Raw genomic sequence first — 51,277 nt, forward strand, 5'->3', positions numbered from 1 at the left:
GCTTGGGGGGGGGGGGGGGAGGGTTCCTCTTTTTGGGGGGAGCCGGAACCCACCGGGCGGGGGGGGTCGGTCCCGGGGGAAAAACAACACCCCCCCCCACCCTCGGCAGCACCTGATCCAGAAGCGGGGGCCGATGACACATTCACAGGCGAGCGGACAGCCCCACGTCGTGGTGATCCCACTCTTCGACGGGGTCCGGAGCCCGGCCTTCTCAGGCCCCGCGGACGTCCTCGCCGGCGCGAGCAGGGAGGACTTCCGATACGACGTCCTGACGGCTTCGCACGGTGGCGTACCCGTCCGGTCCTCCAACGGGCTCGTGTTTCTGCCGGATACCTCTCTCGCGGACGTGGCCGACGTCGGCACGGTGATCCTGCCGGGGGTGGACGGCATCCCGCCGGCCGGCCCGGAGACCGCCGACGCGATCAACGGCCTGGTGGTCCGGGCGCGGCGCTTGGTTTCGGTGTGCACGGGTGCCTTCCTCCTCGCCGGGACCGGGCTCCTCGACGGGCGTACGGCGGCCACGCACTGGCGGTACGCCGACGAACTGGCCCGCCGGCACCCGGAGGTAAAGGCCGACGCACGCGACTCCGTCGCGTCCCGGCTGCTGACCGAGACGGCCGACAGCCAGGAGGCGATAGCGCGGCAGGCCGGCTTCGGTACGCAGGCCACACTGCACCACGCCTTCCTGCGGGCGCTGCGTGTCTCGCCGCGCGAGTACCGCGAGCGGTTCACCTGAGTCCGATCTCCAACTGGCCGGGAACTCAGGGCGCGTTCGTCCCGACTACTGGACCGGGTGACGAAGGTTCGCCCGCGTGCCGAGTGGATCCGGGAGTTGTTCGATGCGTTCTCGTGTGTGGGGCGGTACGGCGGCCGTCGTGCTGGGCGGCCTGCTGGCAGCCGGCTGCGGCGGCGGGGAGAAGGACACGGCGGACGAGAGTGCCGGGAAGGCCGTCTCCGGCGACTACCCCGTTTCCGTCACCGACTGCATGGGCGCCAGAACCACCTTCTCCAGCGCCCCGAAAAAGATCGTCACCAGCAATGCATCCAGCCTGGAGCTGCTGCTCCGTCTCGGCGCCGGTGACGAGGTGATCGGCACCGGCTTCCCGCCGGGCAAGGGGACCCTGCCCGACGACCTGGACGCGCAGGCGCAGAAGGTGAAGGTGCTCAGCGACACCGTCATCCCGAAGGAGAAGCTGCTCGGCTCCGGCGCCGACCTCTACATCGACACCTTCGCCAACATGAACATGGGCGGCGGGATGGGGGACGCGCCGACGGAGGAGGAGTTCAAGGCCGCCGGGATCAGGCACATCTACCTCAAGTCCACCGCCTGCGCCGCGACGAGCAAGAGCGCCGTGAGAGACCTGTCGGCGGTCGAGGCCGACATCACCTCCCTCGGCGCGGTCACCGGCACCAGCGCCAAGGCCAAGGAACTCGTCGCAGGGATGAAGGAGAAGACGGACGCCGTCCGGCAGGCGGTCGGCGGTACGGCGCAGAGCGCGCGGCCCACGTACTTCTTCTTCGACTACGACACCGGCACCAAGCAGCCCACCGCCGTCTGCAACCGCCAGGTCGCCAACGCGGTCATCACCCTGGCCGGCGCCCGCAACGTCTTCGCCGACTGCGACGGCGACTACAAGCAGGTCGGCTGGGAGGACGTCATCGCCAAGAACCCGGACTGGATCCAGCTCGGGGTCCGCAACCGGGGCAGCGAGGCGGCAAACGGCAAGGCGTTCGACGAGGCCGAGAAGTGGCTGAAGTCCAACGCGGCCACCAAGGGGCTGAAGGCGGTCAAGGAGGGCCATTTCCTGCGCATCGGCTCCGAGCAGACCACCATCGCGGGCGTCGAGAACGCCGACACCGTGGAGACGATCGCCAAGACGCTCTACCCGGGCAAGGTCGGCTGACCGTGGCCTTCACGCTGGTGCGCCGGAAGGCCACCACGGTAGAGGCGCGTGCCGGTCTGCCCGCCGGACCGCTGGCGGCCGTCCTGGGTGTGGCACTCCTGGCCGCGCTGACGGCTGCGGTGGCCTGGGGCTCGACGTCCATCCCGCCCGGTGAGGTGTGGAGCGTGGTGTGGCGCCGGCTGTCCGGAGAGACACCGCGCCCCGGCACGAACGACCTCATCGTGTGGCAACTCCGCGTGCCTCGTGCCCTGTTGGCCGCGCTCGTCGGTGCCGGACTCGGTCTGGTCGGTACGGCGGTGCAGGCGCTGGTGCGCAACCCGCTGGCCGACCCCTACCTGCTGGGTATCTCCAACGGCGCCTCCCTCGGGGCGGTCGCCGCCATCGTGCTCGGCCTCGGGGCGGGCGGGGCGCTGGGGCTGGGCCTGTCCGGTGCCGCCTTTGCGGGCGCACTGGCCACCTTCGCGCTGGTGTGGGCGGTCGCCCGCCGCGGCGGGGGCTTCGCCCCGCTCCGGCTGGTCCTGGCCGGGGTGGCGATCGGGCAGTTCTTGTCCGGCTTCACCAGCTACTTGGTGCTCCGGGCCGGGGACGAGCAGCAGACCCACAGCGTGCTGTTCTGGCTCATGGGCAGCCTCAGCGGGGCGAACTGGGAGCTGCTCGCGGTGCCCGCGGTCGCGGTTGTGGCCGCCGGGTTCTGGCTCCAGGCCCGCGCCCGCGGCCTGAACGCCCTGCTGATGGGCGACGAGACGGCGGCCGGCGTCGGGATCGATGTGACGCGGTTGCGCCGCGAACTGTTCACGGTGACCAGCGTGCTGACCGGTGTCCTGGTCGCGGTCTCGGGCGCGATCGCCTTCGTCGCGCTGATGGTGCCGCATGTCTGCCGCCTGGTCATCGGCGGCGACCACCGCCGCCTGCTGCCCATCTCGGCACTGTTCGGTGCCCTGCTGCTGGTCGTGGTCGACATCGTCTGCCGTACGGCAATGGACACGCAGGAGCTGCCGGTCGGCGTGGTCACCTCGCTCATCGGGGCTCCGGCCCTGCTGTATCTGCTGGACCGGCGTCTGGGGAGCGGAAGTTGAGGATCGACATCGAGGACCTGCACGTCGCCTACGCCGGTCGCACGGTCGTGTCCGGCGCCCACCTGATCGCGGCCGAGGGCGAGATCGCGGGCCTGGTCGGGCCCAACGGCAGCGGCAAGTCCACGCTCCTGCGCACGGTCTACCGGCATCTGAAGCCGGCGGCCGGGCGGGTGCTGCTGGACGGGACCGACATCCGGGAGATGACCCCGGCCCGGTCGGCCCGCCATGTGGCCGCTCTCCCGCAGGAGCGGGACAGTGATTTCGAACTGACCGTGCGCGAGGTCGTCGCCATGGGCCGTACGCCCTACAAGCGGGTCTTCGCCGGGGAGGACGCAACCGACCGTGACGTTGTCGCCCGCGCCCTCACCGACGTCGGCATGGACGGGTACGCCGGACGCCGCTTCACGGCCCTGTCCGGTGGCGAGCGCCAACGCGTGTTGCTGGCACGGGCGTTCGCGCAGGACCCCGACGTCCTGGTCCTGGACGAACCGACCAACCACCTCGACGTCCGCCACCAGATCGAGTTGCTCGCCCTGCTGCGCACCCAGCGCCGTACGACACTCGTGTCGCTGCACGACCTCAACGCCGCCGCCTCCGTGTGCGATCGGCTGCACGTGCTGCACGCCGGAGCCGTGGTGGCTTCCGGTCCGCCCCGCGAAGTCCTCGCGCCCGCTCTGATGGCAGAGGTGTTCGGGGTGCGGGCGGCGGTGGTCGACCACCCCCTGACCGGGGATCCGCTGATCGCCTTCGACCACCGGACACCGGCCCCGGCGGGGCCGCCCGTGGCCGCGGAGACTCACGCGGGCGGATGACGAAGAGGCTGGGCGGGATGGCTACGTGTCCTGCCCGGCCTCTTCGCGTACTCGGGCGGCGAGCGTGTCGGCGACGCCGAACCCGGCCTCGACGATCGTGGTGCGCAGGCGCCCGTCGTCGAGGTGCGTACCGTGCACGGTGACGGATTCGGCCGCGACGCGACCACCCTCCCGCTCACTCCCGGCACCTCGGAGACCTCTTCCGTGACCGGCACGCTGATCGGATGTGCCGCTGGAGCGGTGACGAGCGTCCTGCTGTACTGGGCGGTGGAAAAGGCCACGAGCGGCGTTCCACTCCGCCGCCGACGCAGGTAACTTCCCTCACCCGCCGCGTTTTCAGTCAGGATCGGGAACTCATCCCGGCATCCCTCCGACTTGTGGGACGAGGCTGCCGACCGGCAGCCCACCCGCGACGGTGAGGGGTGGATGGATGGCGCATCATGATTCCGGCTCGGAACAGCCCGGTCACATATCTCTCGGTGAGGATCGCTGGCTGCTGGTGGCCGTGGCGGGCCTGCTGTCGTTCGTGGCGATGCTCGACATGAACATCGTCAATGTGGCCCTGGCCGACATCGCCGACGGGCTGCACGTGTCCGCCGCGACCGCCCAGTGGGCCGTGTTGGGTTACCAACTCCCCGTTGTCGCGCTGCTGTTGCCCGTCGGCCGATGGCTGGACGGTGTCGGGATGCGTTCCGCCGTGCTTGTCTCCATCGTCGGCTTCGGTCTGTCCAGCGCACTGGCTGCCGCCGCGCCCTGGGCGGCCTGGCTGATCGCCGCCCGGCTCGCGCAGGGTGTGTTCGGGGCAGCCCTCTTCGTTCTGATGCCCGTACTGGCCATGCGCTCGGTGCGACCCCAGCTACGGGGGCGGGCGATGAGCGTGCCGGCGACCCTGGGCCCACTGGGTGCGGTGACCGGACCGGCCGTCGGCGGCCTGCTCCTCGACCACTTCGGCTGGCATGCCGTCTTCCTCGTCAAGCTCCCCTTCTGCCTGCTCGCCCTGCTCGTGGCATGGGGGGCGATGCCGCGCGACGCTCGTCCGCGGCGGCCGGATCACCGTTCGCTGGCGGATGCCCTGCTGGTGGCCACCGGTGTGGCGGTGCTCCTGCTCACGCTCACCCTGGCCTCGGACAATCCATGGTGGCTGCTGCTCGTGTCCGCCGCGATCCCGCCGCTGTGGTGGTGGCTGCGCGGCCCAGGCGGGCGTCCGGTGACGGGCGTGCTGGGTGCCTCGGGGCTGTTTCGGGCGCACGGGGCGGTGCTGGCGCTGGCGGCCGGCTTTGCCGCGATGCATTACGTGGTCGCTCTGCACCTCCAGCGCGACGACGGAGTCAGTGCCACCACGACCGGTCTGATCGTCCTCGCCTTCCCACTCGGCATGGGGCTGGCCGGACCGCTCGGCGGGCGTCTGGCCGACCGGTACGGTGCGCGACCGGTCGCGGTGACCGGCGCCGCGCTCACCGCCGCCGGGTTGCTCCTGCTCGTCCCGCTGGGCGCCGGCTGGTCACCGTGGCAGGTGGCCTGGCGGCTGGCGCTGGCCGGCGTCGGCATGGGCCTGAACGGGGGCCCCACCCAAGCCCTGGTCATGAGTACGGCCCCGCCGGACCGTATCGCCACCGTCGGCTCCACGGTTCAACTCGCTCGCAGCCTCGGCTTCACCCTCGGCCCCGCCCTGGCCACAGCCGTCTGGGGCCTCACCGGTCCCGCCAACGGCGTGCACGCCGGCCTCGCCCTGGCCGCCGCCGCCGCCGCTCTCGCCGTACCTCTCATCGCACTGCCCGGCCGGCCACCCGCCCCCGTGCCCGAGCAGACCACCGACGTCGCCCACACCTGACCCAGGAGACCCCCCCCATGTGCGGAATCACCGGCTGGGCGTCCTACCACCACGACGCCCGAACCCAGGCCCCAGTCATCGAGGCCATGACCGCCACCCTCACCCCACGAGGCCCGGACGCCGGAGGCGTCTGGCTGGGTGAGCGGGCCGCGATCGGCCATCGCCGCCTCGCCGTCATCGACCTCGAAGGCGGCAGGCAGCCGATGGCCGACCGGTCCGACGAGCCCACGGCTGTGCTCAGCTACAGCGGCGAGGTCTACAACCACCATGCGCTGAGGGCCGAACTCCGCTCCCGCGGACACCACTTCCACACCCGCAGCGACACCGAGGTCGTGCTGCGCGCATACGCCGAATGGGGCGAGAACGTCGCCGACCACCTGGAAGGCATGTTCGCCTTCGCCGTCTGGGACGAGCGCGCCCAGCGGCTGGTGCTGGTGCGCGACCGGCTCGGTGTGAAACCGCTGTTCTGGGCGGCCGTCGACGGAGGTCTCGCCTTCGCCTCCGAACCGAAGGCATTGTTCGCCCACCCCGAGATACGGCCCCGGGTGGACGCCGATGGGCTGCGAGAGGCGTACAGCCTGCTGTTCAACACCGGGCCGACGGTGTGGTCCGGCGTGCGGGAGGTAGAGCCCGGCGGGATGCTCGTCCTGGACCGGGACGGCATCCGCGAACGCCGTTACTGGCAGCTGGAGGCCGGCGACCACGACGACGACCAGGACGCGACCGTCGAGCGCATCCGTCAGCTGGTCGGTACGGCGGCGCGCAGCCAACTGGAAGCCGATGTCCCGCTGTGCAGCCTGCTCTCCGGCGGCCTCGACTCCACCGTCCTGACTGCCCTGCTCGCCGATGAACTCCGGCTGCGCGAGGGCCCGGACGCCCGCATCCGCTCCTACGCCGTCGACTACAGCGACCAAGCCGAACAGTTCACCGGCGACGTCCTGCGCACCGGCCACGACACCCCGTTCGCCGCCGAGGCCGGCGCCTTCATCGGCACCGACCACAGCACCGTCGTACTCGACCCGCGCGCCCTGCTCGACCTCGAGCACCGCAAGGCGGTCGTCGTGGCCCGCGACTCGCCGATCGGCGTCGGCGACATGGACACCTCGCTGTACCTGCTGTTCGGGGAGATACGGCGGCACTCGACCGTCGCCCTGTCCGGCGAGGCGGCGGACGAGGTGTTCGGCGGCTACCCCTGGTTCCACAACCCCAGGGCTCTCGCCGCGCAGACCTTCCCGTGGCTGCTGGTCACCGGCGACGAGGCCGCCATGCCGCTCAGCCCGGAACTCGACCTGCGTATCGGCGAGTTCCGCGACGACACCTACCGCAGCGCCCTGGCCGCCGTACCGCACCTGGACGGTGAGACCGCGACCGAGCACCGGCAGCGCGAGATGCAGCACCTGTCCCTGACCCGATGGCTGCGCCAACTCCTGCACCGCAAGGACCGGTTGAGCATGGCCCAGGGCCTGGAGGTCCGCGTCCCGTACTGCGACCACCGCCTCGTCGAGTACGCCTTCACCACGCCCTGGGCGCTGAAGAGCTTCGACGGCCGGGAGAAGAGCCTGCTGCGCGCCACGGGCGCCGGGCTGGCGCCCGAATCGGTGCTGTACCGCCCCAAGAACCACTATCCGGCCACCCACCACCCCGACTACAACCGCGGCCTGCAGGGCATGGCCCGCGACGCTCTTGCCACCGGCCAGGTCCGCGCCCTGGCCGACGAGACCCTCATCAAGCCCTGCCTGGACAGCCCGCCCGACCAGTTGGAGTGGGGCCACCGGCTGCGCCTCGAACGTGTCGTCGACCTCGCCCTGTGGCTCGACCACTACCAGCCCGAACTCGCCTTCTGAGGAGCCTCGTTCATGACCATCCAGGAACCCGAGACGGCCACCGAGGCACTGGGCGAGCCCGTGCCGCTGATGGGCTGCCCCTACAAGGCCGACCCCTACCCCCTGTACGAGCGGATGCGCGAGGCCGGCCCGGTCCACCGCGTCCTCTTCCCCAGCGGTGTACAGGCCTGGCTCGTCACCGGCTACGACGCCGCCCACGCCGCACTCAACGACGACCGCCTCGGCAAGAACCACGACCGCGGGAACGATCGCTGGCGCGCCCGCGCCTCGATCATGCCCGAACCCCAGCACTCCCAGCTCCAGGTCCACCTCCTCCACCAGGACCCGCCGAAGCACACCCGGATGCGGAGCTTCGTCACCGACGCTTTCACGCCACGTCGGATCGAGAGCCTGCGGCCCCGCTTCCAGGAACTGGCGGATGCGCTGATCGACGCTCTGCCCGAGACCGGACCCGCGGACCTCGTCACCGGCTTCGCCGCTCACTTCCCCTTCCAGGTCCTGGCCGAGGTCATCGGCCTCCCGCAGGAGCTGGCGGCTCGCTTCGACCGGGACTGGGGCAAGGTCGTCCAGCCGGTCGGCCCCGCTGATCCCGGACGGCCGCTGTACGAGGCCCGGCTGCACGGTCTGCAGAGCTACATAGCCGACGTCGTCGCTCACAAGCGCGAGCACTGGGAAGACGACCTGCTCAGCCGCCTCGTCGTGGCTCGTGACCGGCACGAACTGTCCCAGGAGGAGCTGGACTCGGTGATCTTCCAGCTCCTGGTAGCCGGCCAGGAGCCGGTCACCAACCAGATCACCACGGCCCTGATCGCCCTCTTCCGCAACCCGGCCGAACTGGCCCGCCTGTGCGACGATCCGGACCTCCTGCCGCGCGCGGTCGAGGAACTCCTCCGCTACGACAGCGCCTTCGAGCTGACCACCTGGCGTTTCTTCGGCAAGGACAGCGATCTGCACGGCACCGAGGTCCCGGCCGGCGACTCGGTGATCGTCTCCCTGTGCGCCGCCAACCGCGACCCGCGCCGCTTCCCCGACCCCGACACCCTCGACCTCGACCGCAGCCCCAACCCCCACCTCGCCTTCGGTCACGGCATCCACTTCTGCCCCGGTGCCGCCCTCGCCCGCGCCGAACTCCAGATCGCCCTGAGCGCCCTGCTCATCCGGCTCCCCGGTCTCCACCTCGCCATCCGGGACGAGGACATCGAGTGGATCCCGGCCGTCCTCGGCCGCGGCACCAACCACCTGCCCGTCGGCTACGACCGACGCCGCTGACACCAGTTCCCGGGTGACCGGGTCCCTGCTCCCCGCCCGACCCGGCCTCGGCTGACCAACCCCACCCGCCCGGCAGCGCCTTGCCTGCCCGCCAAGGCGCCATGCCGTCATGCCCTTTTGGAGGAACCCCCATGCCGCCGACGACCACGCCAGAAACCCTCCCCACGAGCATCAGCGCCGCGATCCTGCACCTGCTTCTGCCGTACCACCGCAGGGTCGACCACGCCTCTGCCGCCCCCGCTGAGGCGTTCCCCCACCAGTTGCGCAACATCTCGGAATTCGTGCGCGTCGGCGCCCCGGTCGTATTTACTCTGCCCGGCTTCCCCTGTAAGTCACCCAACCCGGCCAAGGTCCTCGGCCACCTACCCGACCAGGGAGAACGTCTCTCCCTCACCTTCCTGAACACTCTCTGCACGGAGATCGAGCGGATCTACCCACCCGGCGCCCGTGTGATCGTCTGCTCCGACGGCCACGTCTTCGGCGACCTCATCCACGTCCCGGACGAGCACATCGACTCCTACGCTGACGAACTACGCGTACTCATAGGCCAACTGGGCCTGCGCAGATTGTCCGTCTTCGATCTGCGTGACGTACTCGGCGATCTTCCGCACGACACGAAACGTGCCCTTGTCCACGAGCACTACGCACCCACCCTGGACGCCCTGCGTGCCGAAATCCGTGCAGAGGACCAGACCATCGCCCTCTACCGAGGTATCACCCGCTTCCTCGTCGAGGACACCGCCGACCACTCCGGCACCCGCTCCGCCCTGCAACGCGAGTGCCGAAAGCGTGCCTACGGTGTCATCCAGCGCAGCCGCGCCTGGGGCGACCTGATCGCCGAGCACCACCCCCATGCCGTACGCCTCTCCATCCATCCCCAGCCCATCGGCGCCCCCAAGTTCGGCATCCAACTCCTCGACGCCCCCGACGCCTGGACCACCCCCTGGCACTCGGCCGCTCTGCGCCGTACCGATGGCACATGGACCCTCATGCCCCGAGCCAAAGCCGCTCAACTGGGTCGCCTGATGAGCTGTGACGACAGGCCCAGCCACTTCGAGCAGACCTGATCAGACCATCTCTTTGATCGCGCGGACAGCGGCGCGGGAACGGGGCCGGCCAGATCGGCGGATGCCGGGTGAGGAGACGATCAGTCTTCAGGGACTCTCCGGCTTCCGGCCAGCGGCGTGGGCGGGACCCGAAAGCCCCGCCCACGCAACAAGAAACCCCAGGTCACGGCCAGACCAGGCAGTACGCCTGATGCCCCGCGTCATGCAGGCGATGGCTGAAATCCTGCCACTCGTGCAGCAGTTGGTAGACGTTGAACGCGTCGCGCGGGCCGCCGCGGTCCGGGACCGTGGACCAGATGAAGGCTGCGGCACCCACTGTCTCCTCGCCGACGCCGCGCAGCGGGTCGACGACCGTCATCGGGAGCTTGACCACCGCGTAGTCGGGGTGCAGTACGACCAGTTCCAGCGGTGGGACCTTGTGCAGGGGTATGCCCTGGATGCCGGTGAGGACCATCGCCGCCACCGTCTCCGGCTTGATCTTGGTGAACATGCCGCCCGTGCCCAGTTCGTCGCCGCCGAGCTCCTCGGGGCGCATCGAAATGGGCACGCGTGCCGCGGTCGCCCCGTCGGGGGCACCGAAATACTTGTAGGTCACCCCCACCCGGCCACCACTCCTGCTTCCGGCTCCGGCATCCTGCGCACCACCGGCCTGTCTGCCCTGCTTGCGTTCCGCCCCACGCCGGTGCCGACCCCGCCGGGCAGGCTCGGGCCCCAGGTCGTCGGTCCCTTCGCCCACTCCGCCACCGCGATGCATATCTCATCCACCCGACTACTACTTGGGCGACACAGCCCCCGCCGCGCAACCCGATCATCGTGTCAGTGACCTCCCCCACGGGCGTGCGGTGAAACACCTGTCCGCAAGACCGTCCGTGGCTCTGACACCATGGCTTGTGTGAGCTTTCCCTATGACGCCCCAGTTTCGCAGACGCTTTTCGACCGCGCGTCCCTCGTGACGCCCGGCGGCGTGAACTCTCCCGTCCGTGCCTTCCGGGCCGTGGGCGGTACACCCCGCTTCATGGTGTCCGGTACCGGTCCGTACCTCACCGATGCCGACGGCCGTGAGTATGTCGACCTCGTGTGCTCGTGGGGGCCGATGATCCTCGGCCACTCCCACCCCGAGGTCATCGCCGCAGTCCAGGAGGCTGTCGCCCGCGGCACCTCGTTCGGTACGCCCGGTGAGGGCGAGGTCGCGCTCGCCGAGGAGATCGTGGCCCGGGTCGAGCCCGTGGAGCAGGTGCGGCTGGTGTCGTCCGGCACCGAGGCGACCATGTCCGCGATCCGTCTCGCCCGCGGGTTCACCGGCCGGGCCAAGGTGGTGAAGTTCGCCGGCTGCTACCACGGCCACGTCGACGCACTGCTCGCCGCCGCCGGGTCCGGGGTCGCGACCTTCGGCCTTCCGGACACCCCGGGGGTCACCGGTGCGCAGGCCGGCGACACGATCGTGCTGCCGTACAACGACCTGGACGCCGTGCGGGAGGCGTTCGCCGCGCAGCCCGGCGAGATCGCCTGTGTGATCACCGAGGCGTCGCCGGGCAACATGGGCGTCGTACCGCCGCTGGACGGTTTCAACGCCGGGCTCAAGGAGATCTGCGCCACCAACGGTGCGCTCTACATCTCCGACGAGGTCATGACCGGTTTCCGTACCTCGAAGGCCGGCTGGTTCGGCATCGACGGGGTGCGGCCCGACCTGATGACCTTCGGCAAGGTCATGGGCGGCGGCTTCCCGGCAGCGGCCTTCGGCGGCCGTGCGGACGTGATGGCGCACCTCGCCCCGGCCGGTCCCGTCTACCAGGCGGGCACCCTCTCCGGTAACCCGGTCGCCACCGCCGCCGGTCTCGCCCAGCTGCGGCTGCTCGACGACGCCGCGTACGCGAAGGTGGACGCGGTCTCCGCGGAGATCCGCGGCCTGGTCAGCGAGGCGCTCGCCAAGGAAGGCGTGGCACACACCGTGCAGGCGGCGAGCAACATGTTCTCCGTCTTCTTCACCGACCGGCCGGTGCGGAACTACGAGGACGCGAAGCAGCAGGAAGCTTTCCGCTTCACCGCCTTCTTCCACTCGTTGCTGTCGCAGGGCGTCTACCTGCCGCCGTCCGCCTTCGAGTCCTGGTTCGTCTCCACCGCCCACGACACGCAGGCTGTCGAGCGCATCGCCGCCGCCCTGCCCGCCGCTGCCCGCGCCGCATCGGAGGCCACCGCATGAGCGAGAACGGAAGCCGCAAGGACATCACCGTCGTCCATCTGATGCGGCACGGCGAGGTGCACAACCCGGAGGGCGTGCTCTACGGGCGCCGCCCCGGCTACCACCTCTCCGAGCTCGGCCGGCAGATGGCCGACCGGGTCGCCGAGCACCTGGAAGGGCGCGACATCACCCATGTCGTCGCCTCCCCGCTGGAGCGCGCCCAGGAGACGGCCACACCGATCGCCAAGACGCACGGCCTCGACCTGGCCACCGACGAGCGGCTCATCGAGGCCGCCAACGTCTTCGAGGGCAAGACCTTCGGGGTCGGCGACGGGGCGCTGCGCAAGCCGGACAACTGGAAGCACCTGACGAATCCGTTCCGGCCGTCGTGGGGCGAGCCGTACATCGAGCAGGTCGTACGGATGATGGGCGCCCTGGACGCCGCGCGTGACGCGGCGCGCGGGCACGAGGCGGTGTGCGTCAGCCATCAGCTGCCGATCTGGATCGTGCGCAGCTTCGTGGAGCGGCGGCGGCTGTGGCACGACCCGCGCAAGCGGCAGTGCACGCTCGCGTCGCTGACCAGCTTCACGTACCAGGGCGACAAGATCGTGTCGGTCGGGTACACGGAGCCGGCGCGGGATCTGGTGCCGGCGCATCTGCGAGCCGGCGCGAAGCCGGTGAAGGGGAAGTCGAAGGCGTTCGGCGCGTAGCCGGCCCGGGGCCGGCAGTGGGGGTGCGCCGGGCCCCGGCCTGCCGGTCTTCCCGGTCGTCCGGTTGCCGTTCTGTCCTCAATCGCCGGACGGGCTTGATTTTCCGCCCGTCCGGCGATTTTTTCCGCCGTCCCAAGACCGGCGACTCCGCTGCCGCCTCAGGACCGGGGACTGAGTCCTTCAGCGATTGATCAGCCCGTCGGCGGTTGAGCCCTGCTCCCGCCGCGGTCGGCTCGCTCAGCCATACGTTCGGTCAAGGCCGGGGTCTGGTCGCGCAAAGAAAAATATGCTAATCGGCGGAACCTCTGTGGTGCTTCCCTCATCTAAGCCTTTGCCAGTTTGTATGGACTTGAGGCAAAACGACCGCAGATGGGGAACTCATGCGCGACATCAGCCGAAGGGGTCTGCTCGGAACCGGGCTTGGGGCCGCGGCCGCCATCGGTCTGACGGGGTGCGGTTCCTCCGATACGGGCCTGCCGGGCGCCGCTACGGGGGAGAAGGGTGCCGACGGGCACACCCGGGGGACTGGACCTGCGAAGAAGGACGTTCGCGAGATAGGTGACGGTTCCACCGCGGACACCGGGAAGCAGCCGCACCAGCCTTCCGCGCCGGTCCCGCTCGAACCCGGGCAGACGCCGCCGCAGTTCGTGATCTTTTCCTGGGACGGGGCGGGCGAGGTCGGCAACGGGCTCTTCCCGCGCTTTCTGGAACTCGCCAAGGATCACGAAGCGTCCATGACCTTCTTCCTCTCCGGCCTCTATCTGCTGCCCGAGTCGAAGAAGTCCAAGTACCGGCCGCCCAACAACCCGATCGGTGCTTCCGACATCGGTTATCTCACCGATGACCACATCAAGGAGACGCTGAAGTGCGTCCGTCAGGCCTGGCTCGACGGGCATGAGATAGGCACCCACTTCAACGGGCATTTCTGCGGCGGTTCCGGATCGGGCGCGAACTGGTCGGCCTCCCAGTGGCAGAGCGAAATCGATCAGGCGGTCTCCTTCGTCACCGAATGGCGCACCAACACCGGCTGGAGCGACCTCGATCCGCTGCCTTTCGACTACCGCAAGGAACTGGTCGGCGGACGCACTCCCTGTCTGCTCGGCCAGGACAATCTGCTGCCCACGGCGCGCAAGCTCGGCTGGCGCTACGACGCCAGCTCGCCCGGCGGCACCCAGGTGTGGCCCCGCAAGCGCCAGGGCGTCTGGGATCTGCCGTTGCAGGGCATGCCGTTCCCGGGGCACTCCTTCGAAGTCCTTTCGATGGACTACAACATCCTCGCCAACCAGTCGGTGAATTCGACCAAGGGCATGCCTTCGCGTTATCCGGGCTGGCGCAAGCAGGCCGCCCAGTCGTATCTCGCCGGTTTCAACCGTGCGTACACGACGAATCGCGCGCCCTTCTACATCGGAAACCACTTCGAGGAGTGGAACGGCGGCATCTATATGGACGCGGTCGAGGAAGCGCTCAAGAAAATCGCGGGGAAGCCGGATGTGCGGCTCGTCTCCTTCAAGCAGTTCGTCGACTGGCTCGACGTCCAGACCCCGGCCGTGCTCGACAAGCTCCGTACGCTGGGAGTCGGACAGTCTCCCGAAGGCGGCTGGAACGCCTTCTTTAAACAGACCTGACAACGGGCTTTACGGGCAGCGAGGGGGGTGCCCGAGATCGCCGGAACCGCCATGCGAAACTTTTCACATGAGCTATGGCCGCGCACCCCGACGCCGCTTCACCCTGCTCGCCGCCCCCGCGGCGGTCGTCGCGCTCGCACTCACGCTGACGGCGTGCGGCGGGGACGACAACAAGGCGGGGGGCGGTGGCAACACGAACTTCGTCACGGGCAGTGGCGGAATCTCCACCGTGGCCAAGGGTGACCGCAAGGCAGCCCCGAAGCTCGACGGTGAGACCCTCGAAGGCAAGCAGCTCGACGTCGCCGACTACAAGGGCAAGGTCGTCGTTCTGAACATGTGGGGTTCGTGGTGCGGACCCTGCCGTCTGGAGGCCCAGTACTTCGCGAGGGTGGCGAAGGAGACGAAGGACAAGGGCGTCCAGTTCGTCGGGATCAACACGCGCGACGCCCAGAAGGGCCCCGCGCTGAGCTTCGAGAAGGACTACGGGGTCCCCTACCCGAGCCTCTTCGACCCGACCGGCAAGCTCATGCTCCGCTTCCCCAAGGGCACGCTGCGTCCGCAGGCCATTCCGTCGACCGTGGTGCTCGACCGGGACGGGAAGATCGCCGCCCGTTCCCTGACCGCGCTCGACGCCACCAAGCTGCACAAGATGATCGACCCGTTGATCGCGGAGAAGTGATTCCGTGCTCACCCTTGCCGCGCTCCAGGGCGAGAACCAGACCGTCCTGCACGGAGCGCTGATCGTCGCCCTGCCCGTCGCCGTACTCGCCGGGCTCGTCTCGTTCTTCTCGCCGTGCGTCCTGCCGCTCGTCCCCGGTTACCTCAGTTACGTCACCGGGGTCAGCGGCACCGACCTGGCGCAGGCCCGGCGGGGGCGGATGGTCGCGGGCGCCTCGCTCTTCGTGCTCGGCTTCACCGCCGTGTTCGTCTCCGGCGGTGCGCTCTTCGGCTTCTTCGGTCAGACCCTCCAGGAGCACAGCGAGACGCTCACCAAGATCCTCGGTGTGCTGATGATCCTGATGGGGATCTTCTTCATGGGCCTGATGCCGTGGATGACGCAGCGTGAGTTCCGTATCCACAAGAGACCGGTGACCGGGCTGGCGGGCGCACCACTGCTGGGCGCCCTCTTCGGGATCGGCTGGACCCCGTGTCTCGGCCCGACGCTCAGCTCGGTGAGCATCCTCGCCGTGGAGCAGGGCACCGCCGGACGCGGGGCGATACTGACCGTTGCGTACTGCTTCGGGCTCGGCCTGCCCTTCGTGCTCGCGGCGGTCGCCTTCCGCAAGGCGCTCGGCGCGTTCGGCTGGGTCAAGCGCCACTACGCATGGGTCATGAGGATCGGCGGCGTCATGATGATCGCGACCGGGCTGCTCCTGCTGACCGGCGTCTGGGACACCATGATGCAGGCATTGCAGGGCTGGTCCAACGGCTTCACTGTGGGGATCTGAGTTCCATGAGCGACACCAAGTCCAACCCGGCCCCGGAGCGCGAGCACCGGGACGAGCGGGAGATCCGGGACGAGCAGGACCGGGAGAACGCCCGCGAACTGGGTGCGGCCGGCTCCCAGCTCTCCACCGCCCCGCGCGAGGAGAGCGCGGCCAATCTGCCGGCCATGGGCGTCATCGGCTGGGTCCGCTGGTTCTGGCGGCAGCTCACCTCGATGCGGGTCGCGCTGATCCTGCTCTTCCTGCTGTCGCTCGGCGCCATTCCCGGCTCGCTGATCCCGCAGAACAGCGTGGACGAACTGAAGGTGCAGACCTTCAAGGAAGCCCACACCACCGTCACGCCGATCTACGAGAAACTCCAGTTCTTCGACGTCTACAGCTCGGTGTGGTTCTCCGCGATCTACATCCTGCTGTTCATCTCGCTCATCGGCTGCATCGTGCCGCGCACCGGCCAGTTCGTAGGCCAGCTGCGCAGCCGCCCGCCGGGTGCCCCGAGGCGCCTGACCCGGCTGCCCGCGTACACCACCTGGCGCACCGAGGCCGAGCCCGAGCAGGTCCGCGAGGCCGCGCTCGCGATGATGCGCAAGCGCCACTACCGCGCGCACACCGCGGGGGACGCGGTCGCCGCCGAGAAGGGCTATCTGCGCGAGGCCGGGAACCTGATCTTCCACATCGCGCTGATCGTGATGCTGGTGGCGTTCGCCTTCGGACAGCTCTTCAAGTCCGAGGGCGCCAAGCTGATCGTCGAGGGCGACGGCTTCTCCAACACACTCACCCAGTACGACGACTTCAAGTCGGGTTCGCTGTTCGACACCGACTCGCTCGCCCCGTTCAGCTTCAAGCTCGACAAGTTCATCGGCACGTACGAGCGCAGCGGCCCCCAGATCGGTACGCCCCGGACCTACGAGGCCCATGTGACGTACGAGAAGGGCGCCTACGGCAAGCCGCAGAAGACCGTCATCAGGGTCAACGAGCCCCTCGTCGTCGACGGCACCAAGGTCTATCTGAACGCGCACGGCTACGCGCCCGTCGTCTCCGTCAAGGACGGCAGGGGCAAGGAGGTCTACAAGGCCGCCGTGCCGCTGCTGCCCATCGACAACAACGTCACCTCGACCGGTGCGATCAAGGTGTTCGACGGCTACCGCGACAAGAACGGCAAGAAGACCCAGCTGGGCTTCCAGGCCTTCTTCGTGCCGACCTTCGCGGGCGACAACCAGGGCACGATGTTCTCCCAGTTCCCCGCCGCCGACAATCCGCGGCTCGCCCTCAACGGCTACCACGGCTACCTCGGGCCCGACTCCGGACTGGCGCAGAACGTGTACCAGCTGGACAAGACCAAGATGACGGAGTTCAAGGACAGCAAGGGCAACCTGCTCAAGCAGCGCCTGGCGGTCGGCGACACGATGAAGCTGCCCGACGGCGCCGGTTCGGTCACCTTCGAGGGCGTCGAGGAGTGGGCCAGCTTCCAGATCTCCGAGCAGCCCGCCAGCGGCTGGGCGCTCACCGGCGCCATCGCCGCGATCGCCGGACTCGCGGGCTCGCTGTTCATCCAGCGGCGTCGCATCTGGGTGCGGGCCGTGCGCGGTGCGGACGGCGTCACCGTCGTCGAAATGGCGGGTCTCGGCCGCAGCGAGTCCGCGAAGCTTCCCGAGGAGCTGGCCGATCTCGCGGTCACGCTCAACGCCGTGGCGCCCACCGCGCCCGGCCCTGACACCGACCCCGGATCCGACTCCGTCGAAGAATCCTCCGAAGAACCTGCCGAAGGGGCTGAGAAGTGAATCTCGCCGCCGCAACCAACGAGAACCTGGCGCACACCAGCAATGTGCTGATCTATTCGTCGATGGCCGTCTACACCCTGGCCTTCTTCGCGCACATCGCGGAATGGGTGTTCGGCAGCCGCAGCAAGGTCGGCCGCACCGCCGCCGCGCTGACCGGTGCCGAGGGCGCGGCCGCCGCCACGGTGAAGGTGCAGGTCGCACAGAAGGGCGGCGGCACCGCCGTACTCGACCGCCCGAAGATCATCACGCGCTCCGCGGCCGGTACCCGCGACGTCCCGGACGGGCCCGGCGCGGCCGGTGGCACATTCAAGGGCGACCTGTACGGACGCATGGCGGTCTCCATGACCGTGCTCGCCTTCCTCGTCCAGGCCGGCGGTGTCCTCGCCCGCGCGCTGTCCGTGCAGCGTGCCCCGTGGGGCAACATGTACGAGTTCTCCATCACCTTCTCCACGGTGGCGGTCGCCGCGTACCTGATCCTCCTCGCGCTGAAGAAGAACGTCCGCTGGATGGGGCTGCTCCTGGTCACCACCGTCCTGCTGGACCTCGGCATCGCGACCACGGTGCTCTACACCTCCAGCGACCAGCTGGTGCCCGCACTGCACTCGTACTGGCTGTGGATCCACGTCTCCACCGCCATCATCTGCGGCGCCGTCTTCTACATCGGTGCGGTCGCCACGCTGCTCTACCTCTTCCGCGACAGCTACGAGAGCAAGCTCGCGAACGGTGGGGCGCCCGGTTCGTTCGCCCAGTCCGTGCTCTCCCGGCTGCCCGCCGCCTCGACGCTCGACAAGTTCTCGTACCGCATCAACGCCGCGGTCTTTCCGCTGTGGACGTTCACGATCATCGCGGGCGCCATCTGGGCGGGCGACGCATGGGGCCGCTACTGGGGCTGGGACCCCAAGGAGGTCTGGTCCTTCATCACCTGGGTCGCGTACGCCTGCTACCTGCACGCCCGCGCCACCGCAGGCTGGAAGGGCCGCAAGGCCGCCTACCTGGCACTGATCGCCTTCGGCTGCTGGCTCTTCAACTACTACGGCGTGAACATCTTCGTCACCGGCAAGCACTCCTACGCAGGCGTCTGACCGGCCCCCATCCCGTACGGGTGCGGATCCCGCACCACCGGGCCACGCTGGAACCATGACCGATGCGACCCCCGTCATCGAGCGTGGCACCAGCGAAACCCATGGTGACCAGCACATCCTGCGGTTCACGCTACGGCTGCCCCATCCCGTTCCACGGGTGTGGGCAGCCGTTGCCAGTTCCGAGGGGCTGCCCGGCTGGCTCGCCGCCGCCGACCCGTTCGAACCGCGCATCGGCGGGGCCGTCACGCTGCGCTGGCTGAACACCGACCGGGACGGGCATGCCACGGTCGCCTCCGGCATCGTCACCGCCTGGGACATCGAGCGGGTCGCCGAATACACCCTCGAAGGACTCCACGGCCGCATCCGCTTCCACCTGGAGCCACCGCGCGGCGACCATGTGCTGCTGCGCTTCACCAACGAGTTCCGGGGCGACGACGAGCTGCGCCTGGACTGCCTCGCCGGCTGGCACGACCACTTCGGCTACCTCGTCGACGCGCTCGACGGATACCCCGCCGACTGGTCGAAGTGGACCCCGGTCCGGTGGGCGGGGCTGCGCGAGGAGTACGCGGCGGCCGAGCGGTGACGCGGCGTCACGGTGCCGAGGACGGTGGCAGGCACTTCGGGTCCGGCGGCGTGCGCTCAGGCCAGGCGATCGCCACGAACCGCTGACGGGCGTCCTCGGGCGCCAGCTCCACCACCGGCACCGCCTTGTTGTACGGGTTCCCGTGGTTGTCCAGGCAGATCCAGCCACTGGCCCCCGACACCCGCAGCGAACCCTTCACCCGCGGCCACTGCTCACCCACGTCCGCCGGCTGCGGAAGCTGCTCGTCCTCCCCAGTCGCCTGCCGGATGCCGTGCACCGCCAGCGACATCGCGTCGTGCGCGATGATGACCTGGCCGTCGGTCAGCTCCTGGTGACCGGTCGGACCGATCGGTCCCACGGGCTTCTTCGCCACCGTGGCCAGCAGGTCCAGGAAGCTCCGGTAGTCCGCCGGGGAACCGCCCGTCGCCGCCCCGCCCTTCTCCTTCGCCACCGCCCAGGCGTCCGGGTGCGCCAGCGAGGCGTAGCGGACCGTCACCTTGCGGCGCAGCGCACCCCGGTCGAGCTTCTTGTCGCTGCCGAGGTACGAGCCCTCGTCGCCCGTCAGGATCGTGAACGGGCGGCTCTGGCAGCCGCGGGCCCCGAGTGCGTTGATGAACTGCCGCAGCTGGGTGTGGCGTCCGGCGAAGAACACCGTATCCGCATCCGTGTCGCAGATCAGGTGCGTGATCTGCTGAAAGGTGTTGGCCGTGGTGCCCTCGTCGTTGGGGTCCTTACGCGAGGTGAACAGCTGCGGCTCGTACTGCGTGCCCTTCACCAGCGAGGTGAACGCCGCGCGCAGCGTGTCCGTGTAGTGGTCCCCGGTGCGGGTGTCCTGCACCAGCAGCGCCTTGTCCGCCTTCACCTTCCCGAAGTGCGCCAGCGCCCGCGCCTCGTCCCGGTTCGTCGGCGACACCCGCGCCAGACCGGGGAACGGGTCGCCGCCCGGGCCGTTGGCGATGTCGTCGGCGGTGATCGTGGTACCGACGACCGCGATGTGCGCAGCGGTCAGCTCTTTGACCGCCGACCTGACCTGCGTACTGCTGGTGGCGACCCCCGACACGGCCCGCAGATGGTCCGGGGCCCCGGTCATCTTCTTCAGCCGGTCCACCGTCGGCTGCCACAGCAGGTTGTTCTTCCCCGTGTTGGCGAGAACCAGCCGGATCTTCGGCACCTGCTCGTTCGACAGATGGTTGGCCCGGTACTGCTCGGCGAACGCGCCCTGCAGCTCGCGCTGCATCTTCGTCTGCATGGCTTCGTCCGTCGACGTCAGCGGCAGCAGCAGCGCGACCGTCGCGTACCGGCCGGGCTTGAGGGTGTTGTTCTCCCGGGCGATGGCCGCGGCGACCTCGGTCAGTTTCGGCCGCCCGAAGTCGTAACCGTCGCCGGAGACACCTATGCACTCGTCGCTGCCCTGCGGACGCTCTACACCCTTCGCGCACGAGCGGTCCTCGGGGGCGGTGAGCCGGCCGATGCCGTACCAGCCGGACGTGACGACCAGGGCGCCGACCACCACCGTGGTGACCACCTTCTGCCTTGCCGTGTACCAGACGCGATAACGCAGTGGATTACGCATCCGAGCCACCGTTCCCCCGCCTCTGCCCGCTTCCGCCCGTGCCCGGTCCACCCGTGTCCGGCGATCCCGGCGGCATGGACAGCGGCCGCCAGGCCCTGATGTCCCGCGGCCAGTGCGTCGCCGCGTCCCACAGCACGCTGTTGCCCGTCGGATGCCCGCCGGACAGTTGTCGCAGTTCGTGCGCCATCTTGTCGATCACCTCTTCGTCCGGCAGAGCCAGTGGATCGGACAGCAGCCATACGGCGTGCAGCAGCCGGCGCAGCTGCAACTGGAGCTCCACGGCCCGCTCGCCGAGCCCCGCGAGCCCCGTCTCCCCGTCCGGCAGCGAACCGGCCGCCTCGCGGCCGAGCGCGACCGCCCGCCGCGGATCGGGGCCGGCGTAACCGGGCGGACGCGGATACGGGGCCGAGGCGATGAACCGCAACGAGCCGAGCCAGGCGGTGACATCCCCGTCGGTGAACCGCTCCCGCAGATGCGTCACGCAGTCCCTCGTCCTGCCCAGCACCAGCTCCTGGTGCAGCCGGTGCGGGACGCTCGGGCAGCGGCCCCCGGGCGCGTACGCCGTGCGCAGCGTCTCGTGCACCGCACGCCATACCGCGTAGTACGGATGGTCGTCGTCCTGGAACCGCAGCCGGTGCAGCAGCAGCGCACGCAGCAGCGGATCGGCGACGAAGTACTCGGGACCGACCGGCCAGTCCTGGGCCCGCAGCATGTCCCGTACCTGCAGTGCCACATCGCCGTCCAGCGAGCGGCCGCGCAGCCGGGCCGTGGCCAGCAGCCGCGCCGAGTCCTCTCCGTGCGCGGCGGCCAGCACACTCAGCACGTCGAGCTGCTGCCCCGGCAGCAGCTGAGCCAACAGCTCGTCCGCGACCCGCACCGGCGCCCGGTCCTCACGCAGCTCCACCGTGCGGTCCAGCAGCGCCCCCGGCACCAGCGAGCCCGGCCGCGGCGTCCCCGGCACCAGCGCCTCGCCCGCAGCCTGCGCCAACAGCGCCACACCCAGCGGGCGCCCACCCGTCAGCCGGTGCACCCCACGTGCCAGCCCGGCCGGGGTACGGCCCACCGGATCGTGCCGGTCGAACGCCGCCTGTACGTGCGCCGGGCCCAGCGGGGTGAGCTCCACGGCCAGGATCCCGGACGTCACCTCCGAACCGCGAGCCCAGTGCGAGCCGTGCGCCACCTCGGGCAGCCGCCGGCGCACCGCATGGCTCAGCCCCTCGTGGCCGCGGGTGCGCGAGGAGGCGAACACGGCGATCTGATCCCGCGCCCCACCGGTCCGCTGCCGCAGTACCGGCTCGACCAGCTGCCGCCCCAGCCTCGTGTGCGCGTTGTCCAGCAGCAGCACCGGACGGCCCCGACGGGCGCCCCGCGCCAGACCCCCGTACGCCCGCACCAGATCCGCGACCAGCGCGAGCACCAGATGATCCTCGGCCCGGCGGCGCAGATCACCGCCGCGCTCGAAATCGACCGCCAGCTGCCGCAGCCCGATCCTGCCGTTGCCACCCGCGTGCGGATAACTCCCGTACCAGTCCGCCGAACGCCGCTGGAACCGGCTGAACGTCTCCTCCAGCACCGTCTCGATCGTCGCCTCGGCGACCATCCCGGCCAGCGGGACCACCGAGTCGAAGGCACTCGCGGCCAGCTTCGTCAGCACCTTGGTGACCCAGCCCGTCGCCGCGTCCCCACGGGTGTCGACGGTCGCCAGCACCGGGCCGAGCGACTGCAGATCCCGCTGCGCCCGCGTCTCGTCCTCCCGCGTCCAGGAGATCGAGGCGACCGCCACGAGCCCGAGGCTCAGCCGGGGAAACTGCACCGGCCGCGCGGCATGCACCTTCGCCGTCAGCTGGGTGGCGAGCTCCGGCAGCGCCCCGGTGACCGGAGTCCAGCCGGGGCCCGGGTCCGCGGGCGGCACGACGGCCTCGCAGTCGACCAGGGCCACCGGGGTGATCTCCCGGTACAGATGGCGCAGCTGCTTGAGCGCGGCCGTCTTTCCCATGCCGCGGCCGCCGGTCAGCACGGCGACCGGCGGATCGTCACGATGCTCGTACGCGACCCGGGCGGAGCCGTACGGAGTGAGACCTGTCAGACGCGCCGCAAGTCCGTCGTTGCCGAAGATCGCCTCGCGCCCGTACAGCTCTCTCTCCACAGCACCCCCAGCGCCGACGCCCCACCCGATCTGTCACACCGTCAACACAAGGATATCGGCAGGGTGTTGGAGAAAGATGAAGATTTTCGAACGATCGGGGACTCGGGGCGATAAATCAGTCAACGCCGATGTCCTCGTTCCGCACGTCGGGATGGTCCCGTACGAAGTCCCGCATGATCGCGACGCATTCGGCATCGTCGAGCAGCACGATCTCCACTCCGTGCCGGGCCAGCCAGTCGTGCCCGCCGGGATAGGTCTCCGCCTCGCCGATCACCACCCGCGAGATCCCGAACTGCCGCACGAGGCCGGAGCAGTACCAGCACGGGGAGAGCGTCGTCACCATCGTCGTGCCCCGGTACGAGCGCTGCCGTCCGGCCGCTCGGAACGCCGCCGTCTCCGCGTGCATGGACGGATCGCCGTCCTGGACGCGGCGGTTGTGGCCGCGGCCGAGGAGGCTGCCGTCCGGCCCGTAGAGCGCGGCACCGATGGGAATGCCGCCCTCGGCGAGCCCGGCACGGGCCTCGGCGAGGGCGGTGGCGAGCATGGCGCGGTAGTCGTTCACGCGCCCACTCTCCACCGTGCGGACAGCCGATTCCCGGCACCCATGACGGCCGCAGCGTGTCCAACGACATGCACGGGCCGCCGACAAGGACCGGCCGGCCCTTCGCGACGCCGCCCCCCATTTGCCGGTCGGTCTAAGAAGCGGGTGGCGCCGACTCCTCCGGCCCCGTCCCGCTCTCGCGACGCTTGAGCTCCTCCTCACGGCGGCGCAGATCCGCCTCCCAGTCCTTGAGGAGCGACTCGTCCTTCTTGTTCTCGTCCTTCAGCGCCTTCAGGAACTCCGGATTGTCGTCCGGCGCCACCCACTGCGATCGGTGATTGCGGTGCCATTCGGACGGCGTACGGCCCCCGGCGGGCACCTGGCGCATCTTGCCCGCGGCCAGCCAGACGATCGGGCCGACGATCCAGAACAGCAGGATGATGAAGACCCAGGCGATCTTCGGCAGGTGCTTGGCCTCGTCCTCGGGGGTGTTCAGGCAGTCGATGAACGCGTAGATCGTCAGCGCCAGAGGCAGGAGATAGATCAGGGCCCGGAACATGGTGGAAAGGTCCCCCTGCGGAGAGATGGCGGGGCTTGTCCCGCCCCGGTGACGGGCCCAGAGTAGCCGGTGTCAATTACGGCCCACGGCGAGCAGGTGGGAACTGGCGGCGAGCAGGTCGGGGTACGGCTCCGCCATGCGGGCCGCGGCCAGCGCGGAGGTGAACATCCGTGATCCGGTGAGTGACTCACCGGTATGCTGCTCGGTCGCTTTCAGCAGCGCCCAGGCGGGGCCCTCGACGCCGAGCAACTCGATTCCATCAGCGCCCGGTTACTTCCATGGGCCAGGCCGGATGGCGGGCCGTGCTATCTGCGTACGGACGGCCATGGATATGTTTCGCGCGTCGCGGACCAGATGGAGGTCGTGCAACTTGGCATGGCGGCCGAGGTCCTCGACTGCGCCAGGCCGATCATTGCCGCCGCAGGCGCGACAGTGACGGAACTCCGCTTCGCTGCCGCCCGGTTGGCCGAGTGCCTGACCGATGCGCTGCGGATCGCCGAGAGCCGGGGCGGACGGCTCCAGCAGGGCAGGTCGGCGGGGCGGGGCACGGAGCCCGAAGATGTTCACAGGCCGTAAGTGCCTTGAATACCGCGCGGAGCCTTCCGGTGTTGATGGCCACTGGGTGACCAGGCGGCCGCGATTGAACCACAGGGGAGCCTCAGGTTCGGGCGTATCGGCTCGACCGTCACTCATATGGGCGGCGGTCGAGCTGTGCTCGTTTCCGGCTCTGTCGGCGTGATCATGATGGTTCCGCGAGGGGCTGCGGCCGGGATGGCCGAGGAAGCCGTGCTGCGCCGATGGCGTGGGCGTGAAGTCGTGGAGACTCCGCCCGCACTGCCGATGGTGCGTGGCCGGGCCCCAGCGCAAGCGCCCGGGGCAGAAGCCCTGGGCAGGGCGAACGCAGGGGGAATGGCTGTGCACCTGACTCCACATGAACAAGAGCGCCTGATGATTCATTTGGCGGCGGACGTCGCCCAGAAGCGTCGGGCTCGGGGGGTTCGGCTCAACTACCCCGAGACGGTGGCGCTGTTGACCGTGCATGTCCTCGAGGGGGCCCGGGACGGCCGCACCGTAGCGGAACTCATGTCTTCCGGACGGAAGTTATTGTCCCGTGAGGAGGTCATGGAGGGCATCCCCGAGATGATCAAAAACGTGCAGGTGGAGGCCACGTTCCCCGACGGTACGAAACTGGTCACCATCCACGACCCCTTCCCGGAGGCGGGCGAGGAGGAAGAGGGGCTGGTCCACCCAGGGAGAATCGATTACTCCGCGAAGCCGGAAGACGAATTGGTGCGCTTCAACGAGGGGCGTGAGATCACGTCCCTGACCGTCAAGAACCCGTGCGACCGTCCCGTTCAGATCGGTTCCCACTACCACTTCGCCGAGGCCAACTCCGGGCTGGAGTTCGACCGCAAGGCCGCTTGGGGCAAGCGTCTGCACGTCCCGGCCGGCAGCTCCGTACGCTTCGAGCCCAGCATCACCGAAGAAGTCGAACTCGTACCCATCGAGGGCAAGCGACTGGTCCACGGACTGCGCGAAAGGACCGACGGTCTGCCCGGAAAGATCGACGGCTCACTCGACAACACGGAGGGTCCGTTCGGTGAGGGTGGGGGCGAGTCCGATGACTGACTTCGCCGAGTGTCCTTGCTGCCCGGAGCTCCCCGAACGCTCCGACCCTCTGACCCGCGCCGCGTACGCGGACCGGTTCGGCCCGACGGTCCGCGACCGCATCCGCCTCGCCGACACGGAGCTGCGGATCGAGATCGAGGACGACTGGTCGGGCGGTCCCGGGCGCAGCGGGAACGAGATGGTCTTCGGCGGCGGCAAGGTGATCCGTGAGTCGATGGGGCAGTCCACCGCGCCGCGCGACCCGGCCGACGCCGACGGGAAGGGCGGCCCCGGTGAGTCCGATGGCGGCGATGCCGTCATGCCCCCCGACACGGTGATCACCGGTGCGGTCGTCCTGGACCACTGGGGCATCGTCAAGGCCGATGTCGCCATCCGCGACGGCCGTATCACCGCGCTCGGCAAGGCGTACAACGACGAGACCATGGACCCCCTCCACGGGGGGGCCGACAACCACAACGACGTCGGCCCGATTCCCACGGACTTCGTCATCGGCCCCGATACGGAGGTCATCGCGGGCAACGGGAAGATCCTCACTGCGGGCGGGGTCGACACGCACGTCCACTTCATCTGCCCCGAGCAGGTCGGTGAGGCGCTGTCCGCGGGCGTGACCACGCTCATCGGGGGCGGTACGGGGCCGGCGGAGGGCAGCACCGCCACCACCGTCACACCCGGTTCCTGGCATCTCGCCCGGACATTCGAGGCGCTGGACTCCTTCCCGGTCAACATCGGGCTGCTCGGCAAGGGCGCCACCATGTCGGAGAAGTCGATGTACGACCAGGTGGACGCGGGCGTCATCGGTTTCAAGATCCACGAGGACTGGGGCGCCACACCGGCGGTCATCAAGAAGTGCCTGAAGGTCTGCGAGGAGACTGGCGTCCAACTCGCGCTCCATGCCGACTCGTTGAACGAGGCGGGCTTTGTCGACGACACCATTCGGGCCATCGATGGCCGTTCCATCCATGTTTTCCATATCGAGGGCGCGGGAGGCGGCCATGCCCCCGACATGATCAAGATGGTGCATGAGGGCAATGTGCTGCCCGCCTCCACCAACCCCACCCGGCCACTGACCATCAACACGGTCAAGGAGCACTTCGACATGGTGATGGTCTGCCATCACCTCAATCCGAAGATCAAGGAGGACCTGGCCTTCGCGGACTCCCGCATCCGGCCCTCCACGATGGCCGCCGAGGACATTCTGCACGACCTCGGTGCCATCTCGATCATGTCGTCGGACGCTCAGGCCATGGGGCGCATCGGCGAGATGATCATGCGTACCTGGCAGACCGCGCACGTCATGAAGACGCGGCGGGGCCTCCTGGAGGGTGACAAGCGGCCGGAGGGTGAAGAGCCGGAGGGCGGGCGGCTGGTGGGAGCCGACAACAGGCGCGCCCGGCGGTACGTCGCGAAGTACACCATCAACCCGGCGATCGCCCAGGGAATCGACGCAGTGGTCGGGTCCGTGGAGCCCGGCAAGCTGGCCGACCTGGTGCTGTGGGAGCCGAAGTTCTTCGGGGTCAAGCCGCACCAGGTGATCAAGGGCGGGCAGATCGCGTACGCGCAGGTGGGCGACGCCAACGCGTCCATCCCGACCCCGCAGCCGGTCCTGCCCCGCGCCATGTGGGGCGCCACGGGCCTGGCGCCCCGCTCCACCTCGTTCAACTTCGTCACCCAACGGGCCATCGACAACGGGTTGCCCGAACGTCTCCCGCTGGGCAAGCAGTTCAAGGCCATCAGCAGCACACGTGACATCGGCAAGGCGGACATGAAGGAGAACAGCGCCACCCCCGATGTCCGGATCGACCCCGACACCTTCGAGGTGATCGTCGGGGGCGCAAAGGTGGAGGACGTGACGACCCGCATCGACGGCCAGATCGTCGAGCGGAACTATCCCCGTGAACTCCCCATGGCGCAGCGGTACTTCCTCTTCTGAGATCCCGAGCGGCGAGCTGTGAAGCGTGAGCTTCGACGATGAGTGACGAAAGGTGACCTGGGAAAATGAGCCGCGCCGCGCTGTTCGTCCTGGCCGACGGCCGCTTCCCCGCCGGAGGGCACGCGCACTCCGGCGGAGCCGAGCCGGCCGTGGCCGCGGGCCGTATCAAGGATGCGGACTCGCTGGAGGAATTCTGCCGGGGGCGGCTGCACACCGCGGGCCTGGTCGCGGCGGCACTGGCCGCCGCGGCCGCCGCGGGCCACGATCCGCTGGCGCTGGACGAGGCCGCCGACGCCCGTACTCCGGTGCAGGCGCTGCGGACCACTGCCCGCAAGCTGGGGCGGCAGATGATGCGGGCCGCCCGCGCGACCTGGCCGTCGGCCGAGCTGGACGCACTGGCCGCGGCCCGGCCGCGCGGCGCGCACCAGCCGGTGGTGCTGGGTCTGGCCGCGCGGTCGGCCGGGCTGGCACCGCTGGATGCCGCGTATGCGGTGGCGTACGAAACCGTCAGCGGCCCGGCCACTGCGGCGGTCCGGCTGCTGAGCCTGGACCCGTTCGACGCCACCGCCGTCCTCGCACGCCTCGCCCCCGACCTCGACCGGACCGCCGCCGGGGCGGCCGCGGCCGCCGGGCGTATCCCCGAGGAGGGGCTCGACGCCCTGCCCGCCGCCTCCGCGCCGCTGCTGGACATCACCGCGCAGCAGCACGCCGCCTGGCCGGTACGCCTCTTCGCCTCCTGACACCCACGACCACGGAACACCACGCACGACTGGAGCCCGTATGCACCTCGACCACGCAGAGACGTTCCCCGAACGCCACACCTACAGCGCTGAACCCCGGCGCCCCGACGGCACCCGGCGTGCCCTGCGGATCGGCCTGGGCGGGCCGGTCGGCTCGGGCAAGACCGCCACCGTCGCAGCCCTGTGCCGGGCGTTGCGCGACGAGCTGTCCATCGCCGTGGTCACCAACGACATCTACACGCGCGAAGACGCCGAATTCCTGCTCCGCGAGGCGGTACTGCCCGCCGAGCGGATCACCGCGGTGGAGACCGGAGCCTGCCCGCACACCGCGATCCGCGACGACATCTCCGCAAACCTCGAAGCCGTCGAGGACCTGGAGAACGCCATCGGCCCCCTCGACCTGGTTCTGGTGGAATCGGGCGGCGACAACCTCACCGCCACCTTCTCCAAGGGCCTGGTCGACGCCCAGATCTTCGTCATCGATGTGGCGGGCGGCGACGACATCCCGCGCAAGGGCGGCCCCGGCGTCACCAATTCGGACCTCCTCGTCATCAACAAGACCGACCTCGCCCCCTACGTCGGCTCCGACCTGGAGGGCATGGCGCGCGACGCCGAGGTCCAGCGCGGCCACCTCCCTGTCGCCTTCACCTCCCTCAAGACCGAGGGCGGTGCGAAGCCGGTTGCCGACTGGGTCCGCGGGCGACTCACCGACTGGACCGCAGGCCCAGCATGACCCTCGTATCCCCGTCGGCCGCGGCGGCTCCTGGGCGGACTGCAGTGGGCGTACGTGCCACCGCCCGCATCATGGCAGCCGCCGCCGACGGCACCACCACGCTGCCCGTCCTCGACGGTGACGGGCCCTTCGAACTGCGCCGTCTGCGCTCACACGGGAGCGAGGCGCGGGTGTGCGTCGTCGGCGCGATGAGTGCCCCTCTCGGCGGTGACCGGCTGCGCATCGAAGCGACCGCCCAGCAGGGCGCGGCGCTGCACATCACCTCCGCCGCCGCGACCCTCGCCCTGCGGGGCCCGACCTCCGAGCACGCCACGTACGACGTGCATCTGACGGCAGGGGAGCACGCACAGCTCCACTGGCTCCCCAAGCCGTTGATCTGCGCGGGTGGCAGCGATCTGCGCCAGACCTGGACCGTCGACCTCGCCCCCACCGCACGGCTCGTACTGCGTGAGGAACAGATCCTTGGACGCACGGGCGAATCTCCCGGCCATGTGGCGACCCGTCTCACCGTCCGACGCGGTGGGCGGACTCTGCTGGACCAACAGGCCGAGTACGGACCGGGTGCACCCGGCTGGGACGGCCCCGCCGTCCTCGCCGGCCACCGTGCGGCCGGGCAGCTCCTGATCGTCGACCCGGTCTTCGAGAAGACGCCCCTTGAAGTCCAACTGCTCGGCGGCTCCCCGGAAGACGGCCAGGCCGTGCTGACACCGCTCGCCGGTCCCGCCGCGCTGGTCACCGCCGTCGCCCCGGACGGTCTCAGCCTGCGCCACCTCCTCGACACGGCACAGGCCGCCTTCCGCCGTACCGTCCCGGGCGGACACGGGCGCGTCCGCGTTCCGTGAGGGGCGCTGAGGTGGGGCACCCCAGGTGATCGCCAGGGGTGATGACAAACTGGACGGCATGGCTTACGACGATCTTCGTTCCCTCCTCCGGGCCCTGGAGCGCGAGGGCGAGCTCAAGCGCATCAAGGCCGAGGTCGACCCGTATCTGGAGGTCGGCGAGATCGTCGACCGGGTGAACAAGGCGGGCGGGCCCGCGTTGCTCTTCGAGAACGTCAAGGGGTCCTCGATGCCCCTGGCCATGAATGTCTTCGGGACCGACAAGCGGCTGCTCAAGGCGCTCGGGCTGAAGTCGTACGCCGATATCAGCGACAAGATCGGCGGGCTGCTCAAGCCGGAGCTGCCGCACGGCTTCGTCGGGGTGCGGGAGGCATTCGGGAAGCTCGGCTCGATGGTGCATGTGCCGCCGAAGAAGGTGAAGTCCGAGAGCGCGCCCGTGCAGGAGGTCGTGTTCACCGGCGACGACGTGGATCTGGATCAGCTGCCCGCGCTCTTCACCTGGCCCGAGGACGGCGGATCCTTCTTCAACCTGGGGCTCACTCATACGAAGCACCCGGAGACGGGTGTGCGGAACCTGGGTCTGTACCGCCTCCAGCGCCACGACCGGCGGACCATCGGGATGCACTGGCAGATCCACAAGGACAGCCGCAACCACTACCAGGTCGCCGCCAAGCGCGGGGAACGGCTGCCGGTCGCGATCGCGTTCGGGGCGCCGCCCGCGGTGACGTACGCCTCCACCGCGCCGCTGCCGGGGGACATCGACGAGTACCTCTTCGCCGGGTTCATCCAGGGCAAGCGGATCGAGATGGTCGACTGCAAGACCGTGCCGTTGCAGGTCCCGGCGCAGGCGGAGGTCGTCATCGAGGGGTGGCTGGAGCCCGGGAAGATGCTTCCCGAGGGGCCGTTCGGCGACCACACCGGCTTCTACACGCCGCAGGAACCGTTTCCCGCACTGACCATCGACTGCGTGACCATGCGGAAGCGTCCGCTGCTGCAGTCGATCGTGGTGGGCCGGCCGCCGACCGAGGACGGGCCGCTGGGGCGGGCCACGGAGCGGTTCTTCCTGCCGCTCCTCAAGATCATCGTGCCGGACATCGTGGACTACCACCTGCCGGAGGCGGGCGGTTTCCACAACTGTGCGATCGTCTCGATCGACAAGAAGTACCCGAAGCACGCCCAGAAGGTGATGAGTGCCATCTGGGGTGCGCACATGATGTCGCTGACCAAGCTGATCGTCGTCGTGGACTCCGACTGCGACGTCCACGATCTGCACGAGGTGGCGTGGCGGGCGCTCGGCAATACGGACTACGCGCGTGACCTCACCGTCACCGAGGGGCCCGTCGATCATCTCGACCATGCTTCCTACCAGCAGTTCTGGGGTGGCAAGGCGGGCATCGACGCGACGAAGAAGTGGCCCGAGGAGGGTTACACCCGGGACGGGGGCTGGCCGAACATGGTCGAGTCCGACCCTCAGACGGCGGCGAAGGTCGACCGCCGGTGGAAGGAATACGGACTGTGAGTGCCGCCGAAGCAGCACTGGGCTCAGGGCCCGTACAACCGAACAGCAAGGTCAAGGCGTTTCTGCGGCTCGTGATGATCGAGCACTCGGTCTTCGCGCTGCCCTTCGCCTACATCGCCGCCCTGACCGCGATGTTCCAGGCGGACAAGTCCATCCACTGGGTCAGGCTGCTGCTCGTCACCATCGCCATGGTGGGGCTGCGGACGTTCGCGATGGCCTGCAACCGGATCATCGACCGGGAGATCGACGCCCGTAACCCGCGCACCGCGAGCCGGGAACTGGTCACCGGGGCGGTGTCCGTGAAGTCGGCGTGGACGGGGGCGCTCGTCGCTGTTGTCGTCTTCCTCGGGGCGGCGGCTCTGCTGAACCCGCTCTGTCTGGCGCTCGCGCCGGTCGCCGTCGTACCGATGGTGGTCTATCCGTACGGGAAGCGGTTCACCCACTACCCGCACGCCATCCTCGGTATCGCGCAGGCGATAGGGCCGATCGGTGCCTGGCTGGCGGTGACCGGCAGTTGGTCGTGGGACGCGGTGATCCTCGGTCTCGCCGTCGGGATCTGGATCGGTGGCTTCGACCTGATCTTCGGCTGCCAGGACGTCCAGGCGGACCGGGCGCACGGGGTGCTGTCGGTGCCGGCCCGGTTCGGGATTCCGGCCGCGCTCTGGGGTGCGCGGGTCAGCCACGTGGTGACGACCGGGCTGCTCGTCTGGTTCGGGCTGGCCACGGAGGCGGGGCTCTTCTACTGGATCGGCATGGTGATCGTCGCCGTCGCCTTCGTGTACGAGCACCGGGTGGTGCGCCCGCACGATCTGTCCCGGCTGAACCGGGCGTTCTTCTCGGTCAACGGGTTCATCGGAATAGCGCTGTTCGCGTGCGCGCTGCTGGATCTGCTGGTGCGGGGTCTGACGGTCTGAGCCGGACGGGCCCTACGGCATGAGCGATGGGGCGGGTGCCGTCGTGCTCCGGCGGCGGAAGACGAACGCCGCCGCCACGCCCGCCGCCAGTCCGAACAGGTGGCCCTGCCAGCTGACCGAGGTGTTGGCGGGGGAGATCCCCAGCAGGATCGACGACCCCCATATCGCGCCGATCACCAGCCCGGCGCCGATGTCCAGCACTCTGCGGTCCACGAAGCCGCGGACCAGCAGATAGCCGAAGAGGCCGAAGACCAGTCCGGACGCGCCCGCCGTGTTGGAGCCGGCCGGCGAGACCAGCCAGACCCCGAGACCGTCGACCACGATGATCAGCGCGGCCACGGCCGCGAACCGGCGTATGCCGCCCAGCGCGGCCAGGAAGCCGAAGATCAGCAGCGGCACGCTGTTGGAGGCGACATGGCCGAAGCCGAAGTGGATGAAGGAAGCGGGCACGACGTCCAGCAGTTCGCCGGGCCGGCGCGGCTCGATCCCGTACGTGTCCAGTGAGTGGCCACTCGACACGTCGACGACTTCGAGCATCCAGAGGAACGCCACCCAGCCCAGCATCAGCTTGGCCGCGGCCTTCGCGCGGTCGCCCGCGCTCCACGCCGGTGCAATTCGATGTGACGATGCGGCCATCGCGGCCCCCCTGCCGGTCTCCTGTGTCGCCCCTGTCTCCACCCCTCAAAACGGCTGAGGCAGCTCACTCGGTTCCGGGTTCGGGCAGCCGGATAGGCTCGGCTGTGTGGATTCCGGGACTTCAGTGAGTCAGCACCAGCGGCAGCCTTGGATTGTCGGGGTTTCAGGCGCTTCGGGCACCCCATTCGCCGCCGCCGTGCTGCGCGGTCTGCTGGCCGCGGGGGAGAGCGTCGATCTGGTGGTGAGCCGGGCGTCGCGGCTGACGCTGCTGGACGAGACCGGGATCGCGTTCCGCGACGCGCACTGGCAGGAGGATCTGCGCAGCTGGCTCGCGCGAGGGGCGGACGGGAAGCCGCACACCTTCGATGTGGACATCGAGGGTGTACGGCACTGGGCGGCCGGTGATCTCGCCGCCGGGCCGTCCTCGGGGTCGTACCCGGCGAAGGGGATGCTGATCGTCCCGGCTTCGACGGCATGTGTGGCCGGGGTGGCGCTCGGACTCTCGAAGGATCTGCTCCAGCGGGCCGCGAGTGTGACGCTCAAGGAGCGGCGGAAGCTGGTCGTCGCGGTGCGCGAGACACCGCTGAGCGGCCAGACGCTGAAGCATCTGGTGAGCCTGGACGAGGCGGGCGCCGTCGTGCTGCCCGCCTCTCCGGCGTTCTATGCGGGGGCGACGCACATCCAGGATCTGGTGGACTTCGTCGCGGGGCGGGTGCTGGACGCGGCGGGGGTGCCGCACGACCTGTACCGCCGATGGGAGGGAGAGCTCGGTGGCGGCTCTCGCGGCTCCGGAGGCTGAACCTGCGGTCAGCGCTTCTTCTTGGCGCGCGAGGTGCGGGTCTTGTCGACCCGGTGCGCGGCGGCGGGCTGGTGGGCACGCGAGCGGTTGGCCAGGTCCTGCAGCTCGCGCATTCGGGCGTAGGCCATCTCGATCGTGTACACGGTGTTCTCACTCCTGAAGATTCGAAAGCATTTTTTGGATGTTCGGAAAGATTTGCAGGCGCTGAAGCCTGCATGCCTTAGATTCTACACGTAAACTCGCGATACTGCTGAACAATGGAAGGTTTCAGTCACATGGACGCGGTGGACAGGCAGCTCATTCAGGCCCTCAGGGAGAACGGCAGGGCCTCGTACGCCGAGCTGGGGCGGCTCGTAGGGCTCTCCGGGCCCAGCGTCACCGACCGCATCAACCGGCTGGAAACCGCCGGTGTCATCACCGGCTACCGCGCCACCGTCGACGCCGCGTCCCTGGGGCTCGGGGTCACGGCCCTGATCGGTATCTCGCTCTCCGACGCCGCCGATCACGAGGACGTGGCGCGCCGGCTGAAGGACCTCGCGGAGATCGAGGACGCCTGGTTCATCGCGGGCGACGACTCGTACATGCTCAAGGTGCGGGTCGGTGACGTGGACGGCCTGGAGAAGACCATCCGCCGGCTCAGCGGTACGAAGGGTGTCTCGCGCACGCGCACCACCATCGTGCTCTCCACCAAGTGGGAGAACCGGGTCGGGGGACTTCCCGAGGAGGCGTAGGCGTAACGTGGTGGAGCCCCCGGGTGACCGGGGGTTTCGCCCGGTATCACCGGGAAAGGCACAGCGCGTCGACAACTGGGAGGCAGCCGCATGGACGTTGGGCTCAAGCGCGAGCTGGAGGAGAAGGTCCGCGCAGGGGAGCGGCTGACCCGCGAGGACGGCATCGCCCTCTACGAGTCGGACGACCTGGCCTGGCTCGGTGGCCTCGCGCACGAGGTGCGTACGCGCAAGAACGGCGACGTCGTGCACTTCAACGTCAACCGGCACCTCAACATGACCAATGTGTGCACCGCGTCGTGCGCTTACTGCTCGTTCCAGCGCAAGCCGGGCGAGAAGGACGCGTACACCATGCGCATCGAGGAAGCCGTCCGGCTGGCGAAGGCGATGGAGGGCGAGAACCTCACCGAGCTGCACATCGTCAACGGGCTGCACCCCACCCTGCCGTGGCGTTACTACCCGCGCTCGCTCAGTGCGCTGAAGGAGGCCCTGCCGCAGGTCTCCCTCAAGGCGTTCACCGCCACCGAGATCCACCACTTCGAGACCATCTCCGGGCTCTCCGCCTCCGAAATCCTCGACGAGCTGATCGAGGCCGGTCTGGAGTCGCTGACCGGTGGCGGCGCGGAGATCTTCGACTGGGAGGTCCGCCAGCACATCGTGGACCACAACACCCACTGGGAAGACTGGTCGCGCATCCACCGTCTCGCCCACGAGAAGGGCCTGAAGACCCCGGCGACGATGCTGTACGGGCACATCGAGGAGCCACGTCACCGCGTCGACCATGTGCTGCGGCTGCGCGAGCTGCAGGACGAGACCGGCGGCTTCCAGGTCTTCATCCCGCTGCGCTACCAGCACGACTTCGTGGACATGAAGGACGGCAAGGTCCGCAACAAGCTCCAGGCGCGGACGACGATGGCGACCGGCGCCGAGGCGCTGAAGACCTTCGCGGTCTCGCGGCTCCTCTTCGACAACGTCCCGCACGTCAAGGTCTTCTGGGTGATGCACGGTGTGCAGACCGCCCAGCTCGCGCTGCAGCACGGCGCGGACGACATGGACGGCTCGGTCGTCGAGTACAAGATCACGCACGATGCGGACAACTACGGCACGCCGAACAAGCTCGGCCGCGAGGACCTGCTGGACCTGATCCGTGACGCGGGCTTCCGGCCCGTCGAGCGCAACACGCGGTACGAGATCATCCGCGAGTACCCGGGCCCGGACGCCGGGCGGCGCGAGTCGCCGCAGCCGATGCGCGTCTGACCCGTTCGACCTGCCGCGTCGTCAGTAGTTCGGATGTTATGAGAGCCCCGGCCGCCGGCCGGGGCTTTCTCGCGTACCGGACAAGGCTTGAGGTGATGGATCGGTAATAGTTAATCTGCGCCTATGGCGCTTACTTTTGAGCTGGATCCCAAGTTCGACCGCACCCTGCGGGACGGCATCGCCGAGCTGTGGACCGATGTCTCCAACGCGGGCGGTGCGGTCGGCTTCGTACCGCCCGTCACGGCCGACGACGTCCGGCCCGAACTGGTCAAGCACCTGGTCGCCATGGCCGAGGGGCGGACCCGGCTGCTGGTCGGTTACGACGAGGAGGGCGCCGTCGCGGCCACGGCCTTCCTGGCGTTCAACACGCACCGGCTGATGACCCACTGGCTCTGGCTCTACACGGTGATGGTCCACCCGCGCCACCAGGGCAAGGGTTACGGGCGCGACCTGATGGACGCCGCGGCACAGGCCGCGCGCGGGATGGAGGGGATGGAGGCGATCCGGCTCACCTGCCGCGGCGGCACCGGTGTGGACCGGTTCTACGCCTCGTGCGGGTACAAGGAGGTCGGGCGGGTGCCCGACGCGATACGGGTGGCTGACGGCGACGACCGCGACGACATCATCATGCTGCTGCCGCTCGGCTGAGGGCCTCGGCCCCGATCCGCCGACAGGCACGCGGCCCCGTCGGACCCCTTTTGGTGCAACCCTCCGAAGTGATCGATTCCGGGGCATGCTTCACTGGACGGGCAGGATCGCAGGACTGTCGTACGTAGAGAGAGGGGCCAACTGTGTCCGCTGCCAAGCCGAGCGCGACGATTCGGTACACCGCGATGCGCCTCAGCATCTTCGTCGGCTGCTTCGCCGTCGCAGCCGCGGCCGTCCACTTCGGTCTGCTTCCCTCGGGGGCGGGTGGCTCCAATTTCATCTGGGTGATCCTGCTCGCTCTGGTCCTGTCCGCGCCGCTCAGCTACGTGCTGCTGCGCAAGCAGCGTGACGAGATGTCCGCGCAGATCGTGTCCACGGTCGACCGCACGAAGGCGCGGCTCGAAGCGAACCGGACCCGCGAGGACCACGTCACCCAGTGACGACCCGGTGAGGATGACGTAAGGGCTACGTAAGGTTCCTCACACCCCGCACAGTTTCCGTATGAAACCCCGGTGCCGGAGCGAGCGCTCCTGTACTGGGGTTTCGTCGTTCCCGCGCGTGTGCCGGACGCTCCGGGCCGTGTTCTCACCCAAAGAAGACCTTTGAGGTTCTCAAAGTTCAAGTGTTAACGTGTTCGGCATGAAGACAGCAGTGCGCCATCGATTCGCCGCGAGCGTCCCGCTCGTGGAGCGCCTGCACGTCGATCTATGCCGCTGTATGTCCGCGGTCTGTTGCCGCAACGTCTGAACCGGCACCATGCAGCGGCGCCGCCCCCTGACGCGGGCGCCGCACCCCCGTCCCCCCGCACGACGTCCCCGTGCGCCCCGATGCGTCACATCTGGAGTGTGTCCGTGTCCGCGAATCCCGCGTCCGCCGCCGCGACCGACAGCCCGTCCGGCTCCGGCTCCGGTTTCCGTATACCCAAGGTCCCGTTCTGGGCCCAGATAGTCGCCGGTCTCGTCCTCGGCGTCGCACTCGGGTGGCTTGCCCGTACATACGACATCAACTGGCTCTACAGCACGCTCGACAAGGTCGGCCACATCTTCGTCCAGCTGCTGAAGCTGGCCGTCGCGCCGCTCGTCTTCTTCGCGATCCTGGTGTCGATCACCAACCTGCGCAAGGTCAACAACGCCGCCCGGCTGGCCACCCGTACCCTGCTCTGGTTCATGATCACCTCGCTGATCGCGGTCGCCATCGGCCTCGCGATCGGCCTGATCACCAACCCGGGTTTCGGTACGGGACTCACCCCGAAGGACGGCAAGCTGCCGGAGCACGCGGGCTCCTGGCTCGACTTCCTCACCGGCATCATCCCGGACAACGTGATCACGCCGTTCACCGAGCTGAACGTGCTCCAGATCGTCTTCATGGCGGCCGTCGCCGGTATCGCAGCTCTCCAGCTCGGTGAGAAGGCCCAGCCGATCCTCACCCTCAGCGAGTCCGTCCTGGAGCTGCTCCAGAAGGCCCTGTGGTGGGTCATCCGCCTCGCCCCCATCGGCACCATCGGCCTCATCGGCTACGCGATCGCCGACTACGGCTGGGACCTGATCGGCAAGTACGCGACGTTCACCGCCGACGTCTACATCGGCTGCGCCCTGGTGCTGTTCGGTGTGTACCCGCTGCTGCTCGTCACCGTCGCCAAGCTCAGCCCGCTGCAGTTCTTCAAGGGCGCCTGGCCGGCGATCCAGCTGGCCTTCGTCTCCCGCTCCTCGGTCGGCACGATGCCGGTCACCCAGAAGGTCACCGAGCGCCTCGGCGTCCCGAAGGAGTACGCCTCCTTCTCGGTCCCGTTCGGTGCGACCACCAAGATGGACGGCTGCGCCGCGATCTATCCGGCGCTGGCGGCGATCTTCATCGCGCAGATCTTCGACGTCCAGCTGGGTGTCGGTGACTACGTCCTGATCGCGTTCGTCTCGGTGATCGGTTCCGCGGCCACCGCCGGTCTCACCGGTGCGACGGTCATGCTGACCCTCACACTGTCGACGCTGGGCCTCCCCCTGGAGGGCGTCGGTCTGCTCATGGCCATCGACCCGATCCTGGACATGATGCGTACGGCTACCAACGTTGCTGGTCAAGTTGTAACTCCGTTGATTGTGGCTTCGCGGGAGAAGATCCTCGACCGCGACAGGTACAACGCGGCGACGTCCTCCCCCGTGGACGAGCCGCAGGCTGTGCTCGCCGCCGCCTGACGTCCTCAGGCTCGTACGGAACGTGCCCCGCACCCGCGATTTGGGTGTGGGGCACGTTCCGTTGGTGGGTGTGCTGCTCGTGCGCCGATGATCTGGGTTCGGGCCTCGGAGCCGCGGTGCCCGGAATTCTGTGGCTGGTCACCGGCCTGCGCACCGGAGATGTGGGCTTCACTGCCGAGGTGCACGACTATGCCCCTGTCGTGGACCCGGTGTGGGAGGACGTCCAGCGACGGCTGCCTTGCCGACCGGGCCAAGTCGGTCAGCTCGAAGAACCCTCGTCCATCGCGCCGACCGGCCTGACCTTGATCGACGTGACCTCGGGAGGCTTGCGCCGCCCGCGGCCGACGCTGAACACGTCAACGTGGTCGATCACCGTCGCCACGATGGCCCGGCGGCGCTCAAGGCTCTCGACGCCATCGTCCATCCAGATCGTCAGTGGGTCGGTCTCGGCGCGGGATCGACGGATGACCGTCGCGGCCTCGCGCGTACGCAGAGTCTGGAGTTCTTCACGGAGGTGAGCCAAGGAGTCGAAGTAGTCCTCATCCCCCATCTGTCCGTCCTTCCAACGGCTCCGAAGCGCACGGATACGCGTCTCCAACAGGCTGATTTCGCCCGTGAGTTCCTCGGCCGGCACTTCCTCCCGCTGGGGCATCCGTGCCTTGAGGGCCACTTCGACCACCTCGTTGAGCCGCTCCTCGATCCACACGTACTTGCGGCTGACCTTCCCGCAGCCAAGGCGGCCGTCCTTGCCCCTCTGGCCAGAGTGACAGAACGTCCGCCGGAACGTCCGCCCTTGGATGGTCGCCCACTGGACGCGCAGGGCGGACCCGCAATTCCCGCATCGCAGGAATCCGGAGTACAAGTGCTTCCTCTTGCCTGAGCCCTGCGCCGCCGGTGCGGCTCGACCGTCAAGCAGGGTCTGGACGTTCTCCCACTGCTCCCGAGTCAGCGGGGCGCCGTAGATGCTGTCCCCGATGTCCTGGCCCTTGTAGGTGATGATTCCGCCGGTCCGCTCGGAGCGGTACACGCGCTTCACGGACTGGATCGTCCAAGCGCCACCCTGCGGGGTCGTAGTTCCTTCGGAATTCCAGCAGCGAGACACGTCACCAGGCGTCTTCGGGCTTCGATCCATCAGCATCCGATAGCCCTCGCGGATGAGCTCGGCCTCGGCTTCGTCCAGCTCCTGGAAGTGTGAACCCGTTTTGAAGCCGAACTGCCTCTTCCCGCCCGCGTGCGGTTTCCCCTGCTCCCTGCGCTGCAGAAGCGAGTTGTTGACCCGCTCCGACATGCGCTCGGTCTCCTGCTGAGCCACGGCACCCTTGATCGTCAGGATCATGCGTCCGTTGGCGGTCGATGTGTCTTCGCCCTCGGTCGTGGCGAATGCGAAACCGTGCTCCTTCTGCTCCTCCAGGAAGCTGGTCAGTTCGCCGATCCGGCGCGTCAGGCGGTCGATGGAGTAGACGACGATGCCGTCGATGAGGCCGTCGCGGGCGTCGCGGAGCATCTCCGTGTACTGGGAGCGGCGGCGCTTGCTCGTGGTCGACGCCGAGACGTCGTTCTCGGGGTAGAGCTTGAGGACGCCCCACCCCATGCGCTCGCACAGCTCCCTGCATGCCTTCTCTTGGCGCTGAATGCCCAGCTCCTGGCCCTTGCGGTCCTTGCTGATCCGGACGTAGATCCCTACACGCTTCGGCTTGGCCATGTCCCACCCCTGGTCACGGACGACGTACCTGCGCTCTGACCAACGTGCATACACACAATCCGGTTACGGACGTGGAAGGTCAGGCGCTGGTCCCGTGATCGTCTGGGCCCGCGAGAAGATCCTCGAGCTCGATGCGCACAATTCGGCCTCGGCCTCCCCGGTCGACGACGAGGTGCGCGACGCGGAGCCGGTGAGCGTCCCGGTCGCCGTGTAACGGCCACAGCTTCCGCCGGGCTCCGGCCGGCACCTCAGGGAGCGGTGCCCGAGGCGACGAAGACGGGGAGGGCGAGTTGTGGGCGGTGATCGAGCCGCTGTTGCCCAAGGTCAAGCGTCGGACCCGGCATCCAGGACGCAAGCGGCATCCGGACCGGCTGGTGTTCCAGGGCATCCTGTTCGTGCTGCACACCGGGATCGCCTGGGAACACCTGCCGCAGGAACTCGGCTTCGGGTCGGGCATGACCTGTTGGCGCCGCCTGGCCGAATGGACCGAGGCCCGGGTGTGGCCGCGGCTCCACGAGGTCCTTCTCGCCAAGCTCCGCGGCGCGAACGCCCTGGACTTCTCCCGGGCGGCGGTCGACGGCTCCCACATTCGGGCGCTAAAACGGGCCCCAAGACGGGACGAAGCCCCGCTGACCGGGGCAGGGCGGGCAGCAAGCACCACCTGATCACCGATGCCACCGGCATCCCGCTCGCCGCCACCCTGACGGGCGGCAACCGCAACGACGTCACCCAGCTCATCCACTCCTCCAGGCCGTGCCGCCGGTGCGGGGCAAGCGGGGCCGGCCCCGTTGCCGCCCGGACGTGGTGCTCGGTGACCGCGGCTACGGCCATGACAAATACCGCCGTCGCGTCTGGGGCCTCGGCGTGAAGCCGCTGATCGCCCGCCGCGGCACCGAGCACGGCTCCGGCCTCGGCGAGCAACGCTGCGTTGTGGAGCGCGCGTTCGCCCATCTGCACTGGTTCCGTCGACTGCGGACCCGCTGGGAGATTCGCGACGACATCCACGAAGCCTTCTTCACCCTCGGATGCGCACTCATCTGCTGTCGGCGACCGCGTGCTCTGGCGAGCGACCCCGTGAGCTAGTCAGCCGCCGCCAGTCGGTTGAGAACTTCCATCGGGGTGAAGCTCCAGCCGACGAGGCGCGGCCCGCTCCAGTTGATGCCGATCATGAATCCCTCTCGGGCGGCATCAGGCAGATCGCGATCGCGCCAGGCATCCAGGGACATGGATTCAACCCGTAGCCCATGCCCCCAGATCTTCGCCGCCCTCTGGGCGCGGGCCGAGGTCGACCAGAAGGGAAGACTTCGCGTGCCGTCCGCGGAAAGGGAAGTTGGGCTTCCGTCGCCATCCCGGACAAGCCAGACCACTCGGCTCTGGCGGACGTCTCGGAAGAATGCTGCCGCTTGCGAACCACTCTGACTCATGACCACCGAGCCTAACGTTCCCCGCCACTCATTTCGTTAGGTGTTCTAACTAAGGCGGTCGTGGGCGAGGCGAGCAGGACGGCCAGGGTGATCGCCGTGGCCGTGGCCCGGCTGCGAAGGCTGATCATGGTGAGGACGCTACGGATCCGACTGTGCGGGAACATCGCGCGCAGGGGGAACCGCTGTCCCACCACAGGGTGATCCCGGCCCCCGGGAGACATGACTTTCGGCGGGGGCACAACCTGCCACTCGGCGCTGCGAAAGCCCTCTCCGTACGACGGGCAAGGGGCCTGCGCCGTACTCTTGCCGAGGAGCAGGGCAGCGGGGGCGGGAGGAAGTCGGACGTGGGTGCTGTGAAGAGCAAACGGATGCCGCGTGCCGTGCGCGAGCAGCAGATGATGGACGCCGCGGTACGGACGTTCGGGCAGCGCGGATACCGGGCCGCTTCGATGGACGAGATCGCGGAGCTGGCCGGGGTGTCCAAGCCGCTGGTCTATCTGTATCTGAATTCCAAGGAGGAGCTCTTCACCGCCTGCATCCAGCGCGAGGCGAAAGCGCTGGTCGCAGCGGTGCAGTCGGGGGTGGAGCCGGAGCTTCCGGCGGATCGGCAACTGTGGGCGGGGCTGCGGGCATTCTTCACGCACACCGCGGAGAACCCGGACGGCTGGGCGGTACTGCACCGGCAGGCGCGTACGCACGGGGAGCCGTTCGCCACCGAGGTCATGGTGATGCGCGACGAGATCGTTGCGTTCGTGACGGGTCTGATCGGTGCGGCGGCCCGTGAGGCCCACCACGATCCGGCACTGCCGGACCGCGATGTGGCGGGTCTGGCGCAGGCCCTCGTGGGGGCCGCGGAGTCGCTCGCCGGCTGGGCCAACGACACCCCGGGCGTCTCGGCGAAGGAAGCCGCGGCCACGCTGATGAACTTCGCCTGGGCGGGTCTGGGGAACCTCATGCACGGTCGCCCGTGGCTGCCGCCGAGCCAGTCCACCGGTCAGAGGTAGCATCGGCCGGTCACGAATCCGCTCCTCCACCGTCCCGCGTCGTCGACCCCGTGAGGTGGACCCGTCCGCCGCCGCGGAGCTGGAAGGCGGAGCCCGATCCGTCCGCCGCGTACGTCACCGTCGCCGGGAGCAGGACCGGTGCCTCGAAGTCGGCGCGTACGGAACGGATCCGGCCCGGATCGTCGGCCTCGGCCAGGCAGCGGGCGACCGTCCACATGCCGTGCGCGATGGCCCTCGGGAAGCCGAACAGCCGGGCTGTCAGCGGGTACAGATGGATGGGGTTCCGGTCACCGGACGCCGCACCGTAGCGACGTCCCAGATCGCCGGGGAGCCGCCACTCGGCGACGGCGGGGAGTTCGGTGGCAGGGGCTGCGCCGACGGCGCTGGGAGCAACAGCGGTCGTGGTCGGGTGGCGGGACAGATAGCCGCTGCGCGAATCCCAGACCAGCTCACCGCCCGAACGGGCCTCCGTCACCATGCTGACCTCGGTGCCACGGCGATGCGGCGTCAACGCGTCCGCATACACGGTCAGTTCGAGCGGATCCCTGACGGGTGCAGCCCGGTGCCGGGTGATCTCGATCCAGGTGTGGACCAGCCCGACGACCGGCAGCGGGAAGTTCCGCCCGGTCATCAGCCGCATCGCGAGGGGGAAGCCCAGCACATGGGGGTACGTCAGCGGCAGCGGGCCCGACTCGGGGAAGCCGCAGATTCTGCTGTACGCGGCGAGGGCGCCGGGGGTGACGCGGACGTTTCCGGCCGTCAGCCGGTCGGCGGTGAGCGTGGCACCGGACCGGCCGGCGCGTTTGAACGGGGACGTGAGCGCGCCCCGTACGAGTGATGCCGTCAGGGTCCGGGAAGGGGCGGCAGCCGTCATCGGACGTCACGCACCCAGCAGGCTCTGGCCGCAGACCCGCACGATCTGACCGTTGACGGCCGTCGACGCGGGCTGGGCGAACCAGGCGGTCGTCTCGGCGACATCGACCGGGAGGCCGCCCTGCGAGAGGGAGTTCATCCGGCGGCCCGCCTCCCGGATGAAGAGGGGGACGGCCGCGGTCATCTTCGTCTCGATGAAGCCGGGGGCCACCGCGTTGACCGTGACACCGTGGTCGGCGGCGGCGCGCGGAGCCAGCGAACGGACCAGGCCGATGATGCCCGCCTTGCTCGCCGCGTAGTTCGTCTGGCCGTTGTTGCCCGCGATACCGGCGATGGACGCGGTGGCGACGATCCGGCCCCCGCGGTTGACGGTGCCCGCCTGGAGCAGGGCGTCCGTGGTGCGCAGCACACTGCCGAGGTTGACGTCGATGACCGAGTCCCAGCGGTCGGCCGGCATGTTGGCGAGCCGACGGTCGCGGGTGATGCCCGCGTTGTGGACGAGGACGTCGAGACCGCCGGGGGCCGCGGCGGCGATCCGTTCCGCGGCATCCGCCGCGGTGATGTCCAGCGGCAGCGCGGTGACGCCGAGCCGGTCGGCGGTACGGGTCAGCTCGTCCTTTGCCTGCGGGATGTCGAGGCAGATGACCTGGGCGCCGTCCCGGGCCAGCACCGAGGCGACCGAGGCGCCGATGCCGCGCGCCGCACCGGTGACCAGCGCGGTGCGCCCGGCAAGCGGTGCCGCCCAGTCGGCGACGGGATCGGGGGCGGCCGCGGTCAGCTCGATCACCTGACCACTGATGTACGCGGACCGGGGTGAGAGCAGGAAGCGGAGGGTGGACCCGGCCGAGGTGACGGCATCCGGCGCGATACGGAGCAACTGTACGGTGGCACCCCTGCCGATCTCCTTGCCCAGTGAGCGTACAAACCCTTCGAGGGCCTGCTGGGCTGCGGCCTGATGATGGTCGTCGGCCGACGGCCGCACCCCCACCACCACGATGCGCCCGCCCGGCGCCAGTGAGCGGACCACCGGGTGCAGGGCCGCATGGACATCACCGAGCCCGCCGGGGGTGCCAACGGCCGTCGCATCCACCACCATCCCCGCAGGACGTTCGGCGCGCCCGGTGACTTCGAGTCCGGTCGCCGCGAGAAGTGCGCCGAGCTCCTGTGTGACAGCGGAGTCCCCGGCGGTGAGGTGCAGCAGCGGCCCGTCCAGCGACCGGGTCTCCAACGACCAGCGGCGCAACGGGGTGGGCTGCGGCAGGCCGAGCCTCCGGGTCAGGAAACGGCCGGGTGCTGTGCCGGTGAAGTGTAGATAGCGGTCGGCCATTGTCCAGACTCCCTGCGCGGTCGTAGATTTACTCCAGAGTAAGGTTACTCAAGAGTCAGGAGCTGGTCGAGATGATCCCCCTCGCACTCCCGCAGCCCCGCAGGGTCGCGGTCATCGGCGGCAGCCGCATTCCGTTCGCGCGCTCCGACGGCCCTTACGCGCAGGCCTCCAACCAGCAGCTGCTCACCGCTGCGCTGGGCGGACTGGTCGAGCGGTTCGGACTTCAGGGGCAGCGGGTCGGCGAGTTCGTCGCGGGCGCGGTCCTCAAGCACAGCCGCGACTTCGATCTGGCCCGCGAGACCGTACTCGGTTCGGCACTCGACCCGCGCACGCCCGCGTACGACATCCAGCAGGCCTGCGGTACGGGCCTCCAGGCCGTCATCGCCGCCGCCGGCAAAATCATGCTCGGTGCGATCGACTCGGCAATCGCGGGCGGGACGGACACCACGAGCGACGCTCCCCTCGGCGTCAACGACGAGCTGCGCAAACTGCTGCTCACCGCCCGACGGGCAAAATCAGCAGGAGCCAGGATCAAGGCACTTGCGGGGGTACGTCCCCGGCACCTCGTCCCGGACATCCCGCGCAACGCCGAACCCCGCACCGGCCTCTCGATGGGCGACCACGCGGCGATCACCGCCCGCCGCTGGGGCGTTACCCGCGAGGACCAGGACCTCCTCGCGGCCACCAGCCACCAGCGCCTCGCGGCCGCGTACGAACGCGGCTTCCTGGACGACCTCGTCGTCCCGTTCCGGGGCCTGACCCGCGACCAGAACCTGCGCCCGGGCTCCACGGTCGAGAAACTCGCCACACTGAAGCCGGTGTTCGGCGCCGACCACCCCGACGCGACGATGACCGCGGGCAACTCCACCCCGCTCACGGACGGCGCCGCGACCGTACTGCTGGCGAGCGAGGGCTGGGCCCGGGCCCACGACCTGGAACCGCTCGCCTACCTCTCGCTCCATGAGACCGCCGCCGTCGACTACGTGAACGGCGACGACGGCCTCCTGATGGCCCCCGCGTACGCCGTACCGCGCATGCTGGAACGCGCCGGGCTCACCATCGAGGACTTCGACCTGTTCGAGATCCACGAGGCCTTCGCCTCCCAAGTGCTGGCCACCCTCGCGGCCTGGGAGAAACAGGGCCTCGCCCCCGTCGACCGGGACAAGCTCAACATCACCGGCTCATCACTCGCCACCGGCCACCCGTTCGCCGCAACGGGCGCCAGAATCGTCGCCACCCTCGCCCAACTCCTCGCCGAACGCGACGCCCCGTCCCGGGGCCTGATCTCGATCTGCGCAGCCGGCGGCCAGGGCGTCACGGCCATTCTCGAACGCCCGTGACGCACCGAACCGGAGAGGCGCCAAAATCCGGCCCGTCCGGCGATTGAGGACGAACCGGCCGCCGGACGGACCCGGCGCCCCGCCCGACCCCACGTTGAGGAGCCGCACATGTCCACGCCACCCGCCACCGCCACCCCCACCCTCGTCGAGCCGACCAAGGTCAGAGCCGCCGACGGCTCGGTGCAACAGGTCTCCGTTCCCCCCGCCGCACCGCCCGTCCGCCGCGGCTCCCTCGCCGAGATCCCGTTCGACAACGCGCGCGAGGCCCCCGCCGACGCCGTCCTCAGCCGCAAGCAGCCGGACGGCAGCTGGCAGGACGTGACGGCGGCGGAGTTCGCCGACGAGGTGCTCGCAGTCGCCAAGGGCCTCATCGCGGAGGGCCTCGGTGCCGGCGACCGGATCGCGATCATGGCGCGTACGACCTACGAATGGACGCTGCTCGACTTCGCCGCCTGGGCCGCCGGACTCGTCACCGTCCCCATCTACCCGACCTCCTCCGCCTTCCAGGCCCGCTGGATCCTCCAGGACTCCGGTGCCGTCGCCTGCGCCGTCGAGACCGCGGACCAGGGCCGGCTGATAAGCCAGGAACGCAAGCAGCTTGGCGACCTCACCCACCTGTGGCAGTTCGACACGGGCGCGCTCGGCCGGCTGAAGAGCCTTGGCCGGAACGTCCCCGACGATGCCGTCACCGCCCGCCGCGCCACGCTGGAACCCGTAACCCCCGCCACCCTTATCTACACCTCGGGCACCACCGGCCGCCCCAAGGGCTGCGTCCTCACCCACGGCAACTTCTTCGCCGAGGTCGACAACGCGATCGAACTCCTCCACCCGGTCTTCAAGTCGGTCAGCGAATACCCCGCGTCCACGCTCCTCTTCCTCCCCCTCTCCCATGTCTTCGGACGCATGGTCGCGATCGGCTGTCTGCGGGCCCGGGTCCGCCTCGGCCACGCCCCGTCCATCCGGACCGAGGACCTTCTGGCCGACCTGGCCGGGTTCAGGCCGTCGTTCCTGCTGGCCATCCCGTACGTACTGGAGAAGGTCTACAACACCGGCCGCGCCACGGCCGAGAAGATGGGCCGCGCCTCGTCGTTCGACCGCGCCGCGAGGATCGCCCGGCGATACGGACAGGCCGTCGAGGCCGCCGAACACGGCACCGGCCCCGGCCCCGGCCCGGTCCTGAGGGCGGCCCGCGCCCTGTACGACCCGCTGGTCTACCGCCGCATCCGGGCCGCACTCGGCGGACACGTCCGGTACGCGATCTGCGGCGGCTCCCCGCTGGGCCGCCGGCTCACCTCGTTCTACGCGGGCGCCGGCATCGAGATCTACGAGGGCTACGGCCTGACGGAGACCACCGCGGCCGCCACCGTCACCCCACCGCTCAAACCACGCCTCGGCACCGTCGGCTGGCCGCTGCCGGGCACCGCCGTACGGATCGCGGACGACGGCGAGGTGCTGCTCAGCGGCGGCCAGGTGTTCCAGGGCTACTGGGACGCCGAACTCGGCGAGGCCGTGCCCGTACAGGAGGGCGGCTGGTTCGCCACCGGCGACCTCGGCGCGCTGGACGAGGACGGCTACCTCACGATCACCGGCCGCAAGAAGGACATCATCATCACCTCCGGCGGCAAGAACGTCACCCCGGCACCACTGGAGGACTGGCTGCGCGCCCACCCGCTGGTCAGCCAGTGCATGGTGGTCGGCGAAAACCGGTCGTTCGTCACCGCCCTGATCACCCTGGAGCCGGACGGGCTCGCCCACTGGCGGCAGATGAAGAAGAAGCAGGACGTGCCGATCCGCGAACTGGTGGCGGACGAGGAGCTGCGCAGCGCACTCCAGCGCGCGGTCGACGAGGCCAACCGTCTGGTCTCGCGTGCCGAATCGATCCGCAAGTTCGCTGTGCTGCCGGGGGACTTCACGGAGGAGAGCGGGCACCTGACGCCGTCGCTGAAGCTGAAACGGGATGTGATCGCACGGGACTTCGAGAAGGAGATCGAGGCGTTGTACCGGAAGTGACCGCCCAAGCGGCGGCACATCGTCACCGAGGCCGGACCTGTTCCGCGCCTCTCCCGGTTTCCCCTCAGCCGTCCCGCGCGCCTGTCATGCGGTCTTCGGGCGGGCAAAGGTGGCGGGTGCCGACCGGCGGGAGCGTGCGGCGACAAGGTCGGCCGCGAACTTACGGTTGTTGATGGTCTGTTCGCGGTAGTCGGCCGGCAGGTCGGGCAGGGCGAGGAGGCGATCGCAGGAAGCCAGCGATCCGCGCGCGTCGCCGGTCCAGTAGGAGGTGATGGAGTGCTCGAAGAGCAGGCCCCAGCTGTAGATCCAGGGCTCCATGAACAGCCAGTCCTCGGGGATGGGGCGATTGAGACCGGCGACGGCGACTGCGTTGGCCGCTTGATAGCGTCCCATCTTCCGTAGTCGGCAGGTCAGTTCGTAGCAGGCCTCCAACCGCTTCGGCCGGCTCTCCCATGCGCGGGTGAGAGCGTCCATGCCGCCGGGCCAGTCACCGGAGTCGGCCTTGAGTACTCCCACTTGCAGCAGGGCGTAGTACACCTCCTCGTCCCATCCGCCCATGCCGGCCCGACGTTCGTACGCCGCGATCGCTTCTCGGGTCTCACCCATGTCGCGGAGAGTCTGCGCGAGGTAGAAGACCGTGCGGGGATTGTCCGGGTTGCGCTTGAGGTCTTCGCGCAGCAGGCGGGCGTCCCGGGTGAACTTGTCCCCGCGCGAGCCGCCGTCGGCGAAATGCTCGATGCTGAGGGCCGAGAGATCGGCGACGGTGTGCTGCTGGGCGGTGGTCAGAAATTCGTGGGTCGCACCCTCGTAGCGCCATGGGATGTCCCCCTTGACCAGCCGGGGGATGCGGTATTCGAGGGCACCGAGATGGCGCAACATGTAGGAGTCGGCGCTCAGTTCGGACAGTTCGGACAGTGAGCCCTCCCGTCGGACGGCCATGTCGGCGTCGATGAGCAGGAGATAGTCGGCCTTGCCGCGTGCGCGCTGGATGTTCAGGGTGCGGTTGTGGCCGAAGTTGGCCCAGAGGTCCTCGTGGAGTTCTCCCGGAATCCCCTTCATCGTGGCGCGGATCAGTTCCTGTGTTCCGTCACTGGAGCCGGTGTCGGAGATGACCCATGTGTCCACCAGGTCGCGTACGGAGTTCAGGCATCGCTCGATGACCTTCGCCTCGTCCTTGACAATCATGCAGAGGCAGATCGACGGCTTGCGGAGCAGGGCGGGCGGCCGTTCTTCGGTAGGACGGTCGATCAGATTTGTCATATACATCTCCCGATCTGACTTCTATGGAGTAACGCTCCACGGCGAATTGGTGCGGTGTAAGGGATCGGCTGATCCGATCACCGAGGAAAGCGACGCTAGTGCGCCGGAATCCAGTGGCTGCGACGCGACACGGAATTCTCGGGGTGCGTGGCCGACCGGCCGGAATGGTCAACGGGCGTAACCAATATGTGAATAGGGGCAGATGGCCGAGGCTCTACTCACTCACAAGGGGAGCTGTCAGCACTCAGACGGTAGATCACCGGCGTGGCGCATATGCCCTTGCCCTGTTGCGGCTGTCACAGTCACGGCTCCGATCCACGCAGACCCGGTAAGGAATCCGAAGATGCACAAATCGAGAAGCTGGGACATCCTGTCCCGTTCAACCCTGGGTGCTATGTCGTTGGGTGTGACCCTGACGCTGTGCCCCATGGACATCGCTCACGGAGCGCCGAACCCCACGGGTTCGCAGGCTGCCAACCGAGTGATGGCCAGCCGGGTGGCGGCCAGCGTGTCCGGGACGGTCACCTCCCAGACCTCTCAGAACATCCGTAGCGGTCCCACCACCCAGTCGCAGATCGTGGGCAGCGTGCCGTCCGGCGGCGTGGTTTCCATCGCCTGCCAGGTGGTCGGCCAGAACGTCGGCGGGAACTCACTCTGGTACCTGCTGTCCAACGGCAGCGGCTGGATGACCGCCCGCTTCATCTCGACGCAGACCACCGTGCCGTTCTGTGACGACTTCCCGGGCGTGGGCGACACCGGCCCGACGGGACCCATGGGTCCGACGGGTCCGGCGGGTTCCAACGGTGCGACCGGGCCTGCTGGTCCGACGGGTGCGACGGGTCTGCCGGGTACTAACGGTGCCACGGGTGCCACGGGTGCCACGGGTCCGGCGGGTTCCAATGGTGCTAACGGTGCCACCGGTTCGACTGGGCCTGCTGGTCCGACGGGTGCGACGGGTCTGCCGGGTACTAACGGTGCCACGGGTGCCACGGGTCCGGCGGGTTCCAATGGTGCTAACGGTGCCACCGGCGCGACTGGGCCTGCTGGTCCGACGGGTGCGACGGGTCTGCAGGGTGTCACCGGTGCCACGGGTGCGTCGGGTGCTGTTGGTGCTCACGGTCCGACCGGTGCGACCGGTCCGACGGGTGCGACGGGTCTGCAGGGCGCCACCGGTGCCACGGGTGCGACGGGTGCCAATGGCGCTAACGGTGCCAATGGCACCAATGGTGCCACCGGTGCGACTGGGCCTGCTGGTCCGACGGGTGCGACGGGTCTGCAGGGCGCCACCGGTGCCACGGGTGCGACGGGTGCCAATGGCGCTAACGGTGCCAATGGCGCCAATGGTGCCACCGGCGCTACTGGGCCTGCTGGTCCGACGGGTGCGACGGGTCTGCAGGGCCTCACCGGTGCTACCGGTGCGTCCGGTGCTAACGGTGCCACGGGTGCCACCGGTCCCATTGGGCCTGTCGGTCCGACGGGTGCGACGGGTGCGACGGGTCTGCAGGGCCTAATCGGTCCGACGGGTGCGACGGGTCTGCAGGGCCTCACCGGTCCGACGGGTGCGTCCGGCACCAATGGTGCTGATGGTGCGACTGGTCCTGCCGGTCCGACGGGTGCGACGGGTCTGCAGGGCCTCACCGGTGCGACGGGTGCGTCCGGTACCAATGGTGCTGATGGTGCGACTGGTCCTGCCGGTCCGACGGGTGCGACGGGTCTGCAGGGCCTCACCGGTGCGACGGGTGCGTCCGGTACCAA

The 51,277-nt window shown here is 69.2% G+C and carries 47 protein-coding genes and 5 pseudogenes; 38 read left to right on the forward strand and 14 right to left on the reverse strand.

The window, feature by feature from the left end; translation table 11 throughout:
* Nucleotides 1–133: 133 nt before the first annotated feature.
* The 9 genes from ACZ7IB_RS10895 to ACZ7IB_RS10935 all read left to right on the forward strand — a co-directional run bounded on the left by ACZ7IB_RS10895 (nucleotide 134) and on the right by ACZ7IB_RS10935 (nucleotide 9,803).
* A complete protein-coding gene (locus ACZ7IB_RS10895; RefSeq protein ID WP_470911333.1) occupies nucleotides 134–736 on the forward strand; it encodes a DJ-1/PfpI family protein in 603 nt (200 codons plus the stop codon).
* A 103-nt stretch (nucleotides 737–839) separates the two neighbouring features.
* Nucleotides 840–1,904 carry an ABC transporter substrate-binding protein gene (locus ACZ7IB_RS10900; RefSeq protein WP_470911335.1) on the forward strand — a complete coding sequence of 355 codons (1,065 nt, stop codon included), beginning with the start codon at nucleotides 840–842 and terminating at the stop codon, nucleotides 1,902–1,904.
* Between the two features lie 2 nt (nucleotides 1,905–1,906).
* Nucleotides 1,907–2,980, forward strand: a complete 1,074-nt coding sequence (locus tag ACZ7IB_RS10905) for a FecCD family ABC transporter permease (protein ID WP_470911337.1) — start codon at nucleotides 1,907–1,909, stop codon at nucleotides 2,978–2,980.
* Nucleotides 2,977–3,792, forward strand: coding sequence for an ABC transporter ATP-binding protein (locus ACZ7IB_RS10910; protein WP_470911340.1), 816 nt, complete (start codon nucleotides 2,977–2,979; stop codon nucleotides 3,790–3,792). Before ACZ7IB_RS10905 ends, ACZ7IB_RS10910 begins: the two co-directional genes overlap by 4 nt.
* Nucleotides 3,793–3,924: 132 nt before the next feature.
* Nucleotides 3,925–4,107 carry a hypothetical protein gene (locus ACZ7IB_RS10915; protein WP_470911341.1) on the forward strand — a complete coding sequence of 61 codons (183 nt, stop codon included), beginning with the start codon at nucleotides 3,925–3,927 and terminating at the stop codon, nucleotides 4,105–4,107.
* Between the two features lie 115 nt (nucleotides 4,108–4,222).
* Nucleotides 4,223–5,623, forward strand: a complete 1,401-nt coding sequence (locus ACZ7IB_RS10920) for an MFS transporter (RefSeq protein WP_470911342.1) — start codon at nucleotides 4,223–4,225, stop codon at nucleotides 5,621–5,623.
* 17 nt (nucleotides 5,624–5,640) lie between these two features.
* Complete coding sequence (gene asnB / locus ACZ7IB_RS10925; protein WP_470911344.1) at nucleotides 5,641–7,467, forward strand: asparagine synthase (glutamine-hydrolyzing); 1,827 nt, start codon at nucleotides 5,641–5,643, stop codon at nucleotides 7,465–7,467.
* Between the two features lie 12 nt (nucleotides 7,468–7,479).
* Nucleotides 7,480–8,736 (forward strand): cytochrome P450 family protein, encoded by a 1,257-nt coding sequence (locus tag ACZ7IB_RS10930; RefSeq protein ID WP_470911346.1) that lies wholly within the window; start codon nucleotides 7,480–7,482, stop codon nucleotides 8,734–8,736.
* A 131-nt stretch (nucleotides 8,737–8,867) separates the two neighbouring features.
* Nucleotides 8,868–9,803: an L-tyrosine/L-tryptophan isonitrile synthase family protein gene (locus ACZ7IB_RS10935; RefSeq protein WP_470911349.1), complete on the forward strand. Its 936-nt coding sequence runs from the start codon at nucleotides 8,868–8,870 to the stop codon at nucleotides 9,801–9,803.
* A gap of 163 nt (nucleotides 9,804–9,966) precedes the next feature.
* Here ACZ7IB_RS10935 and ACZ7IB_RS10940 read toward each other — a convergent pair whose 3' ends face one another.
* Entirely contained in the window at nucleotides 9,967–10,557 is a 591-nt protein-coding gene (locus ACZ7IB_RS10940) for a hypothetical protein (protein ID WP_470911351.1), read from the reverse strand.
* A gap of 129 nt (nucleotides 10,558–10,686) precedes the next feature.
* On the opposite strand from ACZ7IB_RS10940, the gene hemL reads away from it, so the two are divergent.
* The 8 genes from hemL (at nucleotide 10,687) to ACZ7IB_RS10980 (ending at nucleotide 19,205) form a co-directional block, all read left to right on the forward strand.
* Nucleotides 10,687–12,003: a glutamate-1-semialdehyde 2,1-aminomutase gene (gene hemL, locus ACZ7IB_RS10945; protein ID WP_470911354.1), complete on the forward strand. Its 1,317-nt coding sequence runs from the start codon at nucleotides 10,687–10,689 to the stop codon at nucleotides 12,001–12,003.
* A complete protein-coding gene (locus tag ACZ7IB_RS10950; RefSeq protein WP_327274596.1) occupies nucleotides 12,000–12,692 on the forward strand; it encodes a histidine phosphatase family protein in 693 nt (230 codons plus the stop codon). Before hemL ends, ACZ7IB_RS10950 begins: the two co-directional genes overlap by 4 nt.
* 380 nt (nucleotides 12,693–13,072) lie before the next feature.
* Nucleotides 13,073–14,317 carry a hypothetical protein gene (locus ACZ7IB_RS10955; protein ID WP_470911356.1) on the forward strand — a complete coding sequence of 415 codons (1,245 nt, stop codon included), beginning with the start codon at nucleotides 13,073–13,075 and terminating at the stop codon, nucleotides 14,315–14,317.
* Nucleotides 14,318–14,384: 67 nt separating this feature from the next.
* The gene (locus tag ACZ7IB_RS10960) at nucleotides 14,385–14,996 is read left to right on the forward strand and encodes a TlpA family protein disulfide reductase (RefSeq protein ID WP_470911358.1); all 612 of its coding nucleotides are present in this window, start codon (nucleotides 14,385–14,387) and stop codon (nucleotides 14,994–14,996) included.
* 4 nt (nucleotides 14,997–15,000) lie between these two features.
* A complete protein-coding gene (locus ACZ7IB_RS10965; protein ID WP_470911360.1) occupies nucleotides 15,001–15,765 on the forward strand; it encodes a cytochrome c biogenesis CcdA family protein in 765 nt (254 codons plus the stop codon).
* A 5-nt stretch (nucleotides 15,766–15,770) separates the two neighbouring features.
* The gene (gene resB, locus ACZ7IB_RS10970; RefSeq protein ID WP_470911362.1) at nucleotides 15,771–17,540 is read left to right on the forward strand and encodes a cytochrome c biogenesis protein ResB; all 1,770 of its coding nucleotides are present in this window, start codon (nucleotides 15,771–15,773) and stop codon (nucleotides 17,538–17,540) included.
* Nucleotides 17,537–18,622, forward strand: coding sequence for a c-type cytochrome biogenesis protein CcsB (ccsB, locus tag ACZ7IB_RS10975; protein WP_470911365.1), 1,086 nt, complete (start codon nucleotides 17,537–17,539; stop codon nucleotides 18,620–18,622). The genes resB and ccsB overlap by 4 nt, the downstream gene beginning before the upstream one ends.
* A 55-nt stretch (nucleotides 18,623–18,677) precedes the next feature.
* Nucleotides 18,678–19,205 carry an SRPBCC domain-containing protein gene (locus tag ACZ7IB_RS10980; RefSeq protein WP_470911367.1) on the forward strand — a complete coding sequence of 176 codons (528 nt, stop codon included), beginning with the start codon at nucleotides 18,678–18,680 and terminating at the stop codon, nucleotides 19,203–19,205.
* Between the two features lie 7 nt (nucleotides 19,206–19,212).
* On the opposite strand, the gene ACZ7IB_RS10985 is transcribed toward ACZ7IB_RS10980, so the two are convergent.
* The 5 genes and pseudogenes from ACZ7IB_RS10985 to ACZ7IB_RS11005 all read right to left on the reverse strand — a co-directional run.
* Nucleotides 19,213–20,778 carry an ABC transporter substrate-binding protein gene (locus tag ACZ7IB_RS10985; RefSeq protein WP_470911369.1) on the reverse strand — a complete coding sequence of 522 codons (1,566 nt, stop codon included), beginning with the start codon at nucleotides 20,776–20,778 and terminating at the stop codon, nucleotides 19,213–19,215.
* Nucleotides 20,771–22,924 carry a hypothetical protein gene (locus tag ACZ7IB_RS10990; protein ID WP_470911372.1) on the reverse strand — a complete coding sequence of 718 codons (2,154 nt, stop codon included), beginning with the start codon at nucleotides 22,922–22,924 and terminating at the stop codon, nucleotides 20,771–20,773. The genes ACZ7IB_RS10985 and ACZ7IB_RS10990 overlap by 8 nt, the downstream gene beginning before the upstream one ends.
* 115 nt (nucleotides 22,925–23,039) lie before the next feature.
* Nucleotides 23,040–23,468: a nucleoside deaminase gene (locus ACZ7IB_RS10995; RefSeq protein ID WP_470911843.1), complete on the reverse strand. Its 429-nt coding sequence runs from the start codon at nucleotides 23,466–23,468 to the stop codon at nucleotides 23,040–23,042.
* 151 nt (nucleotides 23,469–23,619) lie between these two features.
* Nucleotides 23,620–24,024 carry a PLD nuclease N-terminal domain-containing protein gene (locus ACZ7IB_RS11000; RefSeq protein WP_470911375.1) on the reverse strand — a complete coding sequence of 135 codons (405 nt, stop codon included), beginning with the start codon at nucleotides 24,022–24,024 and terminating at the stop codon, nucleotides 23,620–23,622.
* Nucleotides 24,025–24,096: 72 nt separating this feature from the next.
* Nucleotides 24,097–24,276 (reverse strand): annotated as a pseudogene (locus ACZ7IB_RS11005) (SAM-dependent methyltransferase); the annotation flags it as partial.
* Nucleotides 24,277–24,387: 111 nt separating this feature from the next.
* Between ACZ7IB_RS11005 and ACZ7IB_RS11010 the strand changes: the two are divergent.
* The 8 genes from ACZ7IB_RS11010 to mqnP all read left to right on the forward strand — a co-directional run bounded on the left by ACZ7IB_RS11010 (nucleotide 24,388) and on the right by mqnP (nucleotide 32,328).
* Nucleotides 24,388–24,600, forward strand: coding sequence for a hypothetical protein (locus ACZ7IB_RS11010; protein ID WP_470911378.1), 213 nt, complete (start codon nucleotides 24,388–24,390; stop codon nucleotides 24,598–24,600).
* 333 nt (nucleotides 24,601–24,933) lie between these two features.
* Complete coding sequence (locus tag ACZ7IB_RS11015) at nucleotides 24,934–25,653, forward strand: urease subunit gamma (RefSeq protein ID WP_470911845.1); 720 nt, start codon at nucleotides 24,934–24,936, stop codon at nucleotides 25,651–25,653.
* On the forward strand, nucleotides 25,646–27,583 hold the full coding sequence (locus ACZ7IB_RS11020; RefSeq protein ID WP_470911380.1) for an urease subunit alpha: 1,938 nt from the start codon (nucleotides 25,646–25,648) through the stop codon (nucleotides 27,581–27,583). The genes ACZ7IB_RS11015 and ACZ7IB_RS11020 overlap by 8 nt, the downstream gene beginning before the upstream one ends.
* 65 nt (nucleotides 27,584–27,648) lie before the next feature.
* Nucleotides 27,649–28,323 carry an urease accessory protein UreF gene (locus tag ACZ7IB_RS11025; protein WP_470911383.1) on the forward strand — a complete coding sequence of 225 codons (675 nt, stop codon included), beginning with the start codon at nucleotides 27,649–27,651 and terminating at the stop codon, nucleotides 28,321–28,323.
* A gap of 40 nt (nucleotides 28,324–28,363) precedes the next feature.
* Nucleotides 28,364–29,056: an urease accessory protein UreG gene (gene ureG / locus ACZ7IB_RS11030; protein WP_470911385.1), complete on the forward strand. Its 693-nt coding sequence runs from the start codon at nucleotides 28,364–28,366 to the stop codon at nucleotides 29,054–29,056.
* Nucleotides 29,053–29,898 carry an urease accessory protein UreD gene (locus ACZ7IB_RS11035; RefSeq protein WP_470911387.1) on the forward strand — a complete coding sequence of 282 codons (846 nt, stop codon included), beginning with the start codon at nucleotides 29,053–29,055 and terminating at the stop codon, nucleotides 29,896–29,898. Before ureG ends, ACZ7IB_RS11035 begins: the two co-directional genes overlap by 4 nt.
* 58 nt (nucleotides 29,899–29,956) lie before the next feature.
* Nucleotides 29,957–31,414 (forward strand): menaquinone biosynthesis decarboxylase, encoded by a 1,458-nt coding sequence (locus ACZ7IB_RS11040; RefSeq protein WP_470911390.1) that lies wholly within the window; start codon nucleotides 29,957–29,959, stop codon nucleotides 31,412–31,414.
* On the forward strand, nucleotides 31,411–32,328 hold the full coding sequence (mqnP, locus tag ACZ7IB_RS11045) for a menaquinone biosynthesis prenyltransferase MqnP (protein ID WP_470911393.1): 918 nt from the start codon (nucleotides 31,411–31,413) through the stop codon (nucleotides 32,326–32,328). The genes ACZ7IB_RS11040 and mqnP overlap by 4 nt, the downstream gene beginning before the upstream one ends.
* 12 nt (nucleotides 32,329–32,340) lie before the next feature.
* Here mqnP and ACZ7IB_RS11050 read toward each other — a convergent pair whose 3' ends face one another.
* Entirely contained in the window at nucleotides 32,341–32,964 is a 624-nt protein-coding gene (locus ACZ7IB_RS11050; protein WP_470911395.1) for a rhomboid family intramembrane serine protease, read from the reverse strand.
* 124 nt (nucleotides 32,965–33,088) lie between these two features.
* Between ACZ7IB_RS11050 and ACZ7IB_RS11055 the strand changes: the two genes are divergently transcribed.
* Entirely contained in the window at nucleotides 33,089–33,763 is a 675-nt protein-coding gene (locus tag ACZ7IB_RS11055) for a UbiX family flavin prenyltransferase (protein WP_470911398.1), read from the forward strand.
* A gap of 8 nt (nucleotides 33,764–33,771) precedes the next feature.
* Here the strand turns inward: ACZ7IB_RS11055 and ACZ7IB_RS11060 are convergent, their stop codons facing one another.
* Nucleotides 33,772–33,906 (reverse strand): hypothetical protein, encoded by a 135-nt coding sequence (locus tag ACZ7IB_RS11060; RefSeq protein WP_327274611.1) that lies wholly within the window; start codon nucleotides 33,904–33,906, stop codon nucleotides 33,772–33,774.
* Between the two features lie 132 nt (nucleotides 33,907–34,038).
* Between ACZ7IB_RS11060 and ACZ7IB_RS11065 the strand changes: the two genes are divergently transcribed.
* From ACZ7IB_RS11065 to ACZ7IB_RS11085, 5 genes are all read left to right on the forward strand, one after another.
* A complete protein-coding gene (locus ACZ7IB_RS11065; RefSeq protein ID WP_470911400.1) occupies nucleotides 34,039–34,494 on the forward strand; it encodes an Lrp/AsnC family transcriptional regulator in 456 nt (151 codons plus the stop codon).
* A gap of 90 nt (nucleotides 34,495–34,584) precedes the next feature.
* Complete coding sequence (gene mqnE, locus ACZ7IB_RS11070) at nucleotides 34,585–35,748, forward strand: aminofutalosine synthase MqnE (protein WP_327274613.1); 1,164 nt, start codon at nucleotides 34,585–34,587, stop codon at nucleotides 35,746–35,748.
* Nucleotides 35,749–35,871: 123 nt separating this feature from the next.
* Complete coding sequence (locus ACZ7IB_RS11075; RefSeq protein WP_470911402.1) at nucleotides 35,872–36,396, forward strand: GNAT family N-acetyltransferase; 525 nt, start codon at nucleotides 35,872–35,874, stop codon at nucleotides 36,394–36,396.
* Nucleotides 36,397–36,581: 185 nt separating this feature from the next.
* The gene (locus tag ACZ7IB_RS11080) at nucleotides 36,582–36,836 is read left to right on the forward strand and encodes a DUF4229 domain-containing protein (RefSeq protein ID WP_470911847.1); all 255 of its coding nucleotides are present in this window, start codon (nucleotides 36,582–36,584) and stop codon (nucleotides 36,834–36,836) included.
* Between the two features lie 411 nt (nucleotides 36,837–37,247).
* Nucleotides 37,248–38,582, forward strand: coding sequence for a dicarboxylate/amino acid:cation symporter (locus ACZ7IB_RS11085; protein WP_470911404.1), 1,335 nt, complete (start codon nucleotides 37,248–37,250; stop codon nucleotides 38,580–38,582).
* A gap of 259 nt (nucleotides 38,583–38,841) precedes the next feature.
* Here ACZ7IB_RS11085 and ACZ7IB_RS11090 read toward each other — a convergent pair whose 3' ends face one another.
* Nucleotides 38,842–40,284, reverse strand: coding sequence for a recombinase family protein (locus ACZ7IB_RS11090; protein WP_470911406.1), 1,443 nt, complete (start codon nucleotides 40,282–40,284; stop codon nucleotides 38,842–38,844).
* A gap of 65 nt (nucleotides 40,285–40,349) precedes the next feature.
* Between ACZ7IB_RS11090 and ACZ7IB_RS11095 the strand changes: the two are divergent.
* The 3 genes and pseudogenes from ACZ7IB_RS11095 to ACZ7IB_RS11105 form a co-directional block, all read left to right on the forward strand.
* Nucleotides 40,350–40,498 (forward strand): annotated as a pseudogene (locus ACZ7IB_RS11095) (dicarboxylate/amino acid:cation symporter); the annotation flags it as partial.
* 85 nt (nucleotides 40,499–40,583) lie between these two features.
* Nucleotides 40,584–40,949, forward strand: a complete 366-nt coding sequence (locus ACZ7IB_RS11100; RefSeq protein WP_470911849.1) for a transposase — start codon at nucleotides 40,584–40,586, stop codon at nucleotides 40,947–40,949.
* Nucleotides 40,949–41,367: pseudogene (locus ACZ7IB_RS11105) on the forward strand (transposase). The gene ACZ7IB_RS11100 and the pseudogene ACZ7IB_RS11105 overlap by 1 nt, the downstream one beginning before the upstream one ends.
* Here the strand turns inward: ACZ7IB_RS11105 and ACZ7IB_RS11110 are convergent.
* Nucleotides 41,364–41,708 carry a DUF2750 domain-containing protein gene (locus tag ACZ7IB_RS11110; protein WP_470911408.1) on the reverse strand — a complete coding sequence of 115 codons (345 nt, stop codon included), beginning with the start codon at nucleotides 41,706–41,708 and terminating at the stop codon, nucleotides 41,364–41,366. The pseudogene ACZ7IB_RS11105 and the gene ACZ7IB_RS11110 overlap by 4 nt on opposite strands.
* 368 nt (nucleotides 41,709–42,076) lie before the next feature.
* On the opposite strand from ACZ7IB_RS11110, the gene ACZ7IB_RS11115 reads away from it, so the two are divergent.
* A complete protein-coding gene (locus ACZ7IB_RS11115; RefSeq protein ID WP_470911851.1) occupies nucleotides 42,077–42,712 on the forward strand; it encodes a TetR/AcrR family transcriptional regulator in 636 nt (211 codons plus the stop codon).
* 10 nt (nucleotides 42,713–42,722) lie between these two features.
* Here ACZ7IB_RS11115 and ACZ7IB_RS11120 read toward each other — a convergent pair whose 3' ends face one another.
* Both ACZ7IB_RS11120 and ACZ7IB_RS11125 read right to left on the reverse strand, forming a co-directional pair.
* On the reverse strand, nucleotides 42,723–43,586 hold the full coding sequence (locus ACZ7IB_RS11120) for a MaoC/PaaZ C-terminal domain-containing protein (RefSeq protein WP_470911410.1): 864 nt from the start codon (nucleotides 43,584–43,586) through the stop codon (nucleotides 42,723–42,725).
* Between the two features lie 6 nt (nucleotides 43,587–43,592).
* Nucleotides 43,593–44,912 (reverse strand): 3-oxoacyl-ACP reductase, encoded by a 1,320-nt coding sequence (locus tag ACZ7IB_RS11125; protein WP_470911412.1) that lies wholly within the window; start codon nucleotides 44,910–44,912, stop codon nucleotides 43,593–43,595.
* A 71-nt stretch (nucleotides 44,913–44,983) separates the two neighbouring features.
* On the opposite strand from ACZ7IB_RS11125, the gene ACZ7IB_RS11130 reads away from it, so the two are divergent.
* Both ACZ7IB_RS11130 and ACZ7IB_RS11135 read left to right on the forward strand, forming a co-directional pair.
* Nucleotides 44,984–46,252 carry an acetyl-CoA C-acetyltransferase gene (locus tag ACZ7IB_RS11130; RefSeq protein WP_470911414.1) on the forward strand — a complete coding sequence of 423 codons (1,269 nt, stop codon included), beginning with the start codon at nucleotides 44,984–44,986 and terminating at the stop codon, nucleotides 46,250–46,252.
* 108 nt (nucleotides 46,253–46,360) lie between these two features.
* A complete protein-coding gene (locus ACZ7IB_RS11135; protein ID WP_470911416.1) occupies nucleotides 46,361–48,262 on the forward strand; it encodes an AMP-dependent synthetase/ligase in 1,902 nt (633 codons plus the stop codon).
* Nucleotides 48,263–48,346: 84 nt separating this feature from the next.
* Here the strand turns inward: ACZ7IB_RS11135 and ACZ7IB_RS11140 are convergent, their stop codons facing one another.
* On the reverse strand, nucleotides 48,347–49,522 hold the full coding sequence (locus ACZ7IB_RS11140) for a glycosyltransferase (RefSeq protein WP_470911419.1): 1,176 nt from the start codon (nucleotides 49,520–49,522) through the stop codon (nucleotides 48,347–48,349).
* A 484-nt stretch (nucleotides 49,523–50,006) separates the two neighbouring features.
* Between ACZ7IB_RS11140 and ACZ7IB_RS11145 the strand changes: the two are divergent.
* Nucleotides 50,007–50,168 (forward strand): annotated as a pseudogene (locus tag ACZ7IB_RS11145) (SH3 domain-containing protein); the annotation flags it as partial.
* Between the two features lie 861 nt (nucleotides 50,169–51,029).
* Here the strand turns inward: ACZ7IB_RS11145 and ACZ7IB_RS11150 are convergent.
* Nucleotides 51,030–51,277, reverse strand: a pseudogene (locus ACZ7IB_RS11150) (hypothetical protein); the annotation flags it as partial.

It is taken from the genome of Streptomyces sp. NPDC037301 (genome assembly GCF_055602785.1).

Excerpts from the sequence above, each read along its gene's own strand:
- ACZ7IB_RS10950 (WP_327274596.1), top strand. The coding sequence starts at position 12,000 with ATGAGCGAGAACGGAAGCCGCAAGGACATCACCGTCGTCCATCTGATG.
- ACZ7IB_RS10920 (WP_470911342.1), top strand. The coding sequence starts at position 4,223 with ATGGCGCATCATGATTCCGGCTCGGAACAGCCCGGTCACATATCTCTC.
- ACZ7IB_RS11065 (WP_470911400.1), top strand. The coding sequence starts at position 34,039 with ATGGACGCGGTGGACAGGCAGCTCATTCAGGCCCTCAGGGAGAACGGC.
- ACZ7IB_RS11035 (WP_470911387.1), top strand. The coding sequence starts at position 29,053 with ATGACCCTCGTATCCCCGTCGGCCGCGGCGGCTCCTGGGCGGACTGCA.
- ACZ7IB_RS10985 (WP_470911369.1), bottom strand. The coding sequence starts at position 20,778 with ATGCGTAATCCACTGCGTTATCGCGTCTGGTACACGGCAAGGCAGAAG.
- ACZ7IB_RS10960 (WP_470911358.1), top strand. The coding sequence starts at position 14,385 with ATGAGCTATGGCCGCGCACCCCGACGCCGCTTCACCCTGCTCGCCGCC.
- ACZ7IB_RS11110 (WP_470911408.1), bottom strand. The coding sequence starts at position 41,708 with ATGAGTCAGAGTGGTTCGCAAGCGGCAGCATTCTTCCGAGACGTCCGC.
- ureG (WP_470911385.1), top strand. The coding sequence starts at position 28,364 with ATGCACCTCGACCACGCAGAGACGTTCCCCGAACGCCACACCTACAGC.
- ACZ7IB_RS11115 (WP_470911851.1), top strand. The coding sequence starts at position 42,077 with ATGCCGCGTGCCGTGCGCGAGCAGCAGATGATGGACGCCGCGGTACGG.
- ACZ7IB_RS11000 (WP_470911375.1), bottom strand. The coding sequence starts at position 24,024 with ATGTTCCGGGCCCTGATCTATCTCCTGCCTCTGGCGCTGACGATCTAC.
- ACZ7IB_RS11040 (WP_470911390.1), top strand. The coding sequence starts at position 29,957 with ATGGCTTACGACGATCTTCGTTCCCTCCTCCGGGCCCTGGAGCGCGAG.
- ACZ7IB_RS10935 (WP_470911349.1), top strand. The coding sequence starts at position 8,868 with ATGCCGCCGACGACCACGCCAGAAACCCTCCCCACGAGCATCAGCGCC.
- hemL (WP_470911354.1), top strand. The coding sequence starts at position 10,687 with ATGGCTTGTGTGAGCTTTCCCTATGACGCCCCAGTTTCGCAGACGCTT.
- ACZ7IB_RS10995 (WP_470911843.1), bottom strand. The coding sequence starts at position 23,468 with ATGCTCGCCACCGCCCTCGCCGAGGCCCGTGCCGGGCTCGCCGAGGGC.
- ACZ7IB_RS10930 (WP_470911346.1), top strand. The coding sequence starts at position 7,480 with ATGACCATCCAGGAACCCGAGACGGCCACCGAGGCACTGGGCGAGCCC.
- ACZ7IB_RS10980 (WP_470911367.1), top strand. The coding sequence starts at position 18,678 with ATGACCGATGCGACCCCCGTCATCGAGCGTGGCACCAGCGAAACCCAT.
- ACZ7IB_RS10940 (WP_470911351.1), bottom strand. The coding sequence starts at position 10,557 with ATGCATCGCGGTGGCGGAGTGGGCGAAGGGACCGACGACCTGGGGCCC.
- ACZ7IB_RS11135 (WP_470911416.1), top strand. The coding sequence starts at position 46,361 with ATGTCCACGCCACCCGCCACCGCCACCCCCACCCTCGTCGAGCCGACC.
- ACZ7IB_RS10900 (WP_470911335.1), top strand. The coding sequence starts at position 840 with ATGCGTTCTCGTGTGTGGGGCGGTACGGCGGCCGTCGTGCTGGGCGGC.
- ACZ7IB_RS11025 (WP_470911383.1), top strand. The coding sequence starts at position 27,649 with ATGAGCCGCGCCGCGCTGTTCGTCCTGGCCGACGGCCGCTTCCCCGCC.
- ACZ7IB_RS11080 (WP_470911847.1), top strand. The coding sequence starts at position 36,582 with ATGCGCCTCAGCATCTTCGTCGGCTGCTTCGCCGTCGCAGCCGCGGCC.
- ACZ7IB_RS11075 (WP_470911402.1), top strand. The coding sequence starts at position 35,872 with ATGGCGCTTACTTTTGAGCTGGATCCCAAGTTCGACCGCACCCTGCGG.
- ACZ7IB_RS11015 (WP_470911845.1), top strand. The coding sequence starts at position 24,934 with ATGGCTGTGCACCTGACTCCACATGAACAAGAGCGCCTGATGATTCAT.
- ACZ7IB_RS11020 (WP_470911380.1), top strand. The coding sequence starts at position 25,646 with ATGACTGACTTCGCCGAGTGTCCTTGCTGCCCGGAGCTCCCCGAACGC.
- ACZ7IB_RS11120 (WP_470911410.1), bottom strand. The coding sequence starts at position 43,586 with ATGACGGCTGCCGCCCCTTCCCGGACCCTGACGGCATCACTCGTACGG.
- ACZ7IB_RS11050 (WP_470911395.1), bottom strand. The coding sequence starts at position 32,964 with ATGGCCGCATCGTCACATCGAATTGCACCGGCGTGGAGCGCGGGCGAC.
- ACZ7IB_RS11125 (WP_470911412.1), bottom strand. The coding sequence starts at position 44,912 with ATGGCCGACCGCTATCTACACTTCACCGGCACAGCACCCGGCCGTTTC.
- ACZ7IB_RS11130 (WP_470911414.1), top strand. The coding sequence starts at position 44,984 with ATGATCCCCCTCGCACTCCCGCAGCCCCGCAGGGTCGCGGTCATCGGC.
- mqnE (WP_327274613.1), top strand. The coding sequence starts at position 34,585 with ATGGACGTTGGGCTCAAGCGCGAGCTGGAGGAGAAGGTCCGCGCAGGG.
- ACZ7IB_RS11090 (WP_470911406.1), bottom strand. The coding sequence starts at position 40,284 with ATGGCCAAGCCGAAGCGTGTAGGGATCTACGTCCGGATCAGCAAGGAC.
- resB (WP_470911362.1), top strand. The coding sequence starts at position 15,771 with ATGAGCGACACCAAGTCCAACCCGGCCCCGGAGCGCGAGCACCGGGAC.
- ACZ7IB_RS10955 (WP_470911356.1), top strand. The coding sequence starts at position 13,073 with ATGCGCGACATCAGCCGAAGGGGTCTGCTCGGAACCGGGCTTGGGGCC.
- ACZ7IB_RS10895 (WP_470911333.1), top strand. The coding sequence starts at position 134 with ATGACACATTCACAGGCGAGCGGACAGCCCCACGTCGTGGTGATCCCA.
- ACZ7IB_RS11140 (WP_470911419.1), bottom strand. The coding sequence starts at position 49,522 with ATGACAAATCTGATCGACCGTCCTACCGAAGAACGGCCGCCCGCCCTG.
- asnB (WP_470911344.1), top strand. The coding sequence starts at position 5,641 with ATGTGCGGAATCACCGGCTGGGCGTCCTACCACCACGACGCCCGAACC.